Here is a 55,775-nt window from a genome sequence, read left to right on the forward strand (position 1 = left end):
TGTGGTGGTCGTGGTTTTTTTTTTTTTTTGTTTTTTTTTTTTTTTTTTTTTTTTTTTTTTTCTTTTCCCCCCCCCCCCCCCCCCCCCCCCCCCCACCGCCGTAACGAACGGGTCTACTCCGCGTCCTCGCTGTCGATGCCCAGGCCTGGGAGGAGGCCGGGGAGGAGGGGTGGGAGGGTGACGTCGGGTTGGGTGCTGGGGAGGGCCGGGGTCGGGGCGGTGGTGCCGGGGTCCTTCGGGGGATCGAGGAGGCCGCCGGTGTTGCCGCCGAGGAGGCCGTCGTCGGTCGTGCCGGAGGTGGCCGGCTTGCTGGGGCTGCCGGAGGTGCTGCCTGCGGTGCCGTCGGAGGTGCCCTGGCCGGTGCTGCCGGGGGTGGTCGAGTGGCCGGTGTCGGAGGTGCCGGGGGCTGTCGAGCCCGAGCCGTGGCGGGTGCCGCCGCCTTGGGCGGGGGGCTGCGGGAGCAGGGACTGCAGCGGGGCGACCTCTTCGTCTATGGCTTCGAACACCGACGAGACCTGCTGACTGACGTCCCCGAGCTGGACCGGCAGGCGGTCGCGGAGGGCGCCCCAGGCCTCGCGGTGCGAGCGGGAGAACGCGTCGAGGGCCTGGATGGGGCCCAGGGAGTTCGGGTCGCGTTCGTACGCCTCGTGGAGGAGGCGGTGGCCTTCCGTCGCGTCGTGTTGCATGCCGTTCAGGGCGCGGCGGATCTCGCCGAGGGACTCGTGGTCGAGGTCGCCGCTGCGGCCCCGTTCCATGAGCCGCCGGGCCTCGCTCAGCCGGGTGGAGGCCTGGTCGAGGTAGGTGCGCCCGCGTTCGTCCTCGCCGTCGGCCAGGTAGTTGAGCTTGAAGTCCTCGATGCCGCGCTTCAGCCCGTAGAGCCCGTCACCGGGGAGGGCGTCGGAGCTCGCGGCGGCCACTCCGCCGAAGGCGCCCGCCGCGACGCCGACGCTGAGGCCGCCCGCGGTGAGGCCCTTGGCGAGGCGGGAACGCGGTCGGAACTTGCCCAACGGACTGGCCCGGTGTGTGCCCCTCGCCCGGTGGGAGCGTTGCTCCGGCACCGAAGGGTCCGCCGCCTCGCCTCCCACGGTGCCCGCCTGCAGCATGGCCTCCATTGCGGCGACCAACTGGGCCCGCTGGACGACCTTTACCTCGGGATCGAGTGTCGGCTTGGGCAGCTCGGCGAGACTCGTGGCAAGGGCCAGGAGGCGGCCCTGTCCGGTCTGGTCCGCAGCGGCCGGTGCCGGCGGTGATCCTTCGGTCTGCTCGGCCGCCGTGCCCTCGGCGGAACAGTCGGACTGCTCCTCCAAGGCCTGGGCGAAGGCGTTCGCCCGCCGGTGCGCCGATACGTTCGCGATCACTGGCGGCACCTCCTCTCGTCATGACGGTCGACTCCCTTGGGGTCCTGAGGGTTGCACGCCCCGGGCCGATTCCACACGATCGAGTGATCGGGGTTGGCCGGGACGTGACCACAGGGAGCCTGTATCCCGCACAACGACTGGCGCGGCACTTGGGTTACGGACAGCTGATGATCGGCTCGGGAAGACAACGGACTTTCACTGAAGGTGAGTTGGGGATGACCGGCAGTGGACTCCGGGCCGGTCCGGTCAGCGGGCGTCTTCGGGCAGGAGCCGGGCGAGGGTGCGGACGGCCCGGTACTGGAGCGTCTTGATGGCACCTTCGTTCTTGCCCATCACGCGCGCGGTCTCGGCGACGGAGAGGCCCTGTAGGAAGCGCAGCGTCACGCACTCCTGCTGCTGCGGGTTGAGCCGCCGTACGGCGTCCAGGAGCGCGGCGTTGGAGAGGGACTCCAGGACGGAGTCCTCGGGTGAGCGCTCGACCTCGTTGGCGTCGAGCATCTCGCCGGTGGTCACCTCGAGCCGGAAGCGGCTCGACTTGAAGTGGTCGGCGACGAGGTTGCGGGCGATGGTGACCAGCCAGGCGCCGAAGTCGCGGCCCTGCCAGGTGAACGTTCCGATGCGGCGCAGGGCGCGCAGGAACGTCTCGCTGGTGAGGTCCTCGGCGGTCGCCTTGCCGCCCACCCGGTAGTAGATGTAGCGGTAGACCGTGTCGCTGTACTGGTCGTACAGGCGCCCGAACGCGTCGGCCTCGCCGGCCTGGGCGCGTTCGACGAGGTCCATCATCCGAGCGCTGTCGCTGTCGGCGGCCGGCCGACGGGCGGTGGCCGTGCCGCTCGCACGTCCCCGTCTGCCGACCGCCGCGGTGCCGTCGGCCAGTGCATAGCACGGGCCGACGGGCGCGGCGGCGGCGAAGGCGGGGACGGCGTACGCGGTGGGGACGAAGCCGCGCAACAGGTCCTGGACCGTAGCGACCGTTGCGCGCAGCGTAGCCAGGCCCGAGGTGTCAACCCCGACGTGTGGGTACACGGGACTCCCAGAGGCAGAGCTTCCATCACGTGCAGTGCGGAACCTTTCACCCGTCGTAGCGACAGGAGGGGTACCGGATTGCGTCTGAGGAGAATAACGCTTCGTGCAGGCCCTGCTACACCGAGTTGCTCAAAACTTCGATTACGTCGCTTCTGTGGTTGATTGGTGCCCCATCAAGTCGCGTGGAGTGAGCGGTTGTTGATCGGAAAGGATCGAGTTTCGAGGTGGTCTGGGGCGTGTTGTGGCTGTGCGCGGACAATGCGAATAGACGGCCGCCCTGGGGGGTACGACCGTCTATTGGCGCTGGTACGGGTATGGGTACGGGGACGGGTGCGGGTACTGGCGTCGGCGCGCAGTGGCTCCTTGTTACCGCCGGCGCCGGTGCAGGGCGATCGCCGCCGCCGTGCCGCCCGCCACCGCGCCCACGCCGGCCGCCGCCGGGATGCCGACCTTCGCCGCCTTGCGGCCCGTGCGGTAGTCGCGCAGCCGCCAGTCGAGGTTGTGGGCGTGCCTGCGGAGCTTGGCGTCGGGGTTGATGGCGTAGGGGTGGCCGACGAGGGAGAGCATCGGGATGTCGTTGTGCGAGTCGCTGTAGGCGGCGCAGCGGGAGAGGTCCAGGTTCTCCGCCGCAGCCAGCGCGCGCACCGCCTCCGCCTTGGCCGGGCCGTGCAGGGGCTCGCCGACCAGCTTGCCCGTGTAGACGCCGTCGACCGACTCGGCGACCGTGCCCAGCGCGCCGGTGAGACCGAGGCGGCGGGCGATCACCTGGGCGATCTCCACCGGGGCGGCGGTGACCAGCCACACCTTCTGGCCCGCGTCCAGGTGGGCCTGGGCCAGCGCCCGGGTGCCCGGCCAGATGCGCTCGGCCATGTACTCGTCGTAGATCTCCTCGCCGATCGACATCAGCTCGGCGACGCGGTGGCCCTGCACGATCGACAGGGCCGAGTCGCGGGCCTCCTGCATGTGTTCGGGGTCCTCGACGCCGGCCAGCCGGAACCACGCCTGCTGCCAGGCGAAGCGGACCAGGTCGCGGGTCTCGAAGAACTTCCGTTTGTGCAGACCGCGGCCGAAGTGGAAGAGCGCCGCGCCCTGCATCACCGTGTTGTCGAGGTCGAAGAAGGCGGCGGCCATCGTGTCGCCGTGCACCGGGAACTGCGGTTCCCGGTCGGCGGTGTCCAGGGCTTCCTGGGACTCCAGGGCTTCCTGAGCTTCCTGGGTCGACTTGCGGGCTGCCTCCGCCGAGGCCTCGCCTGCCAACACGCTCCGCGCCGTGGCGGAGCGCCTACGGGGAGTGAGCCATCCTAGAGCGGCCATGGCGTGAGCATAGCCAGTCTGTTCGGTGGTTCCGGAGTCGAGAGGTTTGAAGGGTGTGAACACTCCGCGACCGCGCAGTTAAAGAGCGCGAGAATGGCCCACATGAGTCCCCTCTTTCGACGTAAGGCAGCCCCGCACGAGCGGGTGGTCACCCTCATCCGCAAATCCGGTTGCCATCTGTGCGACGACGCGGAGCGCGTGATCGAGAAGGTCTGCACGGAACTCGGCGTGCCCTGGGAACAGAAGGACATCTCCGAGGACCGCCGGCTGTACGACGAGTACTGGGAGCAGATCCCCGTCGTCCTGGTGGACGGCAGGCAGCACACCTTCTGGCGGGTGGACGAGGATCGCCTGCGCAAGGAGCTGGCCGGGTAGGAGGCGTGGGCGAGGCGCGTGGCAACTGACCGAGCAGTACAAGGGCGGACCGAACGTCGCTTAGGATCGATGGCGGTTTTGTCTCGGGGGCGGGATTCACGAGGAGAGTGGCGGTTTTGCCCCCTGGAATGATGTGCGTGACCCCGGTCACGTTGGCCGGGCAAAACGGACACCATCTTTGTGCACGCGTTCACAAAGACATAGCCTGCTGTCGACGGGGCGGTCTGGGTACGTGTGACCGCCTACAGCCCCGCTCTACCCGCAGGAGCACCGTGGCAACTGGCCGAACTCACCGACCGGCGACCCGTAGCCGAGGGATTCCCGAGGCCACCGTCGCCCGCCTTCCGCTGTACCTCCGCGCGCTGACCGGACTGTCGGAGCGCTCGGTGCCCACGGTCTCCTCCGAGGAGCTCGCCGCCGCCGCGGGGGTCAACTCCGCGAAGCTGCGCAAGGACTTTTCTTACCTGGGTTCTTACGGCACACGGGGTGTCGGCTACGACGTCGAGTATCTCGTCTACCAGATCTCCCGTGAGCTGGGCCTCACCCAGGACTGGCCGGTCGTGATCGTCGGCATCGGAAACCTCGGCGCGGCGCTCGCCAACTACGGCGGTTTCGCCTCGCGCGGCTTCCGGGTCGCGGCCCTCATCGACGCCGATCCGGCGATGGCCGGGAAGCAGGTCGCCGGGATCGCCGTGCAGCACAGTGACGGCCTGGAGAAGATCATCTCCGACAACGGCGTCTCCATCGGCGTCATCACCACCCCGCCGTCCGTCGCCCAGCAGGTCTGCGACCGGCTCGTGGCCGCCGGCGTCACCTCCATCCTGAACTTCGCGCCGACCGTGCTGACCGTCCCGGACGGCGTGGACGTGCGCAAGGTCGACCTCTCCATCGAGTTGCAGATCCTCGCCTTCCACGAGCAGCGCAAGGCCGGCGAGGAGGCCGCGGCGGGCGACGGCGTCGTACCCACCGCCGTCACCCGCGACGACACCACCGACCAGGGGCCCGACGGGGACGTACCCGCCGTGATGCCGGCATGAGTCTCCTCGTCGTCGGACTGAGCCACCGCAGCGCCCCCGTGAGCGTGCTGGAGCGGGCCTCGCTGTCTGCGGACGCCCAGCTCAAGCTGCTCCAGGACACGGTCGCCGCCGAACCGGCCGCCGAGGCCGCCGTCCTCGCCACCTGCAACCGCATCGAGCTGTACGCCGACGTGGACAAGTTCCACGCGGGCGTCGCCGAGCTGTCCACGCTGCTCGCCCAGCACAGCGGGGTCGGCCTGGAGGAGCTCACTCCTTATCTCTACGTGCACTACGAGGACCGCGCCGTCCACCACTTCTTCTCGGTGGCCTGCGGCCTGGACTCCATGGTCGTCGGCGAGGGCCAGATCCTCGGGCAGATCAAGGACGCGCTGGCCCGGGCGCAGGAGCTGCACACCGCCGGACGGCTGCTGAACGACCTGTTCCAGCAGGCCCTGCGGGTCGGCAAGCGCGCCCACTCCGAGACCGGCATCGACCGCGCCGGGCAGTCCCTGGTCACCTTCGGCCTGGAGCAGCTCGCCGCGGGCGCGGACGTGCGGGACTGGGCGCGCGGCAAGCGGGCCCTCGTCATCGGCGCGGGTTCCATGTCCTCGCTGGCCGCCGCCACCCTCGCGCGCGCCGGGGTCGCCGAGGTCGTCGTCGCCAACCGCACGCTGGACCGGGCCGAGCGGCTCGCCCAGATACTCACCGAGGCGGACGGCACGGGCGTGCCGGCCCGCGCGGTACCGATGGAATCGGTGCCGGCCGAGCTGACACGTGCTGATGTGGCCGTCTCCTGTACCGGGGCGACGGGCCTGGTCCTGACGGCGGAAGCGGTCGCGACGGCCGTCGAGGGCCGCACGGGCGCGCCCGTCGCCTTCGCCGAGGACGCCGTGACCACGGGCGGGGACGTACGGCCGCTGCCGCCGACCTCCGTCGGCGCCGACGAGAACTGCCCGCTCGATCCGGCCCCCGCACCGCAGGCCGCCGTACCGCAGGCCGCCGTGCAGCAGTCCGGTTTCTCCGTGATGGGGGAGGCCGCCGTGGCCGGCATGGACGCGGCGACGCTGGAGCAGCACGCCGCCTGGGTCGACAACGCGACCGTGGACCGGCGCCTCGCCGGCCGCCGCAGCCCCGAGGCCGACGCCGAGCTGATCAGCGCGCTCGCCGCGCTCGCCGCCACCGTCGGCCGCATCCCCGAGCGCCGCAGGCCCGAGCCCGTCGCCACGCCGGTGCGGCCCGAGCCGGTCCTCTTCCTGCTCGACCTGGCGATGCCGCGCGACGTCGACGCGGCCGCGCACCGGCTCGCCGGGGTACGGCTCGTCGACATCGAATCGCTCGCGGAGGCCTCCGCCGACGCGCCGATGGCCGCCGACGTCGACCAGGTGCGGCGGATCGTCGCCGACGAGGTCGCCGCGTTCGGCGCCGCGCAGCGGGCCGCGCACATCACACCGACCGTGGTCGCCCTGCGCGCCATGGCCGCCGACGTCGTCGCCGGCGAGATCGCCCGGCTCGACGGGCGGCTTCCCGGCCTGGACGACAAGCACCGCGCCGAGATCACGCAGACCGTGAAGCGGGTCGTCGACAAGCTGCTGCACGCGCCGACCGTTCGGGTCAAGCAGCTCGCGGCCGAGCCCGGCGGCGCCGGGTACGCGGACGCGCTGCGGACCCTGTTCGACCTCGACCCGGAGACGGTGGCCGCCGTGTCCCGGGCCGAGGACAGCACCGAGAAGAACGCAGAGAACCGAGGGCCGGCATGAGCGGCATGAGTACGAGAGCACTGAGACTGGGGACCAGGCGAAGCACCCTCGCCATGGCCCAGTCCGGGCAGGTCGCGGAAGCCGTGAGCCAGGTGACCGGACGGCCCGTCGAGCTTGTGGAGATCACCACCTACGGCGATGTCTCCCGCGAGCACCTCGCGCAGATCGGCGGCACCGGTGTCTTCGTCACCGCGCTGCGGGACGCGCTGGCGGGGGGCGAGGTCGACTTCGCGGTTCACTCGCTGAAGGACCTGCCGACCGAGCAGCCCGAGGACCTGGTCCTGGCCGCCGTACCGGTGCGCGAGGACCCCCGCGACGTGATCGTCGCCCGGGACGCGCTGAAGTTCACCGACCTGGCCGCGTCCTCCCCGAACGGGGTCGCACGCATCGGGACCGGTTCGCCGCGCCGCATGGCCCAGCTGAACGCGTACGCCCGCACCCACGGGCTGGACATCGAGACGGTGCCGATCCGCGGGAACGTCGACACGCGGATCCGGTACGTGCAGGACGGCGAGCTGGACGCGGTGGTGCTGGCAGCGGCCGGCCTCAGCCGCATAGGCCGCCTCGACGAGGTCACCGACTTCCTGTCGATAGACACGGTTCTGCCGGCTCCCGGCCAGGGAGCACTGGCGATCGAGTGTGCCGCGGACAACGCTGCGCTCATCGCCGCGCTCGGAGAGCTCGACGACCCCTTCACCCGGGTCGCCGTGACCGCTGAACGGTCACTGCTCGCCGCCCTGGAGGCCGGTTGCAGCGCCCCTGTGGGTGCGCTGGCCGACCTGCTGGCCGACGGGCAGATTGTCAAGGAAATGCGCCTGCGGGGCGTCGTCGGCACCACCGACGGCACCCGTATGGTGCAGCTGTCCACCACCGGTCCCGTGCCCGAGACGCATGACCAGGCAATGACGCTCGGTCGCGAACTCGCCGCCGAGATGCTTGCCCAGGGCGCGGCCGGTCTGATGGGGGAGCGAGCACAGTGAGCCCCACCACTCTTCCAGCCGCTGGTCCTGAACACGGGCACGTCACCTTCCTGGGTGCCGGACCCGGGGATCCGGGACTACTGACTCTGCGCGCCGTGGAGGCGCTGGCGCACGCGGACGTCCTCGTCGCCGAGCACGAGGTGCTCGACGTCGTACGGTCGCACGCGAGGCCGGGCGTCACCGTCGTGAACGCGGAAGCGGGTCCTTCGTCGGACCCTCTTCCGGGCACGGGCGCGCCCCTCCCGACGGTTGTTGACGGCACGTCAACAACCGCTGAGGTACCCGCTGTGCGCGATGCCGCACATCTTGTCATGGAGGCCGCGCGGGGCGGCAGGCGGGTCGTCCGTGCGGTGTCCGGGGACCCGGGACTGGATACGTACGCGGCGGAGGAAATGCTCGCGTGCGCGGCGGCCGGCGTTCCCTTCGAGGTCGTACCAGGTGTCGCGGCCGCCGTCGGCGTGCCCGCGTACGCCGGGGTGCCGCTGCGCGACGCGCAGGGCGCGGACGTCCGGTTCGTGGACGCGCGCACGGCTTCGGACCGTTGCTGGACCGAGGTCGGGGCGTCGGACGGGACCGTGGTCGTCTCGACGACGCTCGACTCCGTAGCCTCCGCCGCCGGTGAGCTGGTGTCGGCGGGCCGCAAGCCCGATACGCCGATGACGGTGACGGTGGCCGGTACGACGACCCGGCAGCGGACGTGGAGCGCGACCCTCGGGACCATCGCGCAGACGCTGAAGCAGGCGAAGGCGCTGCCCTCGCCCGAGGGCGGCCGGCCGGTCATAGTCGTGGTCGGCGAGCGTTCCGCCCCTGCCCAGCGCGACCAGCTGGCCTGGTTCGAGTCCAAGCCGCTGTTCGGCTGGAAGGTGCTCGTGCCGCGCACGAAGGAGCAGGCGGTGTCGCTCTCCGACCAGCTGCGGTCGTACGGGGCCGTGCCGCACGAGGTGCCGACGATCGCCGTCGAGCCGCCGCGGACCCCGCAGCAGATGGAGCGGGCCGTGAAGGGGCTCGTCACCGGACGCTACGAGTGGATCGCCTTCACGTCCGTCAACGCCGTCAAGGCAGTGCGGGAGAAGTTCGAGGAGTACGGGCTCGACGCGCGGGCCTTCGCCGGGATCAAGGTCGCGGCGGTGGGCGAGCAGACGGCCAAGGCGCTGGTCGCGTTCGGCGTGAAGCCGGACCTGGTGCCGAGCGGGGAGCAGAGCGCGGCCGGGCTGCTGGAGGACTGGCCGCCCTACGACCCCGTCTTCGACCCGATCGACCGGGTGTTCCTGCCGCGTGCCGACATCGCCACCGAGACGCTGGTCGCCGGGCTGATCGAGCTGGGCTGGGAGGTCGACGACGTCACGGCCTACCGGACCGTGCGGGCCTCGCCGCCGCCGGCGGAGACCCGGGAGGCGATCAAGGGGGGTGGCTTCGACGCCGTTCTCTTCACGTCGTCGTCCACCGTGCGGAACCTGGTGGGCATCGCGGGCAAGCCGCACAACGTGACGGTGATCGCGTGTATCGGCCCCGCCACGGCGAAGACCGCCGAGGAGCACGGGCTGCGGGTCGATGTGATGGCTCCGGAGCCGTCCGTGCAGGCGCTGGCGGAGGCGCTGGCCGACTTCGGGCTGCGGCGTCGGGCCGCCGCCCAGGAGGCGGGCGACCAGGTCAGCCGGCCCAGCGAGCGGCGGCCGGGGGCGCGGAGGCGACGGGCTACCTGAGCCGCAAGGACCGGACTGACCGTGCGCATGAGGCCCCGTACCCGTCGAATCGGGTCCGGGGCCGCGCACGTTCGCTCTGTCAGTTCCCCGAGGCGTACGGCAGGAAGGCCGCCCAGGTGGTGGGGGTGAGGGCGAGGCGGGGGCCGTGGGGGTTCTTGGAGTCGCGGACGAGGACGTGGCTCTCGTCGGGGATGGCCACCTCGACGCAGTCAGGGCCGCTGGACGTGCTGTAGCTGCTCTTTATCCACTCCAGCTTCATGTCTCTCCATGCACTTTCTCGATGAGGGCCATCGACTCCCGAGGGCTGAGAGCCTGTGCCCGGATGATTCCATACTGGATGTCGAGGAGTTGCACCTCTTTCGGCTCAGCAATCACACGGCTGACGTGCACGACCTCGATGTGGCCAACGGTCGTGCCGTCCGTGAGCCTGAGCAACCTGAACGGTCCGTCGAGCCCCGAGTTTTCCTCGTGACCCAGAGGAAGCACTTGGAGGTCGACGTTGCGGAAATCTGCGACCGCCAACAGGCGTTCGAGTTGCGCGCGCATCACCATCTTGCCCCCGATGGGTCGACGGAGCGTCGACTCGCACTGGACAAAACTGAAGACGGGCCGGGCCGTCGTGTCGTTGACGATCTCCTGCCGCGCCACGCGGGCCGCTACCAGTTGCTCCAACTGGTCGTCGGTGAACGGTGGCCGACGAGCGCCGAGCACCGCTCGCGCGTACTCCTTGGTCTGCAACAGCCCGTGAATCACCGAGTTGTTGTACGCGCACAGCTCGACCGCGTCCGCCTCCAGCCTCTTCAGGTCCCGTACCTTCTTCGGATACCGGACCTCCGCCAGGTCCTCCTTCAGCGCGGCGATCCTGCCGCCCGCCGACAGGGCCTCGTCCGCGCGGTCCAGGTACTCGGGCCGGGGAATCCGCCGCCCCCGCTCCACGGAGGAGACCTGTTCCTCTCCGTACCCGATGGCCGCCCCGAACTCGGCCTGGGTGAGGCCGGCCGACTCCCGCCACAGCTTCAGCTGCCGCTGAACGGTCCGCATCACGACCCCGGCTTCCTCGTCCTCCTCCAGCCCCGCGTCCCACTCGTTCACGTCCACCGTCCTCCAGCCGCGTTCAACTCCGACACCCGCCTCCGGTCACCCCGTACGGTCCGGACAGAACCGGACGCCACACGGACGGACACTGTCCGCACGGGCCGCCCTTCTTCACAGGTTACGCATGGCTGGACACGCTGAGTCATGTGAATCAACAGATTGTGCGCCCCCCGCTCCACCAGTTCTCCGTGCCGCTCTCCGCCACCCGGCGCGGAGCGCGTCTCGCCCGTCTGCTCGCGGTCGAGCAACTGAGCTGCTGGGGGCTGCCGTTGGACCCGGCCCGGATCGTGGTCGCCGAGCTCGCCGCGAACGCCGTCCTGCACGGCCGCGTCCCCGGCCGGAGCTTCCGCCTCACGCTCTCCGTCGTCAGGGCCGGGACCTTGCGTATCGAGATCACAGACACCCGGGGTGATCGCCTCCCGTCCCGGCTCGGACAGTCCCGGAGGAGCCTGCGGAGTCCGGCTACGGTCTGCTTCTCGTGGAGGAGCTCGCCGACCGCTGGGGTGTGTGCGCCGGGCCGACACCCTGCAAGACGGTGTGGGCGGAACTCGATCTCACGCTCTGCCGGTGACCCTGGCCCCGGAGCCTGGCGATGTGTCCACCCCACAGCGGTACCCGGGACGGACTGGGAACCGGTACTTCTCGGATGGTGCTGACTCGCCGCGCCGGACGCCTGGTGATGACGGACGGGTTCAACGCGTGCCGCAACTCCTTCGGTGAGCCGGGGCGGTAGCGGGGCTTGCCGGACTAAGAGCACTCTGCCCGTCGATCAGCAGCGGTTGAGGAACTTGCCCGGTCAGTAAGGCAGTTGCGCTGTCAAGATGATCGTTCCCAGTCCCTTGCCGCCAGGGGCAGGAAGGCACTCTGCCCGCACGGCGGTAAACCCGTGGCGGCGAGCGTAATCGGCCCACACCTCGGGGGAATGGCACCAGCGGTCGACGGTCATCTTCGTCCCCTCGGGACCCTTCCCGTGCATGGGTTGGCGTCCGTGCAGGTGGTGGGGGGTCTCGCCGTGTGCGAAGGCGAACACGCCACCGGGCCGGAGGCGCTTGGCGACGAGCGGGAACAGTTCCTCGGGGTCGGTGAACCAGACGGCTCCCCAGATGGAGAACACCGTGTCGTACGCCTCGTCCGTCTCGCGAAGATAGGAGCAGGCCTCCCCCTCGACGAACGTCAGCTCGGAAACGTCCTTCCACCAACGGCGCGCACGTTCGATCTGGACGGGTGAGAGGTCCAGGGCGGTGACGCGTACGCCCCGGCGGGCGAGCCAGGACGCTTCACGGCCTTCGGCCGCCCCCAACTCCAGCGCCGTGTTCGGCCGTCCCAGCAACTCGGCTCCGGGACCGTGGCCCTCGTACTGCGTCCATTCGAAGGCGAATACCTCGGGGGGTGGCGTGGGGCCGTCGCGGTCCGGTTTGTAGCGGTCCCAGAAGGCGGCGTCGTGTGATGTGTGGGGCATGCGGTTCCTTGGGAGGGCGTGGAGCGGTGCTGGTGCCGCACCGTATCCGCACCGCTCCCGCGACACGCCATGGAGACGCCAACGGGTCCGGGGCCCCGCATGGAGGACCCGGACCCGTTGAGGCGTGACTGACCTAGTGGCAGTTCTCGCCCGGCCTGCACGGACCGCATTTCGCGAAGTCGCGCTCCCACAGCTTCCAGTCCACGGGGAAGCCGTTCTCGGCGATGATGTGCGCCGTGCGTTCCACCGAGCCGTCGTACTTGAACTCGATCTCCGGGATGTGCTCCAGGAACCTGCCGTCGAAATGCTGGGCGCAGAACTCCCGGTAGTTCTTCGTGTCCAGGATGAAGACATGGACGGCGATGTCGACCACCCGACCGCAGCACATCTCCAGGCCTTGTCCCCACCTCTCGATCGCCGTGATCAGGTAGGTCACGGCCGCGCTGAACAGCCGCTCGGCCATCACCTCGTCGAACGGGTGGTCGCGCATCAAGAGCTGGATCTCCCGCTCCCAGACCTCCGGCTTGACGTAGTCCCTGGGATCCCGCTTCGCGGGAGCCCTCTCGGGGATGCTCTCAAGGGCTGTTGCCACAGTGGGTCTCCTCCCGTCCGTCGCGTACCCGCTCCCTGACGGCGGGCCGCACCTCCACAGCACCACGCGGTCGGCCCTTGGCATCATCAACTCGCGGTCTGCGCAGACGACATGCAGATGATGCACATCCCATAGGCGCGCTGTTCCACAATCCTTACTGTGGACAGATGGTCCTGCTCTGCCGTCGGGGAGGCGCGATGCAGCGCACCACCGAACCCTTGTGGAACTCATCCAGGGTCCGCTTACTCGTGGCGCGGTGTGATCCCGGGGGACTGATCAAGCTAGGCAGAACCTGGCACGGCTGGCGTCAGGCCGACCTCGGCCGCCGACTTGGCTGTTCGGCGTCCACCATCTCGCGGCTGGAGAAGCCAGGCCGGGTCAGCGATCTGCGTCTCATGCAGCGAGCCGCGTACGAAGTGGGCGTACCCGCGAATGTGCTGGGAGCGGCACTTGGTCTGGTTGGGCCGCCAGCCACTAGAGTTGCGCCGACTGGGCCACGCCACACCGAGGAGGACCCGATGCGACGCCGTACGCTGCTCGCAGCGGCAGGGCTGGCCGTCCCCGTGTCTGTTCTACTCGACGTGGAGTCTGCCCTCGCAGAGATGCCCGTGCCCTCGGGTTCGCCTGAGCCCTTCGACGTGCGCCTGGCCCGAGCGCGTGCGCTCTTCGACACCGGTGCGTACGGCGATCTCCTGAAGGCGCTCCCAGACCTTCTCGCCACCGCCCATGCTCGTATCCGGGACCGTGCTGAGATCAGCTATGCACGCCTGTCTGCCGGCTACTCGCTGACGGCTCAGGTCCTGGTGAAGATCGGGCGCTACGACCAGGCACGGCTCACCGCAGACCGGGCAAGCCTCTACGCGGACCTGTCCGGCTCTCCGTCGGCCTCGGCGGCAGCGGCTCGTGAGCTGAGCATCGTTCTGCGCCATCAGGGTCAGGCGGACGCCGCGCAGCGGCTCATTCTCCATGCTGCGTCCCGCGTCGAAGCCACGGGGCTGAAGACCCCTGCACATGCGGCGGCGTACGCGCAACTGCTGTGCACCACCTCCTACACAGCGGCTCGCGCGGGCGACCGCGACCAGGCTCTGTCGATGATCGACGAGGCTGCGCGGGCCGCCCGTGCACTGCCCGCCGAAGCGCCGAACGGGCGCCTCTTCGCCCTCACCCCCGCGTCCGCGCGGCTGTACCAAGTGGGCATCCACTGGGCTCTCGGTGACGCCGGGGCCGCGATCAGAGCAGGCGGGCAGCTCCATGAGGGGCAGTTCGCCACCGCGGAGCGTAAAGGACGCCTGCACACCGACATGGCCCGCGCCTGGTGGCAGTGGGGGAAACCGGAACAGACCGCACAGTCACTACTCAACGCGATTCGAGTGACTCCTGCCGAGGTCCGGGACCGGCCCAGTATGCGAGCGATCGTCACAGAGCTCCGCCGGACACATCCCCGCGTCAGCGGCGTCCGCGAGCTTGCCCGGGTGGCGCTCGCCGAATAGGACAGTGTGTGCGGGTCTCGCCGCTGGTGGAGACGCGGGAGGGCCACCCGTCGGGGCGCGGCGGCGTCGGGCGATCTGAGAACTGGGCGGAGCGCTCCTCCGTGGAGCGCTCCGCCCAGCCGGCTTCCGGTTTGGTAGGGGCCTACTTGATGTAGACCAGACCGTCCGTCGTGACCGTCGGGCGGCCGGTGGTGCCCACGACGACGATCTTGATCGTGTGCTTGGCGCTGCTCGACCAGGTCCTGGTCCAGATCGCCTGGCGGTACAGGGTGGTGGTGGTCTTCAGGTCGACCGTCGCTGCCTTCGTGCCGTCGACGTAGACGTACGCCTGGCCGGAGGTGGTCGCCCGGGAGACCACCCAGGCGGCGGAGCGGCCGGTGAAGGTCCAGGTCAGGGCCGCGCCCTTGGAGCCGCTGGAGTAGGACGTGCCGCCGAGGTAGCTCGTGCTGGAACGGGCGGTCCAGCTGCCGGACTTGACGGCGGAGGTCTCCTGAAGGATCACCGGGGTCGAGGAGAGGGAGGCCGTGCGGTAGTTGCCGGCGTAGTCGTCGGCCCGCAGCGACCAGGTGGTGGCGGCGCCGGGCTTGGCCGTGCGGACGGAGCTGGTGACGGTCGGGCCGAAGGTCGCGGCGGTGGGCGACAGCAGCTGCACGGAGCGCAGGGCCTTGTCGTCGGCGGCCTTCCAGCCCAGGGTGACCGGGACGGCGGTGGTGCTGACGGTGCCGGTGCGCAGGGAGAGCGTCGGCGCGGTGGTGAAGGTCGGCGCCGTCGTCTCCGCCACGACGTTCAGGGCGGCGGTCGTCGTCGTCTTTCCGGACTGGTGCACGGCCCGTACGGCGACGGTGTGGCTGCCCAGGGGCAGGGTGGCGCTCGCGGAGGTGGCCGTGCCCGTGACGGTGGCCACGGCCTTGCCGTCGGCCAGCAGCTCGAACTTCGAGATCAGCGCGCCGGGCGTGGTGGCCGTCCAGTTCACCGTGAGGGCGCCCTTGGTGTAGTACGTCGAGCCGGACAGGCTCGCGCCACCGGCCACCGAGGTGACCTTCAGGCCCTGCACCGGGCCGGCCGCCCACGCGCGGACGGTCGGCAGCTGGTCGTAGAGCAGCCCGCCGGGGCACTGCGTGTTGTAGCCGTCGCGGTGGCCGGAGATGCGGTTGAAGGTGTAGAGGCTGCCCGAGGTGAAGCTCTTGCCGAAGTAGTTCGTCTGGGTGGCGCCCGCGGTGAGCTGGACGGTCCCGGCCGGGTCGGCGCCGTACTGGCCGAGCTTCCAGGCCGCGAGGCGGGCGATGGAGGTCAGCGCGGCGTTGGTGGCGGTGGTCTGGGTGTAGTCACCGATGACGGCGACGGCGTCGGCCTCGCGGTTCCAGCCGTAGGTGTGGGCGCCGAGCACCGGCAGGTCCACACCGCCCTTGCGGCCCTCCCAGAGGGTGCCGCACTTGTCGACGAGGAAGTTGTAGCCGATGTCCTTCCAGCCGCTGACCTGCACGTGGTACGCGTAGATGCTGCGGATGATCGACGGCGTCTGGTCGCAGGTGTAGTCGTTGGTGCCGTCCGTGTGGTGCACGAACATCGCCTTGACGTCGTTGTTGTACTCCGGCGCGTCGGGGCTGATCGACTCGTCGGCGCCCCAGTCGGCGCGGGAGCGGATCGGCGGCTCGGGCACCGTGGACTTCGGCGCGGTCGGCGGGGGCGCGACGGTGGCCGACGGGCTCGTCGTCGGGGACGCGGTGCCAGTCGAGGCGGACGCCGTGACCTCGGGCGCGGTGTCCGTCGGCGACGCGGAGACGGTGGGCGCGGCGGAGACCGTGTCGGACGGCGACGCCGAGGCCGTGTCACCGGGCGAGGAGGACGCGGAGGGGCCGGGGCTCGTGGTGTCGGACGCCGTCGGGTCGGGCGTGCCGTCCATCACGAAGCCGGCCGGCTCGGCACCGGTCGTGCCGGTCGTGCCGGTCTTCGTCTCGGCGGCGGTCGCCACGCCGGGGTCGACCAGGTTGACCTGCAGCCCCTTGGGCAGCGCGGCGCTGGTGCCGTTCTTGCGGACGACCTGCACCTGGACGCCGTCGGACGGGCCGACCCAGACCGGCTCGGACGCGCCGCGCACCTTCGGACCCGGCCTGTCCAGCGGGTCGACGTCCAGTTCCAGGTCGTGCCAGGCGCTCCACTGGCCGGTGGCGACGCTGCGGGTGCGCACCTGTGCGGTGCCGACGAGCCGCCTGGCGCCGCCGGTCCAGGTGACGCCGAGCAGCGAGAACTGCTCGGTGTCCGTGCGCGGCATCTCCCGCCGGTCGGCCGAGGACGCCTTCAGCGCGAGGTCGTACACCTTCACCGGCCGCTTGGGCCGGGCCGCGTGATCGGTGGACGGATTGGCGGCGGCGTAGGTCACCACGCCTCCGCCGCCCAGGACCACCGCACCGAGTGTCAGCCAGGCCCGTCTCTTCATGCTCAGCGGTCTGTACGCACGCGTTCCACCCCGACGCCGACGTCGACTCACGACGAAATCCACCCCTGTATTCACAACTCTGGTCGCATAGGGCGCACCTGACACGCAGACGGCCAGTACAGAGAGCGCTGTCTGGCGGAAAAACGTCACACGTGTCCGGGTCCAGATGACGAAGATCACTCGCCGGTGAAGGGCTCGCGGGCCGACTCGGCGTCGGCAAAGGCGGGGCCGGGACGGGCGTAGCGTAGGGGCATGACGAAGTACGGATCCTTCCCCGGTTCGCGTCCTCGGCGGCTGCGGACCACCCCCGTCATGCGGCGTATGGTCGCGGAGACCCGGCTGCATCCGGCCGACTTCATCCTGCCCGCGTTCGTGCGGGAGGGCGTGAGCGAGCCGGTGCCGATCCAGGCCATGCCCGGGGTCGTGCAGCACACGCGCGACAGCCTGAAGAAGGCCGCGCTGGAGGCCGTGGAGGCCGGGGTCTCCGGGATCATGCTCTTCGGGGTGCCGGAGGAGTCGAAGAAGGACGCGCTCGGTACGCCGGGTACGGATCCGGACGGGATTCTCCAGGTCGCCATCCGGGACGTGCGGGCCGAGGTCGGGGACGACCTCCTCGTCATGTCCGACCTGTGTCTCGACGAGACGACCGATCACGGGCACTGCGGTGTGCTCGACTCCGAAGGGCGCGTCGACAACGACGCCACCCTGGAGCGGTACGCCGAGATGGCGCAGGTGCAGGCCGACGCGGGGGCTCATGTCGTCGGGCCCAGCGGGATGATGGACGGGCAGATCGGGGTCATCCGGGACGCCCTGGACCAGATCGGGCGGGAGGACGTCTCGATCCTCGCCTACACCGTCAAGTACTCGTCGGCCTTCTTCGGGCCCTTCCGGGAGGCGGTCGGGTCGTCCCTGAAGGGGGACCGGAAGACCTATCAGCAGGACCCCGCCAACTTCCGGGAGTCGATGCGCGAGCTGGCGCTCGACCTGGAGGAGGGGGCCGACCTGGTGATGGTCAAGCCGGCCGGGCCCTACCTGGACATCCTGGCGAGGGTGGCGGACGCGGTGCACGTGCCCGTCGTCGCCTACCAGATCTCCGGCGAGTACTCGATGGTCGAGGCCGCCGCCGAGAAGGGCTGGATCGACCGCGACCAGGCGATCTTCGAGGCGCTGACCGGCATCAAGCGGGCCGGGGCGCGCAACATCCTCACCTACTGGGCCACCGAAGCGGCCCAGAAGCTGCGGTAGTTCGCCCGCCGCATCCGGCCGCTACCAGCCGAGCACGTCGTCCTGGTCGTGCTGCCAGTACGTCACCTTCAGCGAGCTGTCGTAGTAGACGCCCTTCGCGGGCAGGGACGGCATCGCGGACGCGCCGCCGTCGCTGTTCGGGGTGTAGCCCTGGAAGGCGACGGTCAGCTTCTTCGCCGTCGTGCCGCCGTCGCCGCTGCCGTCGGCGGCCGACAGCAGGACGGCCGCGTAGCCGGACTCGCCGGGGGTGAGGGTCGTCACCGCCTGCGGCTGCGTCGCCTTGTCGGCCTGCGGGGCCCACTGCATCTCGTCGAAGCGCAGGATCGGGTAGTAGGTCAGGTCGCACGTCTTGGAGCCGGTGTTGGTCACCGTGAGCAGCATGTGGTTGAGCGGGCGGGACATCGGCTGGGCGGTGACCTTGGTGTTGGAGCCGTTGCAGAGGACGCGGGTCGGGGCGGCGTCGGAGCCGGAGCCGGCTCCCGTGCCCTTGCCGGTGCCGGTCCCCTTGCCGGTGTGAGCGCCGGTGCCGGTCGAACCCGTGGTGTCCTTCGCGGGGGTCTTCGCCGGGTCCTCGGACGTGCCTGCCGACGTCGTCGCGGACTGCGTCGGCTGGGTGGCGGAGCCCGCCGCCGTCGCCGTCGATGACGCCGGGTGCGACGCGCCCTCGTCCTTCACGCCGGTCCCGTTCTCGCAGGCCGTGAGCGCCAGGGCGGTCAGGGCGGTGAGGGCGAGCAGGTGGCGGGTGCGGCGGATACGCATGATGAAGTCCCCTTCCGGGATGGCGGGTTGAAGCGATGTGCTTCGATGGCCAAAGCTTGTGAGGGGATCCGTCCCGGCCGCCATGACCTGCGGCCGATCAGGGACGCTGGAATGCCCACAACGGGTTTGACCAGGGGAAACAAGCCGTCCCTGGAACGCGGGGATGGGACATGGAGAGTGGGGAAACGGTGTCTGCGAGCGAGTTCGCCGAGCTGCTGCGGGAGCTTAAGGAGCGGTCCGGGCTGAGCTACGGGACGCTCGCCAAACGGCTCCACATGAGTACGTCCACGCTGCACCGCTACTGCAACGGGGACGCGATCCCCACGGATTACGCGCCCGTGGAGCGGCTGGCCCGGCTCTGCAAGGCGTCCCCGCAGGAGCTCGTCGATCTGCACCGGCGGTGGGTGCTGGCGGACGCGGGGCGCGGGCGGAAGACGGCGGGCGCGGCGGAGGGCGGTGCCGCGGAGGGCGGTGCCGTCGAGACCGGCGTCGTGGAAGCCGCGATGGAAGCCGCTGCCGTGGAAACCGCTGGTGTGGAGGCCGTCGCTGAGGAAACGGTTCTCGGCGAAGTGACGGTTCCCGAGGGGCACGGGGGCGCGGGGGACGGAAGCGCGGCGAACGGTGGCGTGGGGGCCGAGGAGATCGGTCCTCCCCGGCCTGCGCGAACTCCGCGCCCCGCGCGTCGTGTGCGGCGTTCCCTGGTGCTCGCCGGTGCCGGTGTCGTGGCCGCCCTCGGGTCCGTCGCGCTGGTGCTGTCGCTGACCCTGCCGTCCGACGCATCGGGCGAGGGCGGCGGCGGGGGCGCCGCGGCAGCCGGGGAGTCCGTGCGGGGGAAGGCAAAGGGGGGCGTGTCGCCGTCTCCGTCGGCGTCCGTGTCCGCCTCGGCCACCGCGTCCGCGACGGCGACGTCGTCGGGCGCTGCCTCGGCCTCGGGCTCGGCGTCCCCGTCGGTCGCCGCCCCCGGCGCGGGTTCCGGGATGCAGGCGGACGATTCCGTCCCGCTGACGGTCAACACCCGGCCGTACGCCTGGGTGGACCCCTGCAGCCAGCACTATCTGATCCGGAGCGGGCCGGAGAAGGTCGCGCCGCCGCCCGTGGAGCAGGACGCGCCGGCGTGGGTGTCCGCGCACGGGGCCGTGTCGGCGGGGGAGCAGTTCCTGGAGATCACCGTGCAGGGGACCGGTGCGCAGACCGTGGTCGTGGACAAGCTGACCGTGCGCACGGTCGGCAAGGGCGTGCCGCTCGCCTGGAACGACTACGCCATGGGCTACCCGGGCGTCGGCTGCGGTGGCGGGATGCCGACGCGGGCCTTCTCCGTCGCCCTCGACGCGGCGCGGCCGGCGCTGGTGCCCGAGGCGGGGCACCGGGACTTCCCGTTCACGGTGAGCGAGTCCGACCCGGAGGCCTACTACATCACCGCCGACGCCTCCGCCTACGACGTGCGCTGGTATCTGGAGCTGTCCTGGTCCAGCGGTTCGCGGCACGGCACGGTGACGATCGACGACGAGGGCAAGCCGTTCCGCACGAGCGGTTCGAACGGGCGGCCCGACTACGAGTTCCCGCTCGGCGGTTCCGCGTGGCAGCGGGCGGGGGCATCTCCTACGCCGTAGGCGGCGAGCCGGACGAGCCCTTTGAGGGTGCGGGCGCTCGACGGGCCCTCGTCGCGCAGGCCCTGGCCGTCGTTGCACGCGGTGAGGGCGAGCGCGGCGACGGCCGTCAGCGCGGCGGCGAGCAGGCGGACGCGGGTGCGGGTGCGGGGGGTGGGGCGAGTGGGCATGGGGCAAGCCTGGGGCGTAGGGCCCGCCGCCTTCCACCCGCGTGGCGCAACTCGGGACGCCGGTCCGGTCCCATGGTGTCTGACCTGCGAGAACGACGCCCTTTCGGGACGGGATGTGGGACGCCGTTCTCCTGGTTGCGCTCTCGGTCGGTGACCGGGTGGGAAGGCGTCAGTCCCACCAGAAGGACCACGCGGGCTCGCCGATCAGCTCCTCGGCGTAGGCGCGCAGGGCGTCCGGGCCGTTCCGGGTGATGGTGTCGGGGCAGAACGCGAAGTGCTCCGCCGCCACCGCCTCGGCCTCTGCCGGGGTGGCCGGCGGGGCCGCGACCGACACGACGAGGGTGTCGAAGCCGAGCGCGACCACCCGTATGCCGAAGCGGTCCTCCCAGGAGCGCAGGACGGCGCAGAGGCGGGCCACGTCGTTCTCGTGGTTCAGGGGGCCGGTCCAGCCGATCGCCGCCGGGATGTCGGCGGACCGGCGGGCCGCGACCAGGGCGAGGTGCGGCTCCTTGAGCCAGGTCCGGGCGCCGTCCGTCAGCGAGTCCGCGATGCCCGCCGCGCGGGCGTCCGGGGTGGCGGTGGGGGAGGTTTCGGGCGCGAGGCCGGGCCAGTCGGGGCCGAAGGGCGCGGCGCCCTCGGCGAGTTCCTCCTCGGCGTTGTCCTCCCAGTGCTCCGCGAGGACGTCGTCGGCGTCGTGGTCCCCGGGGTAGGACATCTCGTCGGGCATCAACTCCCAGTCCGCGGGGCCGCCCTGAGGGCCGCCCACGTCCACGAGGACCGGGAGCAGACCCGCGCGGGCGGCCTGCGCGCCGACGGACTTCCAGGCGCCGGGCGAGGCGGCCTTCTCCGCATGCCACAGCAACGGCTCGTGCCACGGCCCCTCGTCGGTCGTGTCGATCAGTCTCCCGGGCGGGAGTTGCAGCCCCAGGGAACGGCCGCTCGGGTCGGTGGCCAGCCTGGGCAGCGGGTTGGGAAGAGTCGCCATGGAGGTGACTGTAGGGGCAGCCACTGACATCGCCGTGGGCGGGCGGGCGGCGGCGGGCCGAGGCCCGGCAGCCCCTTGGCGGGGGCGGCCGGGCCTCGGTGGGCGGGTGAGCGGGTCGCCGGCGTCAGCCGAAGGTCTTGACCGTGTTCCAGTCCACCGCCAGGACGGTTTTCACCGGGTCGTTGGTGTTCGTCCGCGACGGGTTGTAGATCCGGGTGTACCCGTCGGAGGCGAAGCGGGCCCAGATGTCGGCGATGCCGTCCCCGCTGACGTCGGGGATGCCGATGGCCGTGGGCACGGCGGCATCGGTCCAGCCGGTGCCGTAGGCCTCGTCCTTCCCGGTCAGCGAGTTGGCGCCCAGCTTGAGCGACTCCAGGTCGACGCTGCCGGCGACGGCGCCGGGCTTGCCCTGGCGGTCGTACATGTTGCCGTTGTCCAGGTTGCGCCAGAGCAGGTCGGGCGTCTTGTCGCCGTTGACGTCGGTCACGTTGACGATCTCCCGGCGGGCCCAGGCGTCGGCGTTCATCTGCGTCGCCGTCTGGAAGGTCGCGCCGGTGTAGCCGGACAGCGTCCAGAAACCGGCCCCGGCCCGCAGCACCAGGTCGGGCAGCTTGTCGCCGGTGATGTCGCCGACGGCCTTCAGCTGCGTCCAGGTCGACGGCGCCGGAGCGTTCGAGGGCAGCCGGACTTCCAGGCGCTGGGTGACGTCGAAGCTGCCGTAGCCGTCGCCCGGGTAGAGCCAGAAGTGGCCGTCCGGGGCGACCGCGAACAGGTCGGTGGTGCCGTCGCCGGGGTAGGTGTCCTGGTAGTGGGCGATCAGGGCGGCCTTGCCGGTGGCCGGGTCGTACCAGTGGCCCTGCGGGTCGGGCTGCTTGTCGGCGTCGTAGGAGGCGGCCAGGCAGTTGTACAGGTCGCCGCCCTCACCGCCCACGCAGGTGCGCAGATCGCCGTCGGCGTTCACGATCAGCAGGTCGGGCATGCCGTCGCCGCCGGTGTCCATGGGGCCGTCCGCGATGTCCCGCGGCGGCACGTAGAACGGGTAGTCCCTGCGCTTGCTGGGGTTGCCGAGGGAGTCGTACGCGTACACCTGGATGGTGTTCGGGCCGGCGTGGGCCGGGGCGAAGGCGGGCAGGGTGGCGGTGTTGTTCGTGGCGGCCAGATCGGTGGGGTTGTTGCCCTCGATGGACCACCGGAACTTCGAGGCGCCCTCGGAGGTGAACGTGACGGCGCCGGTCTGCCCGAACTTGACCTTGGCCCAGGTCTGGGCGTCGGGCGTGGCCTCGGGGAAGGTGTCGCTGTCCACGGTGGGCGGCGGCGGGCCGGAGCCGTCGACGACGACGGTGCAGCGGTTGCCGCTGGTCGGGTAGTAGGCGGACACCGCGGTCGGGGAGTTGCTGTCCTCGGCGCGGACGTCCCAGTAGTAGACGCCCTTGTCGACGAGGGTGCTGGAGGCGATCGTCAGGGTGGCCTTTCCGCTGGTCAGGCTGGTGACGAGGGTGCCGGCCGGGGTGGCGGCGCCGGACTTCCAGAACCTGAAGCGCAGGCCCTTGAGGTTGCCGTCGGGGTCGGAGGACTTCGCCGACAGGATCAGGTTGGTCTTGCCGACGGTGGCGCCGGCCGCGGTCTGGTTGCAGGTGCCGCCCGGGGTGCTGGAGACGCTGCTCGGCGTGGCGGGCGGCCGGTTGTAGACCACTTCCAGCGCGGCGCTGGTCGCCTTGAACTTGCGCCAGGTCTGCACGTCGCCCTCGCTGGTGGCGCGCATGCCGAAGGTGATGTTCGACCAGCCCTTGGTGGCGCCCTCCTGCGCGGCGGACTTGACGTTGAAGTCCTCGTAGTCGTCGGGGCAGGAGCCGGCGGACCAGCCGTGGGCGAACGACTTGCGCTGGATCTCGTCGGACCAGCTCGGCTGCTTGTTCCAGGTGGTGCCGGAGGAGATCGCGCCGGTCATCCAGAACTGGAACTCGCGGGTCGTGCAGGACCAGGAGTGGTTGTTGAGGATCTTGAAGGTCGCCGAGCTGACCGTCGCGCCCTTCAGGCTGGTGCTGTAGTTCATCCGCCAGAACGAGCGGGCGGTGCCGCCGGTCTCGTTCTCGTGGCCGACGCGGGCGTCGGAGGTGCCGGAGGAGAAGTTGGTGCCGTTCCAGAAGCTGGTGTTCGGGTACGGCTTGTAGGCGACGGTCCAGGCCAGCCAGCCGGCGTTGAGCGTCGGGTCGACGTACACCGGGAACGTCACGTCGGCGTCGGTGAACAGGCCGGCCTGGGCGGCGTGCAGGTCGAGGCGGGCGGCGCCGGTGCCTTCGCCGGCCAGTTGGACGGGCATCGGGGCGCTGTGCGCGCCGGGCTCGATGCCGGTCAGGCCGGACAGCTTCAGCACGTCGGCCGGTGTGGCGACCGAGGTGCGGGGCGTGCCCTTGCCCTCGTCGAGTTCGGGGTCACGGCCGGCCGAGTCCCAGGCGAAGGGGGTCGGGATGGAGCCGATTTCCTTGCCGGAGCCGTCCTGCACCAGGATGCGGCCCGTCTGCTCGTCGTGGTGGAAGACGGCCGTCTTCGAGCGCAGTCCGTAGGCGACGGTGGCCAGCGCCCTGCTCTGCGCGGCCTCCTTGTTCTTGACGATCAGGAGTTGGGCGAATCCGCCTTCCTCACGCGCGACCAGCAGCAGGTCGACGCCCGGCAGCACTTCGGAGTAGAGGGCGCGGGGGCCGTCGAGCACCGGCTCGGGCAGGGCGCCGGGCCAGGTGTAGGCGACGGTGTGTCCGGCGATGTCGACCTCGGCCAGCACCGTTTCCTGCGCCTGCGGTCCGTCGGCCAGCGGCAGACGGGCGAAGGAGCGGTCGGCACGGGCGGTGGACCCGCCGGGCGTGCCGCTGGAGAAGCGGACCGGCTGCGCGGGGTTGACCGGCTGGACGCCGAGGCCGCGGGCGGCGTTCTGCACGCGCCGCAGCCGGTTGTCGATCGGCGCCCATGTGCCCGCGGCGGTCTTCGCGCGCTGCGGCAGGGCGGCCATCCGGGTGCGCAGTTGTCCGTCCGGCTGCGCCCAGGTCTGGGAGGTGGCGGTGGTGGCGGTGTCGACGAGGACCGGCTTACGGGTGCGCCGGGCCTCGGCCTGGGCGGCGCTCTCGTCGCGTGGGCCGGTGGCGGCCTGCCGGGCGTCGGCGGCCTTGCCGGCCGTCGGCGGTGAGGGATCGTCAGGGTGCCACCACGGCAGCAGCGTGACGGTCAGGGCGGCCAGTACGAGGCCGAGGGTGAGAGCCAGCCTGGTGCGCGTGCGCACGAAGGGGCTGAGAAAACGAGGCGGCGCGGACACGGCGGCGTCTACTCCCGTGTGGACCAGGCGGACAGGGACAGCACGAACGGCCCCGGGCGGTGGGCCGCGGGGCATGGGCGCGGACACGATCACACGGTTCTCACCCCTCGTCCACATATGAAGTTTTTATAAAAGTGTGATGGTGCGTTGGGCGTCCCTTGACCGTTTGTTGGCCGGGCCCCCTTTGCGTCTTTTGATCACCTGTTGTGGGTCGATGAGTATCCAGATTCGCCCATGCCCCACCTTCGTCAAAAAATATGTCGCTATCTCCCCTTTTGCACCGTGACGAAGTTCACGCGAAGTCGCTTTCGGCCCGATTCCCGGACCTTGATGACTGTGGCGGCCATGACAGAGGGTTCGATCTTCATCTGTCGTTTTCGCATGCCTGGGTGGGGTCGACGCGTATGCGTGCTCAAAGTCCACCGTCGTGGCTGGGGCGGTCCCGCCCGGTCAGGACGGAGTCACAACGACGGCGCCGCCGGCAAAGCCGCGTGGCGACCGTCCTTTTGTTGTCCTCGGCGTTGTTGGCGAGCAGCCTCGGCGCGGATGCCTGGGCGATACCCGGCCCCGGCATGACGCGTGAGGAGGTCAAGCTTCCCGAGCTGCCGGAGAGCACCGCGCTCCCGGCGGACGAGGAAGCCGAGAAGAACCTCACCACCGCGCCCGAGGTCCCCGTCACCCCGTACGCGCCGAGCGCCGTGACGCCGTGGGCGGGGGACACGGGTGTCGCCACGCTGACGCCGGACGCCACACCGGGCACGACGGTTCCCGTCGACGACCTGCCGATCGCGGTGGGCGTGCCCGAGGGCGGAGATCCGGCCGCGATCGACGGTCAGTGGAAGGTCGACCTGGCCGCGCCGGCCGACTCCCAGACCGCGGGCGTCTCCGGCATGATCATGAAGGTCACGCCGCCGGCCGACGCCGACCCGGCCGCGCAGGTCGCGATCGCCGTCGACACCACCGGCTTCGCCGACCTGTACGGCCCGCAGGCCGCCGACCGCTTCGGCCTCGTGCTGCTGCCCAACTGCGTCATGGACGCGCCCGACACCGGCGACTGCGCCGACAGCGGTGTGACGACCATGGCGGGCAAGGCCGACAAGCAGCCCGAGCGGCTGCGCAGTTCGGTCGAGGTGGTGCCTGCCAAGGAGGCGCCCACCAGGACCACCGCCGCGAAGAAGTCCACCACCCGGAAGATCCTCACCGGCTCCGTCCCGGTCTCCGGCCTGCTCGGCGGCAACACCGGCTCGACGACGTCCGGCGCCTCCGCGCGCACCGCGTCGTTCCGCAGCGGTGACGTCCTGCCGGTCGTGGACGCCTCCGGCCCGCAGGTCGTCGGCGCCATGGACACCGGCGCCTCCGCCTCCGGCGACTTCACCGCCAGCCCGCTGTTGTCCTCCGGCTCCTGGGCGGCGGGCTCCTCCTCCGGCGCGTTCACCTACTCCTACGACGTGCAGGTACCCGAGACCGCCGGCGGCCTCATGCCGAAGATCTCCCTCGGCTACTCCTCGCAGTCCGTCGACGGCCGCACCTCCGCCACCAACAACCAGGCCTCCTGGATCGGCGACGGCTGGGACTACAACCCGGGCTCCATCACCCGGACGTACGCCAACTGCCGTGAGGACTCCAAGAAGGAGGGCTCCAACAACAAGACGCACCGCACCGCGGACCTGTGCTGGGGCTCCGACAACGCCACCCTGTCGCTGGGCGGCATGACCACCGAGCTGGTCTGGGACAAGGACCAGGGCACGTGGCTCACCGCCAACGGCGACGGCTCGAAGGTGGAGCGGATCCAGGACGACACGTCCGGAAACGGCGCCTACAAGGGCGAGTACTGGAGGGTCACCACCCGCGACGGCACCAAGTACCACTTCGGCAAGCACAAGCTGCCGGGCTGGGGCTCCGGCCAGCCGGTCACCAACTCCGTGCTGACGGTGCCGGTGTACGGCAACCACGACGGCGAGGACTGCTACAAGGCCGGCGACTGGAAGGCCTCGGCCTGCACCCAGGGCTGGCGCTGGAACCTCGACTACGTCGAGGACGTCCACGGCAACGCCATGTCCCTGTGGTGGCAGAAGGACCAGAACTACTACGCGCGCAACTTCGACTTCAAGGCACCGGTCGTCTACGACCGTGACGGCTGGCTCGACCACATCGACTACGGCCAGCGTGCGAACACCCTCTTCAGCGCGGTCGCCCCGGCCCGCGTCAACTTCACGGTCGCCGAGCGCTGCCTCGACGAAGCCTCGCTGACCTGCTCGGACACCAACTTCAAGGACAAGGACCCGGGCAAGTACCGCATCTGGTACGACACACCCGCCGACCTGAACTGCGAGGCCGTCACCAAGACCCAGACCAGGAAGTGCTGGAACGCCGGCCCGTCGTTCTGGAGCCGCAAGCGGCTGGTGCAGATCCAGACCTCGGCGCAGCGCCGTACCGACACCACCGCCCGTCAGGTGGTGGACCGGCACACGCTCAAGCAGAACTTCCCGGTCCTGAAGACCGGCCCCAACACCGCGCTGTGGCTGGAGTCGATCCAGCGCACCGGCTACGCCCGCAACGGCAGCACGGACGAGAGCGCCACCACCAACGCGGTGCGCTTCGAGTCCAACGCGGAGGACATGCCGAACCGGGTGATGCGCCCGAACGACCCGCGCCCCGGCTTCTCCCGGCTGCGGATCGGCCGCGTCATCAACGAGTACGGCGGCGAGACCGTCGTCAGCTACAAGCGGGCCGACGGTGACTGCGCCACCGGCACGGGCCTGCCGGGCAAGACGGACAAGGCGGCGCTGAAGGCGAACACCCGGCTGTGCTATCCGACCTTCTGGTCCCCGGACCCCGAGGTCGAGGACATCGACTGGTTCCACAAGTACGTGGTGGACACCATCGAGGAACTCCCCAACGTCGACGGCGCGTTCGCGACGAAGACGGCCTACGAGTACAAGAACCCGGGCTGGAAGCTCGCCGACGCGGAGTTCACGAAGAAGTCCACGCGGACCTACTCGCAGTTCGCCGGCGTCGAGCAGACCACGGTGATCACGGGCGCGGACCACGACGACATCGGCTCCAAGGAGTCGAAGGCCGTCACCCGCTTCTTCCGCGGCATGGGCGACACCGTGTCGATGAAGGACATCACCGGCGTCGAGATCGCCAAGGACCGGGAGGCGTTCGCCGGCCGGATCGCCGAGGAGCTCGACTACGACGAGGCGGACGACGCCGACACCGACTGGGTCTCCCGCAGCGTCACCGTCCCGGCCGTCACCGAACTGGGCCACCGCAACCGCGACGACGGCCTGGACCCGCTGTACGCCTGGCGGGTGACCGAGCCCACCGAGATCGCGTACACCAAGTCCTCCGGCACCAACAGCGACGACACCCGCACCGAGCGGATCGTCAGGACCAACACCACCTACGAGTCGGTCTACGGTCTGCCCACCCTGGTGGAGTCGCTCGGCGACACCGGCAAGGCCGGTGACGAGTCCTGCACCAAGTCGGAGTACATCCACCAGACCGCGAAGCACCTGATCGGCCTGTCCAAGCAGGTCCTGGTCTCCCCGACCACCTGTGCGGCCGCCGACTTCACCGACCTCGGCACGCTCACCGGCGGCACTCGCACCGCCTACGACGGGCAGGGCTACGGGCTTGCCCTGGGCGCGGGCACGCTCGGCGAGGCCACCGAGTCGTGGTCGCTGAACGACGCCGGCACCGGCTGGCAGACCGGCGGCACCACCGAGTTCGACGACGTCGGCCGTGTCACCCGCACGACCGACATGGACTACAAGACCTCCGGCACCATCACCTACAAGCCGGCCATCGGACAGGTCTTCTCGATCGTCGAGACCAACGCCCTCGGACACGCCGAGACAGCCGAGGTCGAACCGGGCCGTGGCACGACCCTGAAGACGACCGACGCCAACGACCACGTCACGCAGGCCGAGTTCGACCCGCTGGGCCGGCTGACGAAGGCCTGGGCGGCGGACCGCACCCCCTCCGACTCGGCCGTGCCGGACTTCCGGGCCGTCTACACGATCCCGGAGTACAAGGCGGGCGAGGAACGCAAGCCCTCGTACGTCACCACCTACACCCGCGGCTACGACAACCGCGTCGAGACCTCCGTCACCCTCTACGACGGCCTCGGCCGCGAACGGCAGACGCAGGAGGAGGCGGACGGCGGCGGCTACCTCATCACCGACACGCTGTACAACAGGTCCGGCGAGGTGTGGCAGACCAACAACGCCTACCTGACGCACGAGGCCAAGCCGGGCGAGCTGTTCACCCCGGTCAGCGACACGGCCGTGCCGAACATCACGCGCTACACCTACGACGGTTCCGGCCGCGTGCTGGAGGAGATGCCGGTCCTCAAGGTCGCGGACCCGCTGACCGGCGAGTCCAAGTCGGAGCCGGTCCCGGCACGGGCCACCCGCTACGAGTACGGCCTGGACTGGTCCAAGGTCGACAACCCGCAGGGCACCTCCGACTACCGGGTCTACACCGACGCCCTCGGGCGCACCAAGCGGGTGGACACGTTCAACGCGGACGCGCCCGGCGGCTTCACGTCGATGAAGTACGACTACGACACCCGCGGCCAGCTGGTGAAGGCGACCAACTCCGCCGACCCCACCCACCCGTGGTCGTGGACGTACGACAACCGCGGCCGTCAGAACACCGCCACCGACCCCGACACCGGCACCACCTCGACGTGGTACGACAAGTACGACCGCGTGCTGCACACCAAGAACGCCCGCGGCGCCGAGCTCTGGAACACCTACGACCTGCTGTCCCGGCCCACGGAACAGCACCTGAACACCGCGGACGGCCCGCTGCTGGCCGGCTTCACCTACGACCTGGCCCCCGGCGGCAAGGGCATGCCCTACACCGCCACCCGGTACACCGACAACGAGGCGTACACCCAGCAGGTCGACGGCTACACCAAGGACTACCAGCCGACCTCGACCACCCTGACCCTGCCGCAGTCCATGAAGGACACGTGGGGCCTGGACACCTCCTACAAGTACTCCTACCAGTACAGCGACAACGGTGTGCTGGAGGAGTCGACGCTGCCGAAGATCGGCAAGCTCGACAGCGAGAAGCTCGTCGTCCGCTACAACAAGGACGGCAAGCCCCTCTCCATCTCCGGCAAGGACTGGTACGGCTCCGAGACGGTCTACGACCCCTACGGCCAGGTGCTGCGCTCCACACTCGGCGCCCAGCCCTACCGGGTGTGGACGCAGAACACCTTCGACGAGTCCAGCGGTGAGCTGAAGCAGCAGTCGGTCTTCCGTGAGAAGCCCGGCGACAAGAGCCTGGTCGGGGGCAACCCGAACAATCCGTGGCTGGTCTCCGACCGTTCGTACACCTACGACCCGTCGGGCAACGTCACCTCCATCAAGGAGGGCTCCCTCGGCATCGAGGAGCGGCAGTGCTTCGCCTATGACCCGCTGGGCCAGCTGAAGTCGGCCTGGACGTCGAAGGACCAGTCCGCCTGCGCGGGCCCGAAGAACAGCGACGGCACCCTCAACGTGGCCGCCGGAAAGGACAACTCCGGCTACTGGCAGGAGTACGAGTACGACCTGCTCGGCAACCGCAAGAAGCTGACCGAGAAGGACCTCACCGGCAACACCGCCAAGGACGCCACGACCGGCTACGCCTACGGCAAGGCCGACGGCACCCAGCCGCACACGCTGACCAAGGTGTCGAAGACCTACACCACGCCGGCCGGCGCGCAGGTCAAGGCGGAGGCGGAGCGTCTGTACGAGCTCACCGGCGAGACCAAGTCCGTCACCTCCGTCGAGAACGGCGACAAGCAGTCGCTGTCCTGGACTCCCGACGGCCAGGTCGACCGCATCACCGGCGCGGGCACCGGCGGCAAGACCCCGTACGTGGGCCTCGCCGACAAGTGCCTGGACCTCAAGAGCGGCCTCGCGGTCGCCGCGACGGCGATCCAGCTGTACTCCTGCAACGCCTCCCCGGCGCAGAACTGGCGCTTCACCCCGTCACCGGGCGCGACGCAGACCGACCCCAACCGGGGCACGCTGAACGTCTACGACAACTGGTGCGTCCAGCCGGCCGCCAACACGGCCGGATCCGCGATCCAGCTGCAGAAGTGCGACGGCTCGGCCGGCCAGGAGCTGAAGCGGACCACCTCCGGTCAGCTCATCCACGCCGCGTCGAACCTGTGCCTGGCGGTGCAGGGCGCGAACTCGGCGAACTCCACCCCGATCGTGCTCGCCGCCTGCGACGCCACGAAGTCCGAGCAGCAGTGGGCGCCGCAGAACGACACCCGTCACATCTACGGCCCCGACGGCTCCCGCCTGATGACGATCAAGGGCAAGCAGGCCACGCTGTACCTGGGCGAGGCCGAGGTCACCGTCCAGAAGGGCGGCATCCTGGTCAACACCCAGCGCACCTACCCCGCCCCCGGCGGTGAGGTGATGCGCTATGCCTACGGCAACGGCGGCGAGAGCCTGGTCGCGCTGACGGCCGACCACCAGGGCAGCACCTACGCCGAGATCGCCATGAGCGGCGAGATGCCGGTACGGATCCGTAAGCAGGACCCGTTCGGCAACCAGCGCGGCACCGACAAGGGCGGCGTCAACCTCCAGGCCCACACCGGTTTCCTGGGAGCCACCGAGGACGACGCCTCCGGCTACCAGCCGCTGGGGGCCCGCCTCTACGACCCGGTGGTCGGACGCTTCCTGTCCGCCGACCCGGTGGTCGACCTGAACGACGTCCTGCAGTCCAACGGGTACGCCTACGCCCACAACAACCCGGTGACGTTCTCCGACCCGACGGGTCTGGCCATCTCGCTGACCGCTTCCGAGCGGGCCGCGGCTCTCGCGGGCGCGGGACTGTCGGCGGCGCAGGTCGCGCAGGCGCAGTCGATGATGGGCAAGTCCATGACCTCGGTGATCCTCGCCGTGGCGTGGGAGACGCTGAAGGACTTCATCGGCATCAACGACGCGATGGCCTGCTTCGGCGGCGACATGTGGTCCTGCATCAGCATCGCGGTCGACGCGATCCCGTGGACCAAGCTCGGCAAGATCCCGTCCGTCATCAAGGCCGTGAAGCGCACGATCAAGGCGATCGAGTCCTTCAAGGCGGCCAAGAAAGCGGCCCAGCTCGTCCTGAAGGCCGCGAAGGCGGCCGAGGCGGCGGCGCTCAGAGCGAAGAAACTCGCCATCGAGCGAGCGAAGAAGCTGGCGGCGCAGAGAGCCAAGAAGAAGGCGGCCGAAGCAGCCAAACGCACAGCCGACAGGGCGGCGGCCGCCGCCAGGAAGACCGGCAACCGCGTCCAGAAGCAGGCCCAGGCCAAGGCTGCCCCGAAGGTGTCGTCCCACGGGGGCGGCGGCGGAAAGGGCAGCGGCGGAGGCTCCAAGCCCGGCGGTTCGTCCGGCGGCTCCTCCAAGAGCAAGGGCGGCTCCAGCGGCAGCGGCGGCTCGGGCAAGGCCGGATGCAACAGCTTCCTGCCCGGCACGAAGGTGCGGATGGCCGACGGCTCCACCAAGTCGATCGAGGAGGTCAGGACCGGCGACAAGGTTCTGGCGACCGACCCGAAGACCGGGGACACCCGCGTCGAGACGGTCACGGCCGAGATCAAGGGCCAGGGTCTGAAGCACCTGGTCAAGGTCACGATCGACGTCGACGGCAAGAAGGGCGCCAAGACGGCCCAGGTCACCGCGACCGACGGCCACCCCTTCTGGGTCCCCGAGCTGCGTGCCTGGATCAAGGCCACCGAGCTGAAGGCCGGCCAGTGGCTGCAGACCAGCGCGGGCGCCTACGTCCAGATCACCGCGATCCAGCGCTGGACCGCCCCGGCGACCGTCCACAACCTCACCGTCAGCGAAATCCACACGTACTACGCGCTGGCGGGGTCGACCGCGCTCCTGGTTCACAACGACTCCTGCCCGACGGGCGGAGACGGCGCGGGCGAAGGCGATGGGATCCGCAACTGGGCGCCGGAGCACTATGCTGCCGAGGAAATCGAGGCTCGGGCACAGGACATGTCCGACCTTGGAGAGTTCTTCTCGGTTCATCCGGACACCCACGAGCTGGTGGACATGTACCGGGCGAATCCGAACATGCCTGCGCGGCAGTTGCCGGGTAATGCCGGCGACGACATATTCCGGGGGAACGATCTCAATCCCCGGCAGCGTGCCCAGTGGTCTTCTTGGTTTGGCGCGAAGATCTACTGGAACGGCCGGGACAGGAGCCAGATCAGGATCATGGTCCATCCGACGACCGGACAGATCGCCCACTTCCCCCTCCTGAGCAACGGCGGCCACAACTACGCGTCGCCGCGCATCTACCGCTGGTAGTAGATTAGAAAAAGAGCAGCGCACGGCACCCTTTGAGGGGTGCCGTGCACTGCTTCATCCACGTGTTATGGCTTCATTCAAGAGTCCTTCGGAAAGGTTGAAGTAATGGGCCACGCTGGGCGACTCGCCCCCGCCGGACTGGTCTTCCTGGGACTGATGGACCTGGATCTCCCCCTCATCCCGCCGGCACTCGCCAACATGGCCACGGGATATCAGCCGCCGTCCAGGGAATGGCCGAGGGCGGTCGTCGACCGCGGTACGCCGGATTTCGTCACCAAGGCGAACGAGGAGTGGTACGACCTTTCCCGGCAAGGAGGCCTCTTCGGAGACGACCGAGAATTCCTGGTCGCTGTCGCGCTCCATGAGGGCGGGAACGACTTGTGGTGGGCGCGCGTCAGGCTGGCCGAATCCTGGGACCTCGTGGGTGCGGGCTCCGCCTCCGCACTCGGCAGCGGTTTCGGCGCACCGGAGTTCACCGCGCTGTCGGTGACCGGAGACGTCGTCGCCTTCTGTTCGTCGGACACGGCCTCGATCGGCACCGTCCTGGCGGCCGGATTCTCGGATCTCGCGGGTCTTCGCGACCTCGCGGAATGGAAAGCAGGCTATCCGAGAACGCCACGGCAGGAGAAAGCGGCGGCCCGGAGATGGCTTGAGTTCATCGGCCAATGACCCTCGAACGCACCGGTGTGGACCTGTGCCGGCCGCGCCGCGGTACGTCTGCGAGACGCTCGCCGGGTGGGGACTCGCAGGTCAATCCCGCCCCGCTGGGTGTCATCCAGCGGGGCGGCCGAGCCAAACCTGGAGAGCCGGGCCGGCCCTTCTCCTGTCAGGCCTTGGTCACCGGTTCCTGGAGTTCGGTGACCCACTCGTCGTGGTTGTCGGGGCATTCCAGGTTGATTTCTCGGGGGTAGCCGACCGAGCGGTAGCCGTTGGCGTCGATCCAGCGGCCGAGGGTCTGGACGGTGGGCAGAACGGTCTCCATCGAGCCGCGGTGCATGACCGTCGCCGCCTGCTCGACGGGCGGCAGGTCCACGATCTGCAGCCCGTCGTCGTCGCTGAGGGGCGCGGAGACCTCGACACCCGCGTGGATGAGGATCCCGCCGTCCGGCGCGTCCTCGTAGTAGGCGACCCCGGGCCCGGAGGGGGCGATGCCTGCCGCCTCCAGACGTCGGAACAGCTCGTCGTAAAGCGGCTGGATGACGGGGCCGATGGTGTCGAAGTCGGGTGTCACTGCGATCAGTTCGGCCACCCGCACGCTCGGCAGGCTCTTCAGTACGACATCGTTGCTGGGCATCTGACCCTCGCTCTCAATCGAGCGGAGCCTCGCCTCGACCTGGGCCAGCCGGGCCGCCGCGGCCGTCATCGCCGCCTCCAGCTCGGCGCGCCGTAGCCGGAGCATGGCGCGCAGCTCCTCGGTGGTCACCTTCTCGTCCAGGATCGTCTGGACCTGCTGGAGGGTGAAGCCGAGGTCCTTGAGCGCGATGACGCGGTTGAGGCGGGCCAGCTGGGCGGCCGTGTAGTAGCGGTAGCCGGTGGCCGGGTCGACGTGGGCCGGGCGCAGCAGGCCGGTCGCGTCGTAATGACGCAGCATCCGGACCGAGACGCGACCGTGCCGGGCGAAGTCTCCGATGGTGAACATGATGTCTCCGAGTTGACCGCCTGACACGGTGTGAGGGTCAAAAACTCACTCTTGCAGACAGCGGTACAGGGAGGTCTTCGGGATGCCGGTCTTTGCGCTGATCTCGCCCGCGGCGGCCGACAGCTTCGGCGACGGTGCGGGCCACGCGTCCCAGGCTCGGACCGGGGAGGGTGCTGCCCCGCCCAACGCCCTCAGGTGTGCGTCGGCGGTGTCGCAGACTCGGCCGCTGCCGGGGCTGCCGGGGCTGCCGGGGCTGCCGGGGCCGCGGGGGCGGTGGTGCGGTGGGAGGTCATCGCGGCGGCGGCGATCGCGGTCGCGGCCAGGATCGCCCCGGCGGTGGCCAGGGCCGCCTGCGCGGCGACGCGCGGCGCGTCTGCGTCGGCAAGGTAGACGCCGCCGGCGACCGCGATGCCGAGCGTGCCGCCGAGTTGCTGGACGGCGTTGAGGAGCCCCGCGGCGGAGCCGGTCTCCTGCGGTCCGACGCCGTCCAGCGCGGTGGTGAAGAACGGTGGCGTGAACAGGCCGGTGCCCAGGCCCGCGACGGCGAGCGCGAACGGCAGGGCGGCGGGGTACGCGTCGGGGGCGCTTCCCCGGTAGGCGAGGACGGCCGCGGCCAGGCCGGTGGCGAGGGTGGCGATGCCGGCGTGCATGACGCGGGTTCCGTGGCGCGGGACCAGGTAGGCGCCCGCGGCCCATGACCCGGCGGCCAGTCCGGTCGACCACGGCAGCAGGGTCAGGCCCGCGGTGAGCGGGCCGCGGTCGAGGCCCAGTTCCAGGTGCAGCACCACGGTGATCATGACGGCGTTCATGACGGCGAAGAACAGCGTCGAGGTGGCCAGCGCCGCCGGGAACGCGCGGCCGCGCAGCAGCGCCGGTTCGATCAACGGGGTCCGGCCCAGGCGGGCGGTGCGGCGCTGGTGGGCGACGAACAGCGCGAGGACGGCGGCGCCTGCCGCGGCGGTCGCCCACGCCACCGGGCCCGGGGCGCCGGTGGCCAGGGGGCACACCACCAGGGCGGTGCCGGTCATCGCCAGCACGGTCCCGGCCGGGTCCAGGCGCGGGCGGGACGGGGCGCGGTCCTCACGCAGCCGCGGCGCGATCGCCAGCACGGTGGCGGCGAGGGGAAGGTTGACGAGGAAGACCGCGCGCCACGACGACCCGAACACGTCGGCGTGCGTCAGGACTCCGCCGAGCACCGGCCCCAGCACCGCGGACAGGCCCATGACCGGGCCGATGATGCCGAGTGCCTTGGGCAGTTCATCGCCGTCGAACATCGCCCGGATCAGCCCGAACGTCTGCGGGATGATCAGCGCCGCGGCGGCCCCCTGCAGCGCGCGCAGCCCGATCAGCGCCTCCGGGGTCGGGGTGAGCGCGCACGCCAGCGAGGTGGCGGCGAACGCGGCGACGCCGATGCGGAAGACGCGGCGGCGGCCGGCGATGTCGCCCAGCCGGGCGCCGGTCAGCAGCCCGAGCGCGAACGCGAGCGTATAGGAGGCGCTGAACCACGGGATGGCAGCGCTCGCGCCGCCGAGGTCGGTGTGGATGACGGGGCCGGCGACCTGGACGATCGTCGCGTCGAGGAGGTTCATGGCCTCGGCGACCAGCACCGCGGCCAGGCCGAGCCACCGCCACCGGTATGCGGGCTCCGACACGTCCGGGCCCGGATTCCGGCGCGGATTCCAGCGCGAGGCGGCGGGTGTGTTGCGGTGTGTGTCTCGGGACATGCTCTCTCCCCCTGCGGTGTCCGGGACGGCGGCACGCCCCGGTGAGGCGGCCGGCGACCACCGTGCCGCCCCACCACTCCGGGCTTCCATTTACGACCATGAATGGGTGATTACTTCCATCAAGCCAGGCTAATTTGGTGGATATGCTCGTACTGGATGACCTGGACCGCGGCCTGATCCACGCCCTGCACGTGGATGCACGGGCCCCGTTCACGCTCGTCGCCGACGTACTCGGCTCCTCCACACAGACCGTGGTACGCCGCTATCGCCGCCTGTCAGCGCAGGCGGGCCTGCGCGTGGTCGCGCTGCCCGCGCCCCGCAGCTCCGGCACCCACCAGTGGTTCGTGCGGCTGACCGCCGCGACGCGTACCGCGCACGACATCGCAGTCGCGCTCGCGCGCCGCCCAGACACTTCGTGGGTGCGGCTGACCTCCGGCGGCACCGAAATCGTGGCGATCATCCACACCACGCCCGCGGGCCCGGACGCCCACGCGCTGCTGCTGCGCGACATCCCGCGCACCGCGGGGATCACCGCGGTCTCCGCGCACTACTTGCTGCACACCTACCTCGGAGGGCCGACCGCGTGGCGCGGCCGTGTCGACGCCCTCGACGCAGCACAGCAGGCGCGGCTGCGCGCCGAGAGCGGCGCAGGCCCCGGACCGGAACCAGGCGCGCCCGTGTACCTGCTCACCGACGCCGATCGGCTGCTGCTGGACGCGCTGCGCCACGACGCCCGCATCAGCTACGCCGATCTTGCCGCCGCGACCGGCTCGACCGCGTCCACGGTGGCCCGCAGGCTTGCCGAACTGCGTGCGCGCGGCGCGTTGTTCTTCGACGTGGACATCGACCCGGCGCTGCTGGGCGTCACCGTCTCAGCGCTACTGTGGATGCAGGTAGCGCCCGCGCACCTGGACGACGTCGCCACCGCGCTGGCCGGACACGAGGAACTCGCGGTGGTCGCGGCGACGACCGGTCCGACGAACCTGGTCGCGCACGCGCTGTCCCGGGACGCCGAGGAACTGCACCACTACCTGACCCGGAAGGTGGCGTTGGACGCGATCGCGCGGATCGAGACCGCGCCGGTGCTGCGCACCTACAAGGCCGCCGCGACGCTACGGACCGGCTGAGCAGGGTCTTCTACTGGAGAGATGCGGTGAAGGCGGCCCAGGCGGCGGGGGTCACGTGGAAGACAGGGCCGTCTTCGGGGGCGTTCTTGGAGTCACGGACGTGGATGGTGGTGGGGGTGGGGGCGACTTCCAGGCATTGGCCGCCCTCGCTGCCGCTGTAGCTCGACTTGAACCACTTCAGTGCTTCGGCGCTCATTGCTCTCCTAGGAGGCGGTCCAGCAGGTCCATCGAATCCTGAGTGGTCAGGGCCTGTGTCCGCAGCATCGCATATTTGCGCGCCAGGATGGACACCTCATCCGCGTCAGAAACCCACTGGCTGCCGCGTTGGCCTTCGGTGTACGCGAGGTGCTGGTGGTCCGGGGTTTCGAGGAGCGTGAACGGTCCGTCAAGCCCCGCGCTGTAAGGGCTTCGCATGGGCAGGAACTGCAGTGACACACACGGCAGTTCCGCCAGCTCCCTCAGATGCCGCAGTTGGTCCAGCCGCCCACCGATCTCCATGTACAGCACCGGCTCCCACACCACGAAGCTCAACGTCGGCGGGTTCCTTTGGTGCAGGATCTTCTGGCGATCCAGCCGGAGTGCCGTGTACGTCTCGATCTCGTCGTCCTTGTACGCCGGAACCCTGTTGCGCAGGACGGCTCGGACGTACGGCTCGTTCTGGAGCAGGCCCGGCAGGACCGCGTTGTCGTACCAGGACAGCGCGATGGCCTCCCGCTCGTGTTCCATGTACAGCTCGGCCCACAGCGGGAACTGGTCGATCTCCGGGAGGTTGTCGACGCCCGTCGCCAACATGCCCTTGGTGTCGAGGATGTCGTCCAGCAGGGCCGCCAAGTCCGGCTTGAGAGCCCGCCTGCCCTGCTCGATCGACGCGATCGTCTCCTCGTCCAGCTTGACGAGTTCGGCGAGGGCGATCTGGGTGTGGCCTGCCTTGCGTCGGGCCGTGCCGAGCTGTTTGCCCAGCATCTTCATGGTCGAGAGGTTCTTCTTGCGCTGGCTCATGGTGCTGCCAATCCCCCTGTGTGCCTGCCCTTGACCCGGTCGTAACCCGTACAAAAAATCCGTACGGGTTCACCGGGTGATCAACGGTAGTCACTCTCCGCAACCCTTGTCTCGTGAACGAGACCATCCAACTCCCGCCCCTGCGCGAGAGGTTCTTCCGGCGTGAGCGGCGTTCTGTGCCGGCCGCGCGGCGGTACGTCTGCGAGACGCTCGCCGAGTGGGGGCTCGCCGGGAGCCCGCGTGCCGACGACGTGCTGCTCTGTGTGAGCGAGCTGGTGACCAATGCCCTGCTGCACGGCGTCCCGCCCGGCCGTCAGTTCCTGCTGTTCCTGCGGTACGACGGGCGGGTCCTGCATATCGAGGTGCATGACAGCGGTCCCGGGGTGCCGCGCATCGTGGGCGAGCGGGACGAGGGCGGGCGTGGGCTGGTGCTTGTCGCCGCGCTGAGTGACAAGTGGGGGGTGCGGGAACGCGAGCTCGGGAAGGTGGTGTGGTGCGAGTTCGCGGGACCGCTCCGGTAGGCCTGCGCTCGGCGGTCAGCGGGGCTTTCTCGCGCGTAGGCGATGCGTCAGCCAGATGCCCAGGCCGATCAGCGGCAGCACGACGGCGGCCGGGATGAGCACGCCCGCCCCGCCGATCAGCAGGAAGCCGATCAGCGCCTCACCGACCGACGGGTCGTCCTGGCCGCCCAACTGTTCCTCCTTGCGCCCGTGTTGCTGATGCCGGCATCTCGGGGGACGCGTGCGCGCCAGGAGTCGGTTCCGTCGTGGCCCGGTCCACCGTGGCCTGGAAGCATTCCCTCTTGCCGCCTGTCGCAGGGAGGAAGCAGGCCCGGATGACGGTTCCCGCGCGGGTCGTCGCCATGAGGGTGTGGACGTAGGTGTCCGCATCGAGGCGGTTCCTCACCCGGGCGAGGTGGCCGCGTAGTTCGACCTCGTCGCCGATCCGCGTGCCCCACATCCGTACCCAGGTGGCCCCGCACATCTCGCTGTACCGCAGCTGTACCGAGGCTCCGGTGGCGGTGACGTGCTCGGCCAGGGTCTCGGGCGCGGGGCCGCATTGCATGACCAGCGGGTCCTTGCCCTCGCAACCGGCGTCCCGGCAGCGCGGCCCGGTCACGGACGGGGACGCCGACGACGACGCCGACGGTCGTGCCCCCTCACTCCCGTGCGGGAGGAGAAGAAGGGTCAGCACGACCGCCCCGAACACCAGGGCCGACACCGACACCAGGACCGCCACGGCCGTCGCTCCCCGGCGACCGACGGCATCCGTGGAGCCTCCGGGAGCTGGAGTCGGGGTCGGCGTCGGGGGCGGGGAGGGTTTCGTCGTCGTGGTCGTCGTGGTCGTCGTGGTCGTCGGCGTCGGCTCCTTCGGGGCGTCGCTCCACTCCGACTGCGCGAGGTCCCGCAGTGCCAGGTAGCGGCCGGGCGGTTCACCGGCCAACCTGCACAGCTCCTGGACCGCCGGGCGCGGCGGCAGCGTCCTGCCGTTGAGATAGCGCTCCCAGGACGACTTGCTGAACGTGGTCTTCGCCGCGAGCCCGGCCAGGCTCAGACCCGTGCGTTCCTTCAACTCCCTCAGCCCGGCGGCCAGCCGGGCGCTCTCCGGTGACGGCTCGGGCCTCCTGGTCATCCGCGGAGCGCCTTCCACGTGAGCGGTCCGACGATGCCGTCGTCCTCCAGCCCCGATCGCTTCTGCATGGTCATGACCGCTCGCCGGGTCAGCGGACCGAACATGCCGTCGATGCCCCCCGGCGAGATGCCCGCCCGGCGCAGCAGGCACTGCGCCTCGGCCACGTCGGGACCGCTGTTGCCGGTGGCGAGCTCGGCGTCCTGGGTGCGGCTGTTGCCCGCGTACCAGAGCCCGCCGACCTTCTCGACGCGGCAGCTGTACGTGGGAGCGGACGACGACGCCCCGGCGGTGGACTGGCCCGAGGGAGCGACCGCGTGGTCGCCGCCGTCGTCGAGCCGCATGATCAGAAGGACCGCGGTGGAGACGGCCAGGACCAGGGCCAGCACTCCCGCGACGAGCGCGATGTGCAGCGTGCGCCCGGGAGGCAGCGAGCGCCTGGTAGGCAGCACGCTGACGGCCTCCTCCTCCGTACCCACAGCCTGCTCCGCCGAAGTCGCCTGCGCCGTCTGCGTCGACGTGGTCCCCTGTGCGGCGCTCCACGTCTCGGCCGCGACCTCGTGCAACGCGAGCAGCCGCACGGGGTCGACGCCGCCGATCCTGGCCAGCTTCTCCACGGCCTCCCGCGGCGGCAGCGACCGGCCGCCCAGATACCGTTCCCACGACTTCTGGCTGTACCCCGTCTTGGCCGCCAGTTGGCGCATGCTCAGCTCGCCGTGATCCGTCAGCCCGCGTAACTCCGTCACCAACTGCCGCACACGCGGATCGAGTTCGGCGGACAGCGCTTTGCGACGCGCCATGTTCCCCCCATATGCGGTCATGGACCGTGGTCAGCAGCCCCCCGCTGCGTCGCATTCTGCATGAGCAGCACAACATCTGCACAAGGTCTGTCACAGCCGTCCCACACCGTCGTCCCGACCGCCCGCGTTCGCGCAGGTCAGCGGGTGGGACGTCCCAGGAAGCCGTCACTTCCGCGGCGGCCGTGGCGGCCCCTGCTCCCCGCCCCCAGTCTTGTTTGCGAGCCGGCCGGTGTGGTCGGCCCGACGAAGGGTGTAACAGCATGCGTATGACCAAGAAGTTCGCCGCCCTGGCCAGCGGTGTCCTGATGACCGGTGGTCTGCTGGCCGGAAGCGCGGGTGCGGCCCAGGCCGCGCCGTCGGCGTCGTCGGACTGTCCGGCGGGCTGGTTCTGCGTCTGGGCCGGGCAGAACTACACCGGCCACATGCAGAAGATCTCGGGGACGAACCGTGACCTGACCCAGTACTCGGTCTTCCAGAGCTTCAAGTCCTGGTACAACCACGGCAACTCCTGTGACCTCAAGTGGTACTCGGAGAAGGACTACGGCGGGTCCAGCTCGCTCGTCTACAAGGGCTACAAGACGAGCACCCCCGAGAGCCACTACATCAAGTCCAACACCTGGGTGAACTGCAGCTGAGCCGAACCGAGCTGAGCTGAACCGAGCTGAGCGAACGCCACGGCCCGTCCTCTCGCGGGGGAGAGGACGGGCCGTGGCGTTCGCTTCAGGCGCTCAGAGCTTCTCGGGCGTCCGGATGCCCAGCAGGGCCATGCCCAGGTGGAGCGTGCGGCCCGTCAGGTCGACCAGGAACAGCCGGTTCTCTACGACCTCCGGCGCGTTGTCCGGCGACAGCACGTGGCACTGGTCGTAGAACGTCGTCAGGTGCGAGGCCAGCTGGTAGAGGTACGCCGCCAGCTTGTGCGGCGCGTACTCCGCCGCGACCTCCGCCAGCAGCTCGCCGAACTGGTCCAGATGCAGGCCCAACGCCCGCTCCGCCGGGGCCAGTTCGAGCTCCGGGTGGGCGGCCGGGCGGGCCTCGCCCGCCTTGCGCAGGATCGACTGGATACGGGCGTACGCGTACTGGAGGTACACGGACGTGTCGCCGTTCAGCGAGACCATCTGGTCCAGGTCGAACTTGTAGTCGCGGACCGCGGACGTCGACAGGTCGGCGTACTTCACCGCGCCGATGCCGACGTACCGGCCGTTCTCGACGACCTCCTCGTCCGTCAGCCCGACCTTGTCGCGCTTCTCGCCGACGACGGCCGTCGCCCGGTCCACCGCCTCGTCGAGGAGGTCGACCAGCTTCACCGTCTCGCCCTCACGGGTCTTGAACGGCTTGCCGTCCTTGCCCAGGACCGTGCCGAACGCCAACTGGTGGGCCTTGACGTCCTCGTTCAGCCAGCCCGCCCTGCGCGCCGTCTCGAAGACCATCTTGAAGTGCAGCGACTGACGGGCGTCCACGACATAGAGCAGCGTGTCCGCCTTGATGTTGAAGACACGGTCACGGATCGCCGACAGGTCCGTCGCCGCGTAGCCGTAGCCGCCGTCCGACTTCTGCACGATCAGCGGGACCGGGTTGCCGTCCGGGCCCTTGACGTCCTCGAAGAAGACGCAGAGCGCGCCCTCCGAGCGGACCGCCACGCCCGACTCCTCCAGGAGCCGGCAGGTCTCCGCCAGCATGTCGTTGTAACCCGACTCGCCGACGATGTCCGGGTCCCGGACCTCCATGTCCAGCTTCTCGAAGACCGAGAAGAAGTAGATCTTCGACTCGTCGACGAACTTCTGCCAGATCGCGAGGGTGTGCGGGTCGCCCGCCTGGAGGTCGACCACCCGGCGACGGGCCCGCGTCTTGAACTCCTCGTCGGAGTCGAACAGCTTGCGGGCCGTCTTGTAGAGGCGGTCGAGGTTCGACATCGCCTCCTCACCGCTGACCTGGGACTCCTTGTGGTCCAGCTCGTGCGGATGCTCGTCCAGGTACTGGATGAGCATGCCGAACTGGGTGCCCCAGTCGCCGATGTGGTGACGGCGCACGACCGTCTCGCCCGTGAACTCCAGGATCTGCACCACCGCGTCGCCGATGACCGCCGACCGCAGGTGACCGACGTGCATCTCCTTCGCCACGTTCGGCTGGGCGTAGTCGATGACGGTGGTGCCGGGGTGCTCGGCCTGCGGGACGCCCAGGCGGTCCGCGTCCGCATAACGCGCCGCCAGGTTCTCGGTGATCGCCCGGTCGGTGATCGTCACGTTCAGGAAGCCGGGGCCCGAGACCTCGATCTCCTTGATCACGTCACCGGTCACGACCTGCGCGACCACCTGCGTCGCCAGCTCCCGCGGGTTGGCCTTCGCCTTCTTCGCGAGGGCCAGGATGCCGTTGGCCTGGAAGTCCGCCCTGTCGCTTCGTCGCAGCAGCGGGTCCGCGGCACCGGCCTCCGGCAGGGCTGCCGTAAGGGCCGTCGCGAGACGCTGGTGGACCGAAGCGGTGAGAGACGTGACCGGGGCCATGGGAGTGGGTGCCGTTCTCCTGGTGGGGATGGATAGACACGGCCAGTATCCCACGGGGGGTAAAGCGGTTTTCCCGGGCGCGGGGCGGTCTGGGAGAATGACCGTGTCAGCAAGCCTTCCGAGCAACTCAGAACAAGAGGACGTGCCGATCGTGGCTCAGAGCACCGAGACCACCGACTGGGTCTCCCGTTTCGCGGATGAGGTCATCGAGGAGTCGGAGCGCCGAGCCCCCGGCACTGTGACATCAGTCGCTACCGCTCCGGTCGTGGTCGTGGCCTCAGGGCTGTCGCCCTCCGGGCCGATCCACCTGGGCAACCTGCGTGAGGTCATGACCCCGCACCTCGTCGCCGACGAGATCCGCCGCCGCGGGCTCCAGGTCCGCCACCTGATCTCCTGGGACGACTACGACCGCTACCGGAAGGTCCCGGCCGGCATCGCGGGCGTCGACGAGTCGTGGGCCGAGCACATCGGCAAGCCGCTGACCTCCGTCCCGGCCCCCGCCGGCTCGACGTACCCGAACTGGGCCGAGCACTTCAAGGCCGCCATGGTCGAGGCGCTCGCCGAGCTCGGCGTGGAGTTCGACGGGATCAGCCAGACCGCCCAGTACACCGCCGGCGTCTACCGCGAGCAGATCCTGCACGCGATCGCGCACCGCGCCGACATCGACGCGATCCTCGACCAGTACCGCACCAAGAAGGCCCCGGCGAAGCCGAAGCAGCAGAAGCCCGTGGACGAGGCCGAGCTGGAGGCCGCCGAGGGGTCCGGCGCGGCCGCCGAGGACGACGGCTCCTTTGGGGCCGGGTCCGTGGGGTACTTCCCGTACAAGCCGTACTGCGGCAACTGCGACAAGGACCTCACCACGGTCACCTCCTACGACGACGACACGACCGAGCTCACGTACTCCTGCACCGCGTGCGGCTTCTCCGAGACCGTCCGGCTCAACGAGTTCAACCGCGGCAAGCTGGTCTGGAAGGTCGACTGGCCCATGCGCTGGGCCTACGAGGGCGTCGTGTTCGAGCCCTCCGGCGTCGACCACTCGTCCCCCGGGTCCTCGTTCCAGGTCGGCGGGCAGATCGTCGGGATCTTCGGCGGCAAGCAGCCCATCGGACCCATGTACGCCTTCGTGGGGATCAGCGGCATGGCGAAGATGTCGTCCTCCCGCGGTGGCGTGCCCACCCCCGGCGACGCCCTGAAGATCATGGAGCCGCAGCTGCTGCGCTGGCTGTACGCCCGCCGCCGCCCCAACCAGTCCTTCAAGATCGCCTTCGACCAGGAGATCCAGCGCCTCTACGACGAGTGGGACAAGCTCGACGGCAAGGTCGCCGACGGCTCCGCCCTGCCGGGCGACGTCGCCGGGCACTCGCGTGCGGTGCGCACGGCCGGCGGCGACCTGCCGCGCACGGCGCGACCGCTGCCGTACCGGACGCTGGCCTCCGTCGCCGACATCACCGCCGGGCACCAGGACCAGGCGCTGCGGATCCTCAGCGAGCTCGACCCCGAGAACCCGATCGGCTCGCTCGACGAGGCCCGGCCGCGGTACGACAAGGCCGAGGCGTGGATCAACAACCACGTCCCCGCCGACCAGCGCACCATCGTGCGCGAGGAGCCGGACGCCGAACTGCTGAAGTCCCTCGACGAGGCCTCCCAGCAGTCGCTGCGGCTGCTGCTCGACGGCCTCGCCGAGCACTGGTCGCTGGACGGCCTCACCCACCTCGTCTACGGCGTGCCCAAGGTGCAGGCCGGGTTCCCCGCCGACGCCACGCCCAAGGAACTCCCGGCGGAGATCAAGACCGCCCAGCGGACGTTCTTCGCGCTGCTGTACCACCTGCTGGTGGGGCGTGACACGGGGCCGCGGCTGCCCACGCTGCTGCTCGCGGTCGGGCAGGAGCGGGTGCGGGCCCTGCTCGGGGAGTAGGCGGCAGTGAAGAAGGGGCCCTCGGAACGAGGGCCCCTTCTTCCTGTCTCAGGTTTTCCTGTCTGAGGTTTTCCTGTGTCAGGCGATGTGGTCTTCCTGCAGTTCCGCCGTGTGGCGGTTGGTGAAGCGGTTGACCATGCGGTCCGCTTCGCGCTGCGGAATCGTTACGCCGAACGTCGCTTCCACGTCGTCCCGCAGCTGGCCCGAAGTGGGGTAGCTGCCGTCGATCGACTTCTTGAAGACCAGGTAGTAGTCCTCCTCGGTCGGCTCCGGAGAACCGCCGCCCTCACCGAGCTCGCGGCTGCGGCCCGGCACCACCGGGATGGGGAACGAACCCGTCTCCTCCGGAGAGGGCTCCTGAGCCGGGGGCTCCTCCTGGTACTGGTCCTGGTACTGCTCGGCGTCCCGCTGCTCCTCGTACCAGCCGGCGAACTGCTCGGCGGGGTCGTAGGTGGGGTCGTAGCCGCCCTGGTACTGCACCTCGTGCGGCGACTGGAACCAGGGACTCTGGTCCTCCTCGGGCGGCCCGGGCGGCTGCTGGCCGAACTGCTGCCACTGCTGGGACTGGGCCTGGCCCTGGGGCTGCGGTTGTCGTTGCGCCGGGGCCGCCGCCAGCTCCTGGGGCCCCTGCGGCCCCTGCGGCCCCTGCTGGGATGCCAGTGCCTGCGTCTGGGGCTGGATCGTCTGCGTCTGCGCAGGCATCGGGGGCAGCAGGACCGGTTCTATGCCCGCCGCCGCCAGGCCCGCCGGGGCCGTCTCCGCCAGCGGGACGCCGTAACGGGCCAGGCGCAGAGGCATCAGGGACTCCACCGGAGCCTTACGACGCCACGCCCGGCCGAAGCGGGAATGCAGCCGCGCCCGGTAGACGAGACGTTCCTGCTCCAGCTTGATCACCTGGTCGTAGGAGCGCAGCTCCCACAGCTTCATCCGTCGCCACAGGAGGAACGTCGGCACCGGGGAGAGCAGCCAGCGCGTGATGCGCACGCCCTCCATGTGCTTGTCCGCCGTGATGTCCGCGATCCGGCCGATCGCATGCCGAGCCGCCTCCACCGCCACGACGAACAGGATCGGGATCACCGCGTGCATGCCCGTGCCCAGCGGGTCCGGCCACGCGGCGGCGCCGTTGAACGCGATCGTCGCCGCCGTCAGCAGCCACGCCGTCTGACGCAGCAGCGGGAAGGGGATGCGGATCCAGGTCAGCAGCAGGTCCAGGGCCAGCAGGACGCAGATGCCCGCGTCGATGCCGATCGGGAACACATAGGAGAAGTTCCCGAAGCCCTTCTTCAGAGCCAGCTCACGGACCGCCGCGTACGAACCGGCGAAGCCGATGCCGGCGATGATCACCGCGCCGGTCACCACCACGCCGATGAGAACGCGGTGCATCCGGGTCAGCTGTATTGGCGCGGACACCCGTACTCCCCTCCCCTTGCGTGTTCTTGCGCGCAACAGGGTGGCACATGTGTGCGGCGCACGCGTTGCCGGACCGTCAGCTCTTCGCCGAAGCGGACGCCTTCGGAGCCGCCGCGGCCGCCTTCGACGCCGCCGCCGACGCCGGCGTGGACGGAGTCGCGGACGGCGACGCCTTCCCCGTCGGAGAGGCCGCCTTCGAGCCCGAAACGGAGGGGGACGAGGCGGCCGGGCCCGACGGCGACGTGCCCGAACTACCGCCGCTGCCCTCGCCGTTGGCCGACTGCACCGCGGCCACCGCCTCCTTCACCGCTTTCTCCGCAGACGTTGTCAACGTGTCCGCGCTCGGCGTCTTGTCACCCGCCAGACCGGCCCCGTTGTAGTCCAGCGTGACGACGACGTTCTCGACGCGCGCCACGACCGTCTGCTGCTTGAAAGCGCCTTCCGACTTCTTCAGGTCGTAGCGCACCAGCGTCGCCTCGTCGCCCGTGCCGGCCACCGGCGTCGCCTTCGTGTTCTTCGCGCCCGACACCACCTGCGCGTCCTTGACCTGCTTCGCGTAGTACGTCTTCGCCTGCGACGCGCCGTCGCCGGTCGTCGCGTCCGACTCGAAACGCAACAGGGACACGTTCAGCCAGCGGAACTGCGACCCCTTCACACCGTTGTTGGCCAGACTCGACCAGGAACAGCTCGCCCGCGTACCCGTGTCGCTGGACGTCTGCTCCTTGCCCTTGGCCGCCCCCTTCGGCACGAGCTCCGTCAGCGTCTTCTTCGACAGCACCGCGCACGCCTCCGGCAGCGTCTTGTACGCCGCCGCCTGCACGGTCGGCGAGGCACTCGCCGCCGAGTCACCCGAACCGGAGCCGGTCGTGGCGCTCGTGTCCTGCGCGTCCTTGCCGGAGTCGGAGCCGGAGTCCGAGGAGCAGCCCGCGGCGATCAGCATCACCGGGACGGCCACCGCGGCGGCCAGAAGGCGGTTCAGCCCTCCGGCACGCACCACGCGCTCGTCACGCTGCTCACACTGGTCAAACTGGCCGTCACGCTGGGCTCGTCGCTGCATGGTTCCTTCACTCATGACGCTCGTGGTTCCTGCGGTCGGATCGGGTCCGAGGGGCCACGGTACGCGGTGAAGACTTGGTGCGGTTCCGCTTCAAAGCCTTTGCGCGGCCGAGGCGGACGGGGCCGAAGTGGCCTCAACCGGCCAGGGAGTCGGACAGCTGTGCGGCCAGTTTCCGGGCCTTGTCCTGCATTTCCTTGCTGTCCGGGACCACGCCCACGGTCGCCGGCTGCTCCTCGTACTCGATCGTCACGATGACGTTCGACGTGCGGAACGCCACAGTCACCGTGCGCTGCTTGGCCGTCGAACCGGAACTGTTGAGCACGTCGTCGACGAACGCCTCGTCGCCCAGATCGTCCAGGAGCCGGGGCTGGACGTCGACGGCCGCGACGGTCGAGGAGGGGGAGGCGGAGCCGGTGGAGGAGAGGGAGGCGGAGAGTGAGGGGGAGGCGGGGGCAGAGGCAGTAGGGGAGGGGGAGAGGGTGGCCGTCGCGGAGGGGCTCGCGCTCGTGGAGGGGAGGGGCTCCGGAAGGTCGGCGGCGGTCACCTTCTTCGCGAAGAGGGCCTCCGCCTGGCTGTCGTCGCTGACGGCGTTGTCGTAGGAGACGACGCGCTCGAAATCGACGAGGAGATGGTCGGTGGCGTCCGAGGACTCCACCTTCCAGCGGCAGCCCACCTTGCGGTCCGTGTCGTACGTCAGCGTCGCCTCGCCCGCGTAGGCCGCCGTTCGCCGGGTCTCGTCGGTGAGCTGCTTGATGCCGGGGAGGAGGGAGTCGAGCGTGCTCCGGCTGACGACACCGCAGGCCTCCGGGAGCGTGGCGTACTTGCCCGGCTGGGCGACGGCGGCGGACGTGCCGACCTGGCCCGGGTTGGAGTTGTCCGTCGAGCCGCCCTTGTCCGAGCCGCCGGTGCAGCCTGCCAGCAGCGCCGCGAGGAGCACGACGACGCCGGGTACGTAGGCCTTCCGCTGCACGGTCGGCTCCTCTCGACGGTGATGAACGCTGATGAACGGCGGTGAGGGGTGGCTCCGAGGGGTGGGTGCCCCCGTGTCCCCGCTGGTTAATCGCTTGCCGGGCGGGGGTGGCCCCTGCAGACAATGTGTATCGCACGCAACGCCGTGGATGCCGGTCCGTCGTCCCTTTTCACTGACCTTGGCCCTGGTTTTGCGGTCTATGACTTCTGTAATGTTTCCGGGGGAATGAGGACGAAATGTCGTACGTGGAAATGCCGGGCGCGAAGGTGCCCATCCGTATGTGGACCGACCCGACGTCGGTCGAGGAGGGCGCACTGCAGCAGCTCCGCAACGTCGCCACCCTCCCGTGGATCAAGGGCCTGGCGGTCATGCCGGACGTCCATTACGGCAAGGGCGCGACGGTCGGCTCGGTCATCGCGATGCAGGGTGCTGTGTGCCCTGCGGCGGTGGGGGTGGACATCGGCTGCGGAATGTCGGCGGTCAAGACGTCACTGACGGCGAACGACCTGCCCGGAGACCTGTCCCGACTGCGCTCGAAGATCGAGCAGGCCATTCCGGTGGGGCGGGGGATGCACGACAGTCCCGTCGAGCCGGGGCAGTTCCATGGGCTGGCGACTGCGGGGTGGGACGACTTCTGGGGGCGGTTCGAGGGAGTCGCCGAAGCGGTCAAATTCCGCCATGAGCGGGCCATGAAGCAGATGGGAACGCTCGGGTCCGGAAATCACTTTGTGGAAGTCTGCATCAGTGGTGACGGATCGGTCTGGCTCATGCTCCACTCCGGCTCCCGGAACATCGGCAAGGAGCTGGCCGAGCATCACATTGGCCTGGCTCAGAAGCTTCCGCACAACCAAGGGCTGATCGACCGCGATCTTGCCGTGTTCGTCGCGGACACTCCGCAGATGGCGGCCTACGAGAACGATCTCTACTGGGCTCAGGAGTACGCGAAGTACAACCGATCGATCATGATGGGTCTGTTCAAGGACGTGCTCCGCAGGGAGTTCAAGAAGGCTCGGGTGACCTTCGAGCCCGAGGTGAGCTGCCATCACAACTACGTGAACCGAGAGCGTTACGAGGGCATGGACCTGCTCGTCACGCGTAAGGGGGCGATCAGCGCCAGGGCCGGCGAATACGGCATCATCCCGGGCTCGATGGGCACCGGCTCGTACATCGTGAAGGGCCTCGGCAACGAGAAGGCGTTCAACTCGGCGTCGCACGGTGCCGGTCGGCGGATGAGCCGCAACGCGGCGAAGCGTCGCTTCACGACGACGGACCTGGAGGAGCAGACGCGGGGCGTGGAGTGCCGTAAGGACTCCGGCGTCGTGGACGAGATCCCGGGTGCCTACAAGCCGATCGAGCAGGTCATCGATCAGCAGCGGGACCTGGTGGAGGTCGTGGCGAAGCTGAAGCAGGTCGTGTGCGTGAAGGGTTGAAATGAGCGAGGGGCCCGAGCCGTAACGGCTCGGGCCCCTTTTTTGGGGAGTGGGAACCGGGGCGGGGGCGAGTGTTGTCCTGAAAGTAGCGCCTCGTGCAGGAGTGCGAGGAGTGCGCAGACACGGGGATACGGCGATACGGGGACACGCGGATACGGGGGTTCTTCGATGGGGCGTGGTCAGCGGATGCGTGCGTCGGTCTGGGTCGCGGGGCTGGTGTTGGTGGGTGTGGGGGCGCTCGCCGGCTGTTCGCAGGAGTACAACGACGAGCGGGGCAAGGGGGACGCCCCGGTGAAGGGGCGTGCGGGGGACGACACTCCCGCCGAGGTGTTCAACATGCCCGACGGGTTCGGGAACCTGGCCACGAAGTGTGTGGGGCACGGGTTCCGGGCGTATGTGACCACCAACGCCACGGGGCCGTCCAACGTGCAGATCGTCGAGGACAAGACGTGCGGCGGCTGAGGGCCGTCGGCACCGCGCTTGTGCTCGCCCTGCTGCTCGGCGGGTGTTCGCAGAAGTACTACGACGAGCGGGGGAAGGCCGACGCCCCGGTGGCGGGGAAGGCGGGGGAGGACTCTCCCGCCGAGGTCTACAACTTCCCCGACGGGTTCGGGAACCTCGCCACGAAGTGTGTGGGGAAGGGGAAGCGGGGTTACGCGACGACGCGGGACATCCATGTGGAGGGCGAGGACGAGAGCGACGCCGAGATCGTGATCATCCCGGCGAACGCCGTCGTCGTCGACGACCCCGACTGCAAGGGTCCTCAGGGCCTGTCCGGCGGATCGAGTCGCCAGTAGTTCCCGGGGGCTGTGGGGGCCTATTTCGCGTGGCGGACCGCGTAGATCATCACGAACGCGATGACGTGGATGCCGAAGAGGAAGTACGCCAGGAAGACCCACATGTGGCGTTCGTTCTTCGTTTCCTGGATCAGGCGGGCCTGTTCGAGCGACTTCGCCCGCTCGTCCGCCCCGTCCGTCCCGTCCGCCCCGTCCGTCCCGTCGGCCTCGTTCTTCTCGTCCTGGTCGGGCATCACAGCTCCCGGTGCACCTTCGTGTTCGACGCCTGGGCGCGGGGGCGCAGGACGAGGAGGTCGACGTTGACGTGGCTGGGGCGGGTCACCGCCCAGGCGATCGTGTCCGCCACGTCGTCGGCCGTCAGGGGGTCGGCCACGCCCTCGTACACCTTCGTCGCCTTCTCGGTGTCGCCGCCGAAGCGGGTGAGGGCGAACTCGTCGGTCTTGACCATGCCGGGGGCGATCTCGATGACGCGGACCGGCTGGCCGACGATCTCCAGGCGGAGGGTCTCGGCGAGGACGTGCGCGCCGTGCTTGGCGGCGACGTAGCCCGCGCCGCCCTCGTAGGTGCCGTGGCCGGCGGTGGAGGAGACGACGACGACCGTGCCGTCGCCGCTCGCCACCAGCTTCGGGAGCAGGGCCTGGGTGACGTTGAGGGTGCCGAGGACGTTCGTCTCGTACATCGTGCGCCAGTCGGCCGGGTCGCCGGTGGCCACCGGGTCGGCCCCGAGCGCGCCGCCCGCGTTGTTGACCAGCACGCCGATGGTCTTGAAGGCCGTCGCGAACTCGTCGACCGCCGCACGGTCCGTCACGTCCAGCTGGTACGCCGTCGCCGCATGGCCCGCGGCGTCGATCTCCTCCACGAGTGCCTCGATGCGGTCCTTGCGGCGGGCGGTGAGGACGACCCGGTAGCCGGCCGCGGCGAGCCGGCGGGCGGTGGCGGCGCCGATTCCGCTGCTCGCACCGGTGACGACGGCGATGCGGGACGCGGCGGACGGTACGGCGGTGGCCATGAGGTGCTCCTCGGGACGCGGTGGACGGCTGGCTGCCGCCAAGCGTAGGTGACGTCAGGAGATGGGCCGCCTGCCTTTCGATGGGCGGACGGTTTCGCGGGGTGGGACGATGTCAGGGGTGATCCTCCTGTTCTGCGGAGGTCGATCATGGGACAGGCACGAGAGGTCATGGACCGGCTCACCGAGGCGGTCACCACCCACGCGGAACCCCGGCGCATCGCCGAGCTGTACGCGCAGGACGCGGTCGCCTTCACTCCCGACGCGGGGGAGATCCACGGGCGCGACAACATCGCCGAGTACTGGCGGCAGATGACGGAGATGGTTCCCGACGGCAGTTTCGAGTCGGTGCACGCCTACGAGATCGGCAACACGGCCATCGACGAAGGGTTCTTCAGCGGCCGTAACACGGGACCGATCCAGCTGCCCACCGGGGAGTCGCTGCCGGCGACGCAGAAGGAGGTCAGGATCCGGGGGGTGGACCTCGCCACCGTCGACGCGGACGGACGCATCGTCGACTACCGGCTCTACTTCGACGAGATGGAGTTCATGGGGCAGCTGGGGCTGCTGCCCGACGAGCCCTCCCACGAGCCCTCCCACGATCCCTCCCGCGAGCCCTGAGCCCCCGTCGTTCGCCGCCAGGTCCCGTCAGCCGCCGTTTCTCGGCGTCCACATGATCACGGCCATGCCGACGAGGCAGATCAGCGCGCCTGTCACGTCCCAGCGGTCGGGGCGGTAGCCGTCGGCGACGACGCCCCACAGCAGTGAGCCGGCGACGAAGACGCCACCGTAAGCGGCGAGGATGCGGCCGAAGTGGGCGTCGGGCTGGAAGGTGGCGACGAAGCCGTACGCGCCGAGGGCCAGGACGCCGCCGGTCGCCCACAGCCAGCCGCGGTGTTCGCGCACGCCCTGCCAGACCAGCCACGCGCCGCCGATCTCGAAGAGTGCGGCGACGACGAAGAGGGCGGCCGAGCGGAGGATGAGCATGGCCGCAGCTTCGCACGGCGGTCCGGTGTCACCTGTTGGAGGGCGCCTGCGGGCCGCCCCGCGTGGGATACATCCGGGCATACGTCGCTTGCGGCACGGTGCGTGAGGAGTGGTGGCATGGGCATGCGCAGGATGCGGGGTCTCGCGGTGTGGGGTGCCGTGCTGGCGGTGGGGGCGGGGATCTCGCCCGCGCGGGCCGCGGGGGCTGCGGGCGATGCGGGCGATGCGGCGACCGAGGCGGATCTGTCGTACCACGGCTTCGCGGTGATGGACGGCCCTCGGGTCGACGTACGCCTGACGCCGCGCAACCACGGTCCTGGGGACGTCGCCGACGCGACGGTGCGGTTGCGCTGGTCGGTGCCGTTGGCGGCGGGGGAGCAGCGGCTGTCGGCCGGGTGTGCGCGGACGGGCCGGCAGGAGGTGGTGTGCCGGACGGGCGCGTTGGCCGCGGACGGGTCGGGGGAGCAGATCGTGTTGCGGGTGTGGCTGCGGGGGCGGCCGAGGGAGGTGACGATGGCCGTCGACACGCTGTGGGGTGGTGGGGCGGTGGACCGTAACCGGTCCAATGACCGGCAGCAGGTGCTGGTGCTGGACACGGGGGACGCGTACTTCTTCTGAGGTCCTTGATGTCCCTGAGTACGATCTCGGCACACGGCGCCGGCGAAGGGGTGGGCGATGTCCCAGAACGTGCGGTCGAGGCTGCTGGACGAACTGTCCACGGTCTCCCGCCGGTACGTGGCGTCGTACGCCTTGTTCAATCAGGCGCTCGCCGACCGGCTCGGGCTGCACCCGACCGATCTGCAGTGTCTGAACCTGTTGACGCTGGAGCGGCAGCCGGTGACGACGGGCCGGGTGGCCGAGCTGACGGGGCTGACCACGGGGTCGGCGACGCGGCTGGTGGACCGGCTGGAGAGGGCGGGGTACGTGGTCCGGGAGCGGGACGTGGCCGACCGGCGGCGGGTGCTGGTGGCGCCGGTGCCGGAGCGGATCGCGGAGTTCGGGCGGCTGTGGGAGCGGCTGGGCGGGGACCGCTCGCCCCTGTTCGAGGACCTGGCCGACGCCGAACTCGCGGTGATCGTGCGGCATATGAGGCGAACGGTGGAGTTCCACGGGGAACGGATCACGCGGTTGCGGGAAGGTCGGGTGTAGGGGCGGGATGCAGGAGACCGAGATACGGGTGCTGCCGACGGCGGTGGCGGTCGAGGGGGCGCAGGGCGCCGGGCGCGGGCGGGAGCTGCCTCGGCACTGGCCGTTGTTGCTGCTCGGGGCGGCCGTGGTGCCGGGGGCGGTGCTGGTGGTCGTCGGGCGGTCGTTGGACGACCCGGCGGTGCAGGCGTGGCGGACGGTGTGTCTGGCCGTGACCGTGCAGGCGCTGCCGTTCCTGCTGTTGGGGACGGCGCTGTCGGGGGCGATCAACGCGTTCGTGCCGACGCGGGTGTTCGAGCGGCTCCTGCCGAAGCGGGCGGCGCTGGCCGTGCCGGTGGCGGGGATGGCCGGGGTGGTGCTGCCGGGGTGCGAGTGCGCGTCGGTGCCGGTGGCGAACAGTCTGATCGGGCGAGGGGTGACTCCGGCGGCGGCGTTCGCGTTCCTGCTGTCGGCGCCGGCCGTGAACCCGGTCGTGCTGACCGCGACGGCCGTCGCTTTCCCGGGCAGTCCACAGATGGTGCTGGCCCGGCTGCTCGCGTCGCTGGTCACGGCCGCGGTGATGGGCTGGCTGTGGCTCTGGCTGGGCCGGGAGGAGTGGCTGAAGCCGCGGGTGCGGCACACGGGGCACGTCCCCGGGCGCAGTCGGTTCACGGAGTTCCGGCGCGGTTTCCAGCACGACTTCCTGCACGCGGGGGGTTTCCTCGTCGTGGGGGCGATGGCGGCGGCGACCTTCAATGTGGCGGTGCCGCGTTCGGTGCTGGACACGTTCGCCGGTTCGCCGTGGCTGTCGGTGCTGTTCCTGGCGGCGCTGGCGATCGTGCTGGCGGTGTGCAGTGAGGCGGACGCGTTCGTGGCGGCGTCGCTCAGCGGTTTCTCTCCGGTGGCGCGGCTGGCGTTCATGGTGGTGGGGCCGATGGTCGACCTGAAGCTGATCGCTCTGCAGGCGGGGACGTTCGGGCGGGCGTTCGCGGTGCGGTTCTCGGCGGCCACGACCGTGGTCGCGGTGGTGTGCAGCGCGGTGATCGGAGGGGTGCTGCTGTGAAGCGGTTCGTGCAGGTGGGGCTGCTGGTGCTCGGGGGACTGGGGCTGTTGCACACCTCGTTCTTCACGGACGAGTACCTGCGGTTCGTGAAGGAGGGGATGCGGCCGCTGCTGGTCGCCTCGGGGGTGCTGCTGATCGCGCTGGGGGTGGCGGAGGCGTGGGCTTCGCCGCCGAAGGAGGCGCACGAAGACGGGCCCGACGCGGGGCATGACGCGCATGGCCATGAGCACAGCGACAGTCACGAGCACAGCGACAGCCACGGCCACGGGGGCGGTGACGGCCACGGCCACGATCACTCCCGTGTGCCGCGCGTCGCCTGGCTGCTGTTCCTGCCGGTGTTGAGCCTGCTGTTCTACGCGCCGCCCGCCCTCGGGTCGTACACCGCCTCCCGGGAGCCCGCCAAGGTCGTCGCCGTGCAGGAGGACGACTTCGATCCGCTGCCCGCGACCTCGCCGCTTCCGATCACGCTCACCGAGTTCACCCAACGGGTGCAGCAGGACCGTTCGCGGGCGGTCAAGGGGCGCACGGTCCGGATGACGGGGTTCGTGACGCCCGCCGACGGGGACGGCTGGTATCTCACCCGGATCATCATCAGCTGCTGTGCGGCGGACTCGA

The 55,775-nt window shown here is 70.1% G+C and carries 48 protein-coding genes and 1 pseudogene (1 of these 49 only partly in view); 23 read left to right on the forward strand and 26 right to left on the reverse strand.

Annotation, left to right across the window (positions count from 1 at the left end; all coding sequences use genetic code 11):
- Window positions 1-113 precede the first annotated feature (113 nt).
- The 3 genes from ACZ5SK_RS40390 to ACZ5SK_RS40400 all read right to left on the reverse strand — a co-directional run bounded on the left by ACZ5SK_RS40390 (window position 114) and on the right by ACZ5SK_RS40400 (window position 3,698).
- Window positions 114-1,358 carry a DUF5667 domain-containing protein gene (locus ACZ5SK_RS40390; protein WP_334578036.1) on the reverse strand — a complete coding sequence of 415 codons (1,245 nt, stop codon included), beginning with the start codon at window positions 1,356-1,358 and terminating at the stop codon, window positions 114-116.
- Window positions 1,359-1,604: 246 nt separating this feature from the next.
- Window positions 1,605-2,384 carry an ECF subfamily RNA polymerase sigma factor, BldN family gene (locus tag ACZ5SK_RS40395; protein ID WP_334578035.1) on the reverse strand — a complete coding sequence of 260 codons (780 nt, stop codon included), beginning with the start codon at window positions 2,382-2,384 and terminating at the stop codon, window positions 1,605-1,607.
- Window positions 2,385-2,750: 366 nt separating this feature from the next.
- Window positions 2,751-3,698 carry an HAD family hydrolase gene (locus ACZ5SK_RS40400; protein WP_334578034.1) on the reverse strand — a complete coding sequence of 316 codons (948 nt, stop codon included), beginning with the start codon at window positions 3,696-3,698 and terminating at the stop codon, window positions 2,751-2,753.
- 93 nt (window positions 3,699-3,791) lie between these two features.
- Here ACZ5SK_RS40400 and ACZ5SK_RS40405 point away from each other — a divergent pair, with 93 nt between their 5' ends.
- The 5 genes from ACZ5SK_RS40405 to ACZ5SK_RS40425 all read left to right on the forward strand — a co-directional run bounded on the left by ACZ5SK_RS40405 (window position 3,792) and on the right by ACZ5SK_RS40425 (window position 9,529).
- On the forward strand, window positions 3,792-4,073 hold the full coding sequence (locus ACZ5SK_RS40405) for a glutaredoxin family protein (protein ID WP_334578033.1): 282 nt from the start codon (window positions 3,792-3,794) through the stop codon (window positions 4,071-4,073).
- A 272-nt stretch (window positions 4,074-4,345) separates the two neighbouring features.
- A complete protein-coding gene (locus ACZ5SK_RS40410) occupies window positions 4,346-5,110 on the forward strand; it encodes a redox-sensing transcriptional repressor Rex (protein WP_334578032.1) in 765 nt (254 codons plus the stop codon).
- Window positions 5,107-6,846 (forward strand): glutamyl-tRNA reductase, encoded by a 1,740-nt coding sequence (locus ACZ5SK_RS40415; protein ID WP_334578031.1) that lies wholly within the window; start codon window positions 5,107-5,109, stop codon window positions 6,844-6,846. Before ACZ5SK_RS40410 ends, ACZ5SK_RS40415 begins: the two co-directional genes overlap by 4 nt.
- Window positions 6,847-6,851: 5 nt before the next feature.
- The gene (gene hemC, locus ACZ5SK_RS40420; RefSeq protein ID WP_334578030.1) at window positions 6,852-7,826 is read left to right on the forward strand and encodes a hydroxymethylbilane synthase; all 975 of its coding nucleotides are present in this window, start codon (window positions 6,852-6,854) and stop codon (window positions 7,824-7,826) included.
- Window positions 7,823-9,529, forward strand: a complete 1,707-nt coding sequence (locus ACZ5SK_RS40425) for a bifunctional uroporphyrinogen-III C-methyltransferase/uroporphyrinogen-III synthase (protein WP_334578029.1) — start codon at window positions 7,823-7,825, stop codon at window positions 9,527-9,529. The genes hemC and ACZ5SK_RS40425 overlap by 4 nt, the downstream gene beginning before the upstream one ends.
- Window positions 9,530-9,608: 79 nt before the next feature.
- Here ACZ5SK_RS40425 and ACZ5SK_RS40430 read toward each other — a convergent pair whose 3' ends face one another.
- The gene (locus tag ACZ5SK_RS40430) at window positions 9,609-9,788 is read right to left on the reverse strand and encodes a DUF397 domain-containing protein (protein ID WP_361708183.1); all 180 of its coding nucleotides are present in this window, start codon (window positions 9,786-9,788) and stop codon (window positions 9,609-9,611) included.
- On the reverse strand, window positions 9,785-10,621 hold the full coding sequence (locus ACZ5SK_RS40435; protein WP_361708185.1) for a helix-turn-helix domain-containing protein: 837 nt from the start codon (window positions 10,619-10,621) through the stop codon (window positions 9,785-9,787). The genes ACZ5SK_RS40430 and ACZ5SK_RS40435 overlap by 4 nt, the downstream gene beginning before the upstream one ends.
- Before the next feature lie 149 nt (window positions 10,622-10,770).
- Here ACZ5SK_RS40435 and ACZ5SK_RS40440 point away from each other — a divergent pair.
- Window positions 10,771-11,195: pseudogene (locus ACZ5SK_RS40440) on the forward strand (ATP-binding protein).
- 225 nt (window positions 11,196-11,420) lie between these two features.
- Here the strand turns inward: ACZ5SK_RS40440 and ACZ5SK_RS40445 are convergent.
- Both ACZ5SK_RS40445 and ACZ5SK_RS40450 read right to left on the reverse strand, forming a co-directional pair.
- Window positions 11,421-12,083 carry a class I SAM-dependent methyltransferase gene (locus ACZ5SK_RS40445; RefSeq protein WP_361708187.1) on the reverse strand — a complete coding sequence of 221 codons (663 nt, stop codon included), beginning with the start codon at window positions 12,081-12,083 and terminating at the stop codon, window positions 11,421-11,423.
- A 133-nt stretch (window positions 12,084-12,216) separates the two neighbouring features.
- Window positions 12,217-12,675 (reverse strand): glycine-rich domain-containing protein, encoded by a 459-nt coding sequence (locus tag ACZ5SK_RS40450; protein ID WP_468418255.1) that lies wholly within the window; start codon window positions 12,673-12,675, stop codon window positions 12,217-12,219.
- A gap of 602 nt (window positions 12,676-13,277) precedes the next feature.
- Between ACZ5SK_RS40450 and ACZ5SK_RS40455 the strand changes: the two genes are divergently transcribed.
- Window positions 13,278-14,165, forward strand: a complete 888-nt coding sequence (locus tag ACZ5SK_RS40455; RefSeq protein WP_468577414.1) for a transcriptional regulator — start codon at window positions 13,278-13,280, stop codon at window positions 14,163-14,165.
- A 142-nt stretch (window positions 14,166-14,307) separates the two neighbouring features.
- Here ACZ5SK_RS40455 and ACZ5SK_RS40460 read toward each other — a convergent pair whose 3' ends face one another.
- The gene (locus ACZ5SK_RS40460) at window positions 14,308-16,602 is read right to left on the reverse strand and encodes a peptidoglycan recognition protein family protein (RefSeq protein ID WP_334578028.1); all 2,295 of its coding nucleotides are present in this window, start codon (window positions 16,600-16,602) and stop codon (window positions 14,308-14,310) included.
- Window positions 16,603-16,854: 252 nt separating this feature from the next.
- Between ACZ5SK_RS40460 and hemB the strand changes: the two genes are divergently transcribed.
- Window positions 16,855-17,847: a porphobilinogen synthase gene (hemB, locus tag ACZ5SK_RS40465; RefSeq protein ID WP_334578026.1), complete on the forward strand. Its 993-nt coding sequence runs from the start codon at window positions 16,855-16,857 to the stop codon at window positions 17,845-17,847.
- A 21-nt stretch (window positions 17,848-17,868) separates the two neighbouring features.
- Here the strand turns inward: hemB and ACZ5SK_RS40470 are convergent, their stop codons facing one another.
- On the reverse strand, window positions 17,869-18,606 hold the full coding sequence (locus tag ACZ5SK_RS40470; protein WP_334578025.1) for a DUF4232 domain-containing protein: 738 nt from the start codon (window positions 18,604-18,606) through the stop codon (window positions 17,869-17,871).
- A gap of 170 nt (window positions 18,607-18,776) precedes the next feature.
- Between ACZ5SK_RS40470 and ACZ5SK_RS40475 the strand changes: the two genes are divergently transcribed.
- Window positions 18,777-20,216: a helix-turn-helix domain-containing protein gene (locus ACZ5SK_RS40475; RefSeq protein ID WP_468577416.1), complete on the forward strand. Its 1,440-nt coding sequence runs from the start codon at window positions 18,777-18,779 to the stop codon at window positions 20,214-20,216.
- Here the strand turns inward: ACZ5SK_RS40475 and ACZ5SK_RS40480 are convergent.
- The 3 genes from ACZ5SK_RS40480 to ACZ5SK_RS40490 form a co-directional block, all read right to left on the reverse strand.
- A complete protein-coding gene (locus ACZ5SK_RS40480; protein WP_334578021.1) occupies window positions 20,156-20,383 on the reverse strand; it encodes a hypothetical protein in 228 nt (75 codons plus the stop codon). The two genes, ACZ5SK_RS40475 and ACZ5SK_RS40480, sit on opposite strands and share 61 nt — an antisense overlap.
- 169 nt (window positions 20,384-20,552) lie before the next feature.
- Window positions 20,553-21,368, reverse strand: coding sequence for a DUF4253 domain-containing protein (locus ACZ5SK_RS40485; RefSeq protein ID WP_334578020.1), 816 nt, complete (start codon window positions 21,366-21,368; stop codon window positions 20,553-20,555).
- A gap of 124 nt (window positions 21,369-21,492) precedes the next feature.
- Window positions 21,493-24,639, reverse strand: coding sequence for a DNRLRE domain-containing protein (locus ACZ5SK_RS40490; RefSeq protein ID WP_468577417.1), 3,147 nt, complete (start codon window positions 24,637-24,639; stop codon window positions 21,493-21,495).
- Window positions 24,640-25,244: 605 nt separating this feature from the next.
- Between ACZ5SK_RS40490 and ACZ5SK_RS40495 the strand changes: the two genes are divergently transcribed.
- Together ACZ5SK_RS40495 and ACZ5SK_RS40500 are read left to right on the forward strand one after the other, a co-directional pair.
- On the forward strand, window positions 25,245-32,984 hold the full coding sequence (locus ACZ5SK_RS40495) for a ricin-type beta-trefoil lectin domain protein (protein ID WP_334578017.1): 7,740 nt from the start codon (window positions 25,245-25,247) through the stop codon (window positions 32,982-32,984).
- Window positions 32,985-33,089: 105 nt separating this feature from the next.
- On the forward strand, window positions 33,090-33,653 hold the full coding sequence (locus ACZ5SK_RS40500; protein ID WP_334578016.1) for a hypothetical protein: 564 nt from the start codon (window positions 33,090-33,092) through the stop codon (window positions 33,651-33,653).
- 157 nt (window positions 33,654-33,810) lie between these two features.
- Here the strand turns inward: ACZ5SK_RS40500 and ACZ5SK_RS40505 are convergent, their stop codons facing one another.
- Both ACZ5SK_RS40505 and ACZ5SK_RS40510 read right to left on the reverse strand, forming a co-directional pair.
- A complete protein-coding gene (locus ACZ5SK_RS40505; protein ID WP_361708209.1) occupies window positions 33,811-34,623 on the reverse strand; it encodes a MerR family transcriptional regulator in 813 nt (270 codons plus the stop codon).
- Between the two features lie 191 nt (window positions 34,624-34,814).
- A complete protein-coding gene (locus ACZ5SK_RS40510) occupies window positions 34,815-36,347 on the reverse strand; it encodes an MFS transporter (RefSeq protein ID WP_334578014.1) in 1,533 nt (510 codons plus the stop codon).
- Window positions 36,348-36,490: 143 nt separating this feature from the next.
- Between ACZ5SK_RS40510 and ACZ5SK_RS40515 the strand changes: the two genes are divergently transcribed.
- Window positions 36,491-37,474: an Lrp/AsnC family transcriptional regulator gene (locus ACZ5SK_RS40515; protein ID WP_334578013.1), complete on the forward strand. Its 984-nt coding sequence runs from the start codon at window positions 36,491-36,493 to the stop codon at window positions 37,472-37,474.
- A 10-nt stretch (window positions 37,475-37,484) separates the two neighbouring features.
- Here the strand turns inward: ACZ5SK_RS40515 and ACZ5SK_RS40520 are convergent, their stop codons facing one another.
- Both ACZ5SK_RS40520 and ACZ5SK_RS40525 read right to left on the reverse strand, forming a co-directional pair.
- Window positions 37,485-37,670 (reverse strand): DUF397 domain-containing protein, encoded by a 186-nt coding sequence (locus ACZ5SK_RS40520; RefSeq protein WP_334578012.1) that lies wholly within the window; start codon window positions 37,668-37,670, stop codon window positions 37,485-37,487.
- Entirely contained in the window at window positions 37,667-38,473 is an 807-nt protein-coding gene (locus tag ACZ5SK_RS40525) for a helix-turn-helix domain-containing protein (protein ID WP_334578011.1), read from the reverse strand. Before ACZ5SK_RS40525 ends, ACZ5SK_RS40520 begins: the two co-directional genes overlap by 4 nt.
- A gap of 113 nt (window positions 38,474-38,586) precedes the next feature.
- Between ACZ5SK_RS40525 and ACZ5SK_RS40530 the strand changes: the two genes are divergently transcribed.
- Complete coding sequence (locus ACZ5SK_RS40530) at window positions 38,587-38,994, forward strand: ATP-binding protein (protein WP_334578009.1); 408 nt, start codon at window positions 38,587-38,589, stop codon at window positions 38,992-38,994.
- A gap of 15 nt (window positions 38,995-39,009) precedes the next feature.
- On the opposite strand, the gene ACZ5SK_RS40535 is transcribed toward ACZ5SK_RS40530, so the two are convergent.
- The 3 genes from ACZ5SK_RS40535 to ACZ5SK_RS40545 are packed head-to-tail and all read right to left on the reverse strand — an operon-like array spanning window position 39,010 to window position 40,902.
- Window positions 39,010-39,165 (reverse strand): hypothetical protein, encoded by a 156-nt coding sequence (locus ACZ5SK_RS40535; RefSeq protein WP_334578008.1) that lies wholly within the window; start codon window positions 39,163-39,165, stop codon window positions 39,010-39,012.
- The gene (locus ACZ5SK_RS40540; RefSeq protein WP_334578007.1) at window positions 39,134-40,105 is read right to left on the reverse strand and encodes a helix-turn-helix domain-containing protein; all 972 of its coding nucleotides are present in this window, start codon (window positions 40,103-40,105) and stop codon (window positions 39,134-39,136) included. Before ACZ5SK_RS40540 ends, ACZ5SK_RS40535 begins: the two co-directional genes overlap by 32 nt.
- Window positions 40,102-40,902, reverse strand: a complete 801-nt coding sequence (locus ACZ5SK_RS40545) for a peptidoglycan-binding protein (protein ID WP_334578006.1) — start codon at window positions 40,900-40,902, stop codon at window positions 40,102-40,104. Before ACZ5SK_RS40545 ends, ACZ5SK_RS40540 begins: the two co-directional genes overlap by 4 nt.
- A 260-nt stretch (window positions 40,903-41,162) precedes the next feature.
- On the opposite strand from ACZ5SK_RS40545, the gene ACZ5SK_RS40550 reads away from it, so the two are divergent.
- Complete coding sequence (locus ACZ5SK_RS40550) at window positions 41,163-41,537, forward strand: peptidase inhibitor family I36 protein (RefSeq protein WP_319346817.1); 375 nt, start codon at window positions 41,163-41,165, stop codon at window positions 41,535-41,537.
- A gap of 93 nt (window positions 41,538-41,630) precedes the next feature.
- Here ACZ5SK_RS40550 and argS read toward each other — a convergent pair whose 3' ends face one another.
- The gene (argS, locus tag ACZ5SK_RS40555; protein WP_334578004.1) at window positions 41,631-43,400 is read right to left on the reverse strand and encodes an arginine--tRNA ligase; all 1,770 of its coding nucleotides are present in this window, start codon (window positions 43,398-43,400) and stop codon (window positions 41,631-41,633) included.
- A 142-nt stretch (window positions 43,401-43,542) separates the two neighbouring features.
- On the opposite strand from argS, the gene lysS reads away from it, so the two are divergent.
- A complete protein-coding gene (lysS, locus tag ACZ5SK_RS40560; protein WP_334578002.1) occupies window positions 43,543-45,315 on the forward strand; it encodes a lysine--tRNA ligase in 1,773 nt (590 codons plus the stop codon).
- 78 nt (window positions 45,316-45,393) lie between these two features.
- Here lysS and ACZ5SK_RS40565 read toward each other — a convergent pair whose 3' ends face one another.
- The 3 genes from ACZ5SK_RS40565 to ACZ5SK_RS40575 all read right to left on the reverse strand — a co-directional run bounded on the left by ACZ5SK_RS40565 (window position 45,394) and on the right by ACZ5SK_RS40575 (window position 48,752).
- Entirely contained in the window at window positions 45,394-46,725 is a 1,332-nt protein-coding gene (locus tag ACZ5SK_RS40565) for a DUF2637 domain-containing protein (RefSeq protein WP_468577422.1), read from the reverse strand.
- A 76-nt stretch (window positions 46,726-46,801) separates the two neighbouring features.
- Entirely contained in the window at window positions 46,802-47,797 is a 996-nt protein-coding gene (locus tag ACZ5SK_RS40570) for a DUF3558 domain-containing protein (protein ID WP_457494720.1), read from the reverse strand.
- A 118-nt stretch (window positions 47,798-47,915) separates the two neighbouring features.
- Window positions 47,916-48,752 carry a DUF3558 domain-containing protein gene (locus ACZ5SK_RS40575; protein ID WP_457494719.1) on the reverse strand — a complete coding sequence of 279 codons (837 nt, stop codon included), beginning with the start codon at window positions 48,750-48,752 and terminating at the stop codon, window positions 47,916-47,918.
- Between the two features lie 236 nt (window positions 48,753-48,988).
- On the opposite strand from ACZ5SK_RS40575, the gene ACZ5SK_RS40580 reads away from it, so the two are divergent.
- The 3 genes from ACZ5SK_RS40580 to ACZ5SK_RS40590 all read left to right on the forward strand — a co-directional run bounded on the left by ACZ5SK_RS40580 (window position 48,989) and on the right by ACZ5SK_RS40590 (window position 50,979).
- Window positions 48,989-50,182: an RtcB family protein gene (locus ACZ5SK_RS40580; protein WP_334577996.1), complete on the forward strand. Its 1,194-nt coding sequence runs from the start codon at window positions 48,989-48,991 to the stop codon at window positions 50,180-50,182.
- 186 nt (window positions 50,183-50,368) lie between these two features.
- Window positions 50,369-50,644: a hypothetical protein gene (locus ACZ5SK_RS40585; RefSeq protein ID WP_334577995.1), complete on the forward strand. Its 276-nt coding sequence runs from the start codon at window positions 50,369-50,371 to the stop codon at window positions 50,642-50,644.
- A complete protein-coding gene (locus ACZ5SK_RS40590) occupies window positions 50,632-50,979 on the forward strand; it encodes a hypothetical protein (RefSeq protein ID WP_334577994.1) in 348 nt (115 codons plus the stop codon). The genes ACZ5SK_RS40585 and ACZ5SK_RS40590 overlap by 13 nt, the downstream gene beginning before the upstream one ends.
- 20 nt (window positions 50,980-50,999) lie before the next feature.
- Here ACZ5SK_RS40590 and ACZ5SK_RS40595 read toward each other — a convergent pair whose 3' ends face one another.
- Both ACZ5SK_RS40595 and ACZ5SK_RS40600 read right to left on the reverse strand, forming a co-directional pair.
- The gene (locus ACZ5SK_RS40595; protein ID WP_334581419.1) at window positions 51,000-51,212 is read right to left on the reverse strand and encodes a hypothetical protein; all 213 of its coding nucleotides are present in this window, start codon (window positions 51,210-51,212) and stop codon (window positions 51,000-51,002) included.
- Complete coding sequence (locus ACZ5SK_RS40600) at window positions 51,212-51,988, reverse strand: SDR family NAD(P)-dependent oxidoreductase (protein WP_334577993.1); 777 nt, start codon at window positions 51,986-51,988, stop codon at window positions 51,212-51,214. The genes ACZ5SK_RS40595 and ACZ5SK_RS40600 overlap by 1 nt, the downstream gene beginning before the upstream one ends.
- 147 nt (window positions 51,989-52,135) lie before the next feature.
- Here ACZ5SK_RS40600 and ACZ5SK_RS40605 point away from each other — a divergent pair, with 147 nt between their 5' ends.
- Window positions 52,136-52,606 (forward strand): ester cyclase, encoded by a 471-nt coding sequence (locus tag ACZ5SK_RS40605; protein WP_334577992.1) that lies wholly within the window; start codon window positions 52,136-52,138, stop codon window positions 52,604-52,606.
- A gap of 27 nt (window positions 52,607-52,633) precedes the next feature.
- On the opposite strand, the gene ACZ5SK_RS40610 is transcribed toward ACZ5SK_RS40605, so the two are convergent.
- A complete protein-coding gene (locus ACZ5SK_RS40610) occupies window positions 52,634-52,972 on the reverse strand; it encodes a YnfA family protein (RefSeq protein WP_468577426.1) in 339 nt (112 codons plus the stop codon).
- 123 nt (window positions 52,973-53,095) lie between these two features.
- Here ACZ5SK_RS40610 and ACZ5SK_RS40615 point away from each other — a divergent pair, with 123 nt between their 5' ends.
- The 4 genes in view from ACZ5SK_RS40615 to ACZ5SK_RS40630 are tightly spaced (at most 57 nt apart) and all read left to right on the forward strand, a layout consistent with a single transcriptional unit that may run on beyond the window.
- Window positions 53,096-53,590, forward strand: a complete 495-nt coding sequence (locus ACZ5SK_RS40615; RefSeq protein WP_361708318.1) for a hypothetical protein — start codon at window positions 53,096-53,098, stop codon at window positions 53,588-53,590.
- 57 nt (window positions 53,591-53,647) lie between these two features.
- Window positions 53,648-54,121: a MarR family winged helix-turn-helix transcriptional regulator gene (locus tag ACZ5SK_RS40620; protein WP_334577990.1), complete on the forward strand. Its 474-nt coding sequence runs from the start codon at window positions 53,648-53,650 to the stop codon at window positions 54,119-54,121.
- 7 nt (window positions 54,122-54,128) lie between these two features.
- Window positions 54,129-55,160: a permease gene (locus ACZ5SK_RS40625; protein ID WP_334577988.1), complete on the forward strand. Its 1,032-nt coding sequence runs from the start codon at window positions 54,129-54,131 to the stop codon at window positions 55,158-55,160.
- Window positions 55,157-55,775, forward strand: partial view of a TIGR03943 family putative permease subunit gene (locus ACZ5SK_RS40630; RefSeq protein ID WP_334577987.1) — the 5' portion only. Its footprint extends 188 nt past the window's final position; 619 of the gene's 807 nt are visible here — the first part of the coding sequence; it begins with the start codon at window positions 55,157-55,159; its stop codon lies off the right edge, out of view. Before ACZ5SK_RS40625 ends, ACZ5SK_RS40630 begins: the two co-directional genes overlap by 4 nt.

The organism is Streptomyces sp. NPDC031474 (assembly GCF_055581185.1).

Excerpts from the sequence above, each read along its gene's own strand:
- ACZ5SK_RS40430 (WP_361708183.1), bottom strand. The coding sequence starts at position 9,788 with ATGAAGCTGGAGTGGATAAAGAGCAGCTACAGCACGTCCAGCGGCCCT.
- ACZ5SK_RS40455 (WP_468577414.1), top strand. The coding sequence starts at position 13,278 with ATGCCCGTGCCCTCGGGTTCGCCTGAGCCCTTCGACGTGCGCCTGGCC.
- ACZ5SK_RS40445 (WP_361708187.1), bottom strand. The coding sequence starts at position 12,083 with ATGCCCCACACATCACACGACGCCGCCTTCTGGGACCGCTACAAACCG.
- argS (WP_334578004.1), bottom strand. The coding sequence starts at position 43,400 with ATGGCCCCGGTCACGTCTCTCACCGCTTCGGTCCACCAGCGTCTCGCG.
- ACZ5SK_RS40610 (WP_468577426.1), bottom strand. The coding sequence starts at position 52,972 with ATGCTCATCCTCCGCTCGGCCGCCCTCTTCGTCGTCGCCGCACTCTTC.
- ACZ5SK_RS40585 (WP_334577995.1), top strand. The coding sequence starts at position 50,369 with ATGCGTGCGTCGGTCTGGGTCGCGGGGCTGGTGTTGGTGGGTGTGGGG.
- ACZ5SK_RS40525 (WP_334578011.1), bottom strand. The coding sequence starts at position 38,473 with ATGAGCCAGCGCAAGAAGAACCTCTCGACCATGAAGATGCTGGGCAAA.
- ACZ5SK_RS40520 (WP_334578012.1), bottom strand. The coding sequence starts at position 37,670 with ATGAGCGCCGAAGCACTGAAGTGGTTCAAGTCGAGCTACAGCGGCAGC.
- hemC (WP_334578030.1), top strand. The coding sequence starts at position 6,852 with ATGAGTACGAGAGCACTGAGACTGGGGACCAGGCGAAGCACCCTCGCC.
- ACZ5SK_RS40480 (WP_334578021.1), bottom strand. The coding sequence starts at position 20,383 with ATGCCCACTCGCCCCACCCCCCGCACCCGCACCCGCGTCCGCCTGCTC.
- ACZ5SK_RS40595 (WP_334581419.1), bottom strand. The coding sequence starts at position 51,212 with ATGCCCGACCAGGACGAGAAGAACGAGGCCGACGGGACGGACGGGGCG.
- ACZ5SK_RS40470 (WP_334578025.1), bottom strand. The coding sequence starts at position 18,606 with ATGCGTATCCGCCGCACCCGCCACCTGCTCGCCCTCACCGCCCTGACC.
- ACZ5SK_RS40625 (WP_334577988.1), top strand. The coding sequence starts at position 54,129 with ATGCAGGAGACCGAGATACGGGTGCTGCCGACGGCGGTGGCGGTCGAG.
- ACZ5SK_RS40620 (WP_334577990.1), top strand. The coding sequence starts at position 53,648 with ATGTCCCAGAACGTGCGGTCGAGGCTGCTGGACGAACTGTCCACGGTC.
- ACZ5SK_RS40545 (WP_334578006.1), bottom strand. The coding sequence starts at position 40,902 with ATGGCGCGTCGCAAAGCGCTGTCCGCCGAACTCGATCCGCGTGTGCGG.
- ACZ5SK_RS40495 (WP_334578017.1), top strand. The coding sequence starts at position 25,245 with ATGACGCGTGAGGAGGTCAAGCTTCCCGAGCTGCCGGAGAGCACCGCG.
- ACZ5SK_RS40505 (WP_361708209.1), bottom strand. The coding sequence starts at position 34,623 with ATGTTCACCATCGGAGACTTCGCCCGGCACGGTCGCGTCTCGGTCCGG.
- ACZ5SK_RS40570 (WP_457494720.1), bottom strand. The coding sequence starts at position 47,797 with ATGAGTGAAGGAACCATGCAGCGACGAGCCCAGCGTGACGGCCAGTTT.
- ACZ5SK_RS40550 (WP_319346817.1), top strand. The coding sequence starts at position 41,163 with ATGCGTATGACCAAGAAGTTCGCCGCCCTGGCCAGCGGTGTCCTGATG.
- ACZ5SK_RS40580 (WP_334577996.1), top strand. The coding sequence starts at position 48,989 with ATGTCGTACGTGGAAATGCCGGGCGCGAAGGTGCCCATCCGTATGTGG.
- ACZ5SK_RS40460 (WP_334578028.1), bottom strand. The coding sequence starts at position 16,602 with ATGAAGAGACGGGCCTGGCTGACACTCGGTGCGGTGGTCCTGGGCGGC.
- ACZ5SK_RS40615 (WP_361708318.1), top strand. The coding sequence starts at position 53,096 with ATGCGCAGGATGCGGGGTCTCGCGGTGTGGGGTGCCGTGCTGGCGGTG.
- ACZ5SK_RS40475 (WP_468577416.1), top strand. The coding sequence starts at position 18,777 with ATGGAGAGTGGGGAAACGGTGTCTGCGAGCGAGTTCGCCGAGCTGCTG.
- ACZ5SK_RS40515 (WP_334578013.1), top strand. The coding sequence starts at position 36,491 with ATGCTCGTACTGGATGACCTGGACCGCGGCCTGATCCACGCCCTGCAC.
- ACZ5SK_RS40605 (WP_334577992.1), top strand. The coding sequence starts at position 52,136 with ATGGGACAGGCACGAGAGGTCATGGACCGGCTCACCGAGGCGGTCACC.
- ACZ5SK_RS40415 (WP_334578031.1), top strand. The coding sequence starts at position 5,107 with ATGAGTCTCCTCGTCGTCGGACTGAGCCACCGCAGCGCCCCCGTGAGC.
- ACZ5SK_RS40600 (WP_334577993.1), bottom strand. The coding sequence starts at position 51,988 with ATGGCCACCGCCGTACCGTCCGCCGCGTCCCGCATCGCCGTCGTCACC.
- ACZ5SK_RS40510 (WP_334578014.1), bottom strand. The coding sequence starts at position 36,347 with ATGTCCCGAGACACACACCGCAACACACCCGCCGCCTCGCGCTGGAAT.
- hemB (WP_334578026.1), top strand. The coding sequence starts at position 16,855 with ATGACGAAGTACGGATCCTTCCCCGGTTCGCGTCCTCGGCGGCTGCGG.
- ACZ5SK_RS40400 (WP_334578034.1), bottom strand. The coding sequence starts at position 3,698 with ATGGCCGCTCTAGGATGGCTCACTCCCCGTAGGCGCTCCGCCACGGCG.
- ACZ5SK_RS40540 (WP_334578007.1), bottom strand. The coding sequence starts at position 40,105 with ATGACCAGGAGGCCCGAGCCGTCACCGGAGAGCGCCCGGCTGGCCGCC.
- ACZ5SK_RS40485 (WP_334578020.1), bottom strand. The coding sequence starts at position 21,368 with ATGGCGACTCTTCCCAACCCGCTGCCCAGGCTGGCCACCGACCCGAGC.
- ACZ5SK_RS40405 (WP_334578033.1), top strand. The coding sequence starts at position 3,792 with ATGGCCCACATGAGTCCCCTCTTTCGACGTAAGGCAGCCCCGCACGAG.
- ACZ5SK_RS40500 (WP_334578016.1), top strand. The coding sequence starts at position 33,090 with ATGGGCCACGCTGGGCGACTCGCCCCCGCCGGACTGGTCTTCCTGGGA.